General features: G+C 50.8%; 50 protein-coding genes and 1 pseudogene (1 of these 51 running past the window's edge). 26 read left to right on the forward strand and 25 right to left on the reverse strand.

The features are described from left to right. Positions 1-539 precede the first annotated feature (539 nt). The gene (locus tag B4N58_RS03875; protein ID WP_291745996.1) at positions 540-965 is read left to right on the forward strand and encodes a hypothetical protein; all 426 of its coding nucleotides are present in this window, start codon (positions 540-542) and stop codon (positions 963-965) included. 45 nt (positions 966-1,010) lie between these two features. Here the strand turns inward: B4N58_RS03875 and B4N58_RS03880 are convergent, their stop codons facing one another. Continuing rightward, a complete protein-coding gene (locus B4N58_RS03880; protein ID WP_291746185.1) occupies positions 1,011-1,814 on the reverse strand; it encodes a crotonase/enoyl-CoA hydratase family protein in 804 nt (267 codons plus the stop codon). Positions 1,815-1,929: 115 nt separating this feature from the next. Here B4N58_RS03880 and B4N58_RS03885 point away from each other — a divergent pair, with 115 nt between their 5' ends. Further along, positions 1,930-3,144: a PcfJ domain-containing protein gene (locus B4N58_RS03885; protein ID WP_291745999.1), complete on the forward strand. Its 1,215-nt coding sequence runs from the start codon at positions 1,930-1,932 to the stop codon at positions 3,142-3,144. Between the two features lie 19 nt (positions 3,145-3,163). On the opposite strand, the gene B4N58_RS03890 is transcribed toward B4N58_RS03885, so the two are convergent. The 4 genes from B4N58_RS03890 to yjgA all read right to left on the reverse strand — a co-directional run bounded on the left by B4N58_RS03890 (position 3,164) and on the right by yjgA (position 5,307). Then, positions 3,164-3,418 carry a DUF3717 domain-containing protein gene (locus B4N58_RS03890; RefSeq protein WP_008252885.1) on the reverse strand — a complete coding sequence of 85 codons (255 nt, stop codon included), beginning with the start codon at positions 3,416-3,418 and terminating at the stop codon, positions 3,164-3,166. 70 nt (positions 3,419-3,488) lie between these two features. Then, a complete protein-coding gene (locus B4N58_RS03895) occupies positions 3,489-4,154 on the reverse strand; it encodes an alpha/beta hydrolase (protein ID WP_008252884.1) in 666 nt (221 codons plus the stop codon). After that, the gene (gene mog, locus B4N58_RS03900) at positions 4,151-4,756 is read right to left on the reverse strand and encodes a molybdopterin adenylyltransferase (RefSeq protein WP_291746004.1); all 606 of its coding nucleotides are present in this window, start codon (positions 4,754-4,756) and stop codon (positions 4,151-4,153) included. Before mog ends, B4N58_RS03895 begins: the two co-directional genes overlap by 4 nt. Continuing rightward, entirely contained in the window at positions 4,753-5,307 is a 555-nt protein-coding gene (gene yjgA / locus B4N58_RS03905; protein WP_291746008.1) for a ribosome biogenesis factor YjgA, read from the reverse strand. The genes mog and yjgA overlap by 4 nt, the downstream gene beginning before the upstream one ends. Before the next feature lie 27 nt (positions 5,308-5,334). Between yjgA and pmbA the strand changes: the two genes are divergently transcribed. The 4 genes from pmbA (at position 5,335) to B4N58_RS03925 (ending at position 9,834) form a co-directional block, all read left to right on the forward strand. Next, positions 5,335-6,687: a metalloprotease PmbA gene (gene pmbA, locus B4N58_RS03910; protein WP_291746011.1), complete on the forward strand. Its 1,353-nt coding sequence runs from the start codon at positions 5,335-5,337 to the stop codon at positions 6,685-6,687. Between the two features lie 18 nt (positions 6,688-6,705). Further along, entirely contained in the window at positions 6,706-7,794 is a 1,089-nt protein-coding gene (locus B4N58_RS03915; RefSeq protein WP_291746014.1) for a TRAP transporter substrate-binding protein, read from the forward strand. Between the two features lie 215 nt (positions 7,795-8,009). Beyond that, entirely contained in the window at positions 8,010-8,678 is a 669-nt protein-coding gene (locus B4N58_RS03920) for a response regulator transcription factor (RefSeq protein WP_291746016.1), read from the forward strand. Positions 8,679-8,688: 10 nt separating this feature from the next. Next, positions 8,689-9,834 (forward strand): sensor histidine kinase, encoded by a 1,146-nt coding sequence (locus B4N58_RS03925; RefSeq protein ID WP_008252874.1) that lies wholly within the window; start codon positions 8,689-8,691, stop codon positions 9,832-9,834. Positions 9,835-9,886: 52 nt separating this feature from the next. Here the strand turns inward: B4N58_RS03925 and B4N58_RS03930 are convergent, their stop codons facing one another. The 3 genes from B4N58_RS03930 to argH are packed head-to-tail and all read right to left on the reverse strand — an operon-like array spanning position 9,887 to position 13,271. Beyond that, entirely contained in the window at positions 9,887-11,335 is a 1,449-nt protein-coding gene (locus B4N58_RS03930; RefSeq protein WP_291746019.1) for a TRAP transporter large permease, read from the reverse strand. Next, positions 11,326-11,844 carry a TRAP transporter small permease subunit gene (locus tag B4N58_RS03935; RefSeq protein WP_291746022.1) on the reverse strand — a complete coding sequence of 173 codons (519 nt, stop codon included), beginning with the start codon at positions 11,842-11,844 and terminating at the stop codon, positions 11,326-11,328. The genes B4N58_RS03930 and B4N58_RS03935 overlap by 10 nt, the downstream gene beginning before the upstream one ends. A 2-nt stretch (positions 11,845-11,846) precedes the next feature. Continuing rightward, positions 11,847-13,271 carry an argininosuccinate lyase gene (gene argH, locus B4N58_RS03940; RefSeq protein WP_291746024.1) on the reverse strand — a complete coding sequence of 475 codons (1,425 nt, stop codon included), beginning with the start codon at positions 13,269-13,271 and terminating at the stop codon, positions 11,847-11,849. A gap of 149 nt (positions 13,272-13,420) precedes the next feature. On the opposite strand from argH, the gene hemC reads away from it, so the two are divergent. Genes hemC through ppa form a run of 4 tightly spaced genes read left to right on the forward strand, consistent with a single transcriptional unit; the run spans position 13,421 to position 18,107 of the window. After that, positions 13,421-14,353, forward strand: a complete 933-nt coding sequence (gene hemC / locus B4N58_RS03945; protein WP_008252868.1) for a hydroxymethylbilane synthase — start codon at positions 13,421-13,423, stop codon at positions 14,351-14,353. 9 nt (positions 14,354-14,362) lie between these two features. Then, entirely contained in the window at positions 14,363-16,342 is a 1,980-nt protein-coding gene (locus B4N58_RS03950) for a uroporphyrinogen-III C-methyltransferase (protein WP_291746027.1), read from the forward strand. Further along, complete coding sequence (locus B4N58_RS03955; protein ID WP_008252866.1) at positions 16,339-17,529, forward strand: heme biosynthesis HemY N-terminal domain-containing protein; 1,191 nt, start codon at positions 16,339-16,341, stop codon at positions 17,527-17,529. Before B4N58_RS03950 ends, B4N58_RS03955 begins: the two co-directional genes overlap by 4 nt. A 50-nt stretch (positions 17,530-17,579) precedes the next feature. Beyond that, on the forward strand, positions 17,580-18,107 hold the full coding sequence (gene ppa, locus B4N58_RS03960) for an inorganic diphosphatase (protein ID WP_008252865.1): 528 nt from the start codon (positions 17,580-17,582) through the stop codon (positions 18,105-18,107). A gap of 48 nt (positions 18,108-18,155) precedes the next feature. Here ppa and B4N58_RS03965 read toward each other — a convergent pair whose 3' ends face one another. Beyond that, the gene (locus B4N58_RS03965; RefSeq protein WP_291746033.1) at positions 18,156-19,373 is read right to left on the reverse strand and encodes a GNAT family N-acetyltransferase; all 1,218 of its coding nucleotides are present in this window, start codon (positions 19,371-19,373) and stop codon (positions 18,156-18,158) included. 29 nt (positions 19,374-19,402) lie between these two features. Between B4N58_RS03965 and B4N58_RS03970 the strand changes: the two genes are divergently transcribed. Further along, positions 19,403-21,058 carry an NAD+ synthase gene (locus B4N58_RS03970; protein WP_291746036.1) on the forward strand — a complete coding sequence of 552 codons (1,656 nt, stop codon included), beginning with the start codon at positions 19,403-19,405 and terminating at the stop codon, positions 21,056-21,058. Beyond that, the gene (locus B4N58_RS03975) at positions 21,055-21,393 is read left to right on the forward strand and encodes a P-II family nitrogen regulator (RefSeq protein WP_008252857.1); all 339 of its coding nucleotides are present in this window, start codon (positions 21,055-21,057) and stop codon (positions 21,391-21,393) included. Before B4N58_RS03970 ends, B4N58_RS03975 begins: the two co-directional genes overlap by 4 nt. Positions 21,394-21,452: 59 nt before the next feature. On the opposite strand, the gene B4N58_RS03980 is transcribed toward B4N58_RS03975, so the two are convergent. The 3 genes from B4N58_RS03980 to trxB are packed head-to-tail and all read right to left on the reverse strand — an operon-like array spanning position 21,453 to position 24,038. Continuing rightward, the gene (locus B4N58_RS03980) at positions 21,453-22,373 is read right to left on the reverse strand and encodes an alpha/beta fold hydrolase (RefSeq protein ID WP_291746039.1); all 921 of its coding nucleotides are present in this window, start codon (positions 22,371-22,373) and stop codon (positions 21,453-21,455) included. A gap of 26 nt (positions 22,374-22,399) precedes the next feature. Continuing rightward, positions 22,400-23,041, reverse strand: coding sequence for a Smr/MutS family protein (locus B4N58_RS03985; RefSeq protein WP_291746042.1), 642 nt, complete (start codon positions 23,039-23,041; stop codon positions 22,400-22,402). A 31-nt stretch (positions 23,042-23,072) separates the two neighbouring features. Beyond that, positions 23,073-24,038, reverse strand: coding sequence for a thioredoxin-disulfide reductase (gene trxB / locus B4N58_RS03990; protein WP_291746044.1), 966 nt, complete (start codon positions 24,036-24,038; stop codon positions 23,073-23,075). Between the two features lie 108 nt (positions 24,039-24,146). Here trxB and B4N58_RS03995 point away from each other — a divergent pair, with 108 nt between their 5' ends. From B4N58_RS03995 to serS, 4 genes are all read left to right on the forward strand, one after another. Beyond that, entirely contained in the window at positions 24,147-26,459 is a 2,313-nt protein-coding gene (locus B4N58_RS03995; protein ID WP_008252607.1) for a DNA translocase FtsK, read from the forward strand. Between the two features lie 103 nt (positions 26,460-26,562). Next, complete coding sequence (gene lolA, locus B4N58_RS04000; RefSeq protein ID WP_291746051.1) at positions 26,563-27,198, forward strand: outer membrane lipoprotein chaperone LolA; 636 nt, start codon at positions 26,563-26,565, stop codon at positions 27,196-27,198. After that, the gene (locus B4N58_RS04005; protein WP_008252604.1) at positions 27,195-28,547 is read left to right on the forward strand and encodes a replication-associated recombination protein A; all 1,353 of its coding nucleotides are present in this window, start codon (positions 27,195-27,197) and stop codon (positions 28,545-28,547) included. Before lolA ends, B4N58_RS04005 begins: the two co-directional genes overlap by 4 nt. Before the next feature lie 84 nt (positions 28,548-28,631). Continuing rightward, complete coding sequence (gene serS / locus B4N58_RS04010) at positions 28,632-29,921, forward strand: serine--tRNA ligase (protein ID WP_291746056.1); 1,290 nt, start codon at positions 28,632-28,634, stop codon at positions 29,919-29,921. A gap of 22 nt (positions 29,922-29,943) precedes the next feature. Here serS and B4N58_RS04015 read toward each other — a convergent pair whose 3' ends face one another. The 3 genes from B4N58_RS04015 to B4N58_RS04025 form a co-directional block, all read right to left on the reverse strand. After that, complete coding sequence (locus tag B4N58_RS04015; RefSeq protein ID WP_291746058.1) at positions 29,944-31,260, reverse strand: MFS transporter; 1,317 nt, start codon at positions 31,258-31,260, stop codon at positions 29,944-29,946. Positions 31,261-31,342: 82 nt separating this feature from the next. Continuing rightward, positions 31,343-31,912: a hypothetical protein gene (locus tag B4N58_RS04020; protein WP_291746061.1), complete on the reverse strand. Its 570-nt coding sequence runs from the start codon at positions 31,910-31,912 to the stop codon at positions 31,343-31,345. 210 nt (positions 31,913-32,122) lie between these two features. Then, complete coding sequence (locus tag B4N58_RS04025; RefSeq protein ID WP_291746063.1) at positions 32,123-32,515, reverse strand: GIY-YIG nuclease family protein; 393 nt, start codon at positions 32,513-32,515, stop codon at positions 32,123-32,125. Between the two features lie 228 nt (positions 32,516-32,743). Between B4N58_RS04025 and B4N58_RS04030 the strand changes: the two genes are divergently transcribed. Next, complete coding sequence (locus tag B4N58_RS04030; RefSeq protein ID WP_291746066.1) at positions 32,744-33,469, forward strand: NYN domain-containing protein; 726 nt, start codon at positions 32,744-32,746, stop codon at positions 33,467-33,469. A gap of 57 nt (positions 33,470-33,526) precedes the next feature. On the opposite strand, the gene B4N58_RS04035 is transcribed toward B4N58_RS04030, so the two are convergent. Both B4N58_RS04035 and B4N58_RS04040 read right to left on the reverse strand, forming a co-directional pair. Then, entirely contained in the window at positions 33,527-35,206 is a 1,680-nt protein-coding gene (locus tag B4N58_RS04035) for an AMP-dependent synthetase/ligase (RefSeq protein ID WP_291746069.1), read from the reverse strand. A gap of 76 nt (positions 35,207-35,282) precedes the next feature. Continuing rightward, the gene (locus tag B4N58_RS04040; protein ID WP_008252591.1) at positions 35,283-35,927 is read right to left on the reverse strand and encodes a glutathione binding-like protein; all 645 of its coding nucleotides are present in this window, start codon (positions 35,925-35,927) and stop codon (positions 35,283-35,285) included. Between the two features lie 122 nt (positions 35,928-36,049). On the opposite strand from B4N58_RS04040, the gene B4N58_RS04045 reads away from it, so the two are divergent. Then, the gene (locus tag B4N58_RS04045) at positions 36,050-37,648 is read left to right on the forward strand and encodes a hypothetical protein (protein ID WP_291746073.1); all 1,599 of its coding nucleotides are present in this window, start codon (positions 36,050-36,052) and stop codon (positions 37,646-37,648) included. Positions 37,649-37,663: 15 nt separating this feature from the next. On the opposite strand, the gene B4N58_RS04050 is transcribed toward B4N58_RS04045, so the two are convergent. From B4N58_RS04050 to queF, 6 genes are all read right to left on the reverse strand, one after another. Further along, entirely contained in the window at positions 37,664-39,577 is a 1,914-nt protein-coding gene (locus tag B4N58_RS04050) for an ABC-F family ATP-binding cassette domain-containing protein (RefSeq protein WP_008252587.1), read from the reverse strand. Positions 39,578-39,586: 9 nt separating this feature from the next. After that, positions 39,587-40,501, reverse strand: coding sequence for a 50S ribosomal protein L3 N(5)-glutamine methyltransferase (gene prmB, locus B4N58_RS04055; protein ID WP_008252585.1), 915 nt, complete (start codon positions 40,499-40,501; stop codon positions 39,587-39,589). Beyond that, complete coding sequence (locus B4N58_RS04060) at positions 40,498-40,842, reverse strand: ArsC/Spx/MgsR family protein (protein ID WP_008252583.1); 345 nt, start codon at positions 40,840-40,842, stop codon at positions 40,498-40,500. The genes prmB and B4N58_RS04060 overlap by 4 nt, the downstream gene beginning before the upstream one ends. A gap of 16 nt (positions 40,843-40,858) precedes the next feature. Further along, on the reverse strand, positions 40,859-41,689 hold the full coding sequence (dapD, locus tag B4N58_RS04065) for a 2,3,4,5-tetrahydropyridine-2,6-dicarboxylate N-succinyltransferase (protein ID WP_291746079.1): 831 nt from the start codon (positions 41,687-41,689) through the stop codon (positions 40,859-40,861). 27 nt (positions 41,690-41,716) lie between these two features. Beyond that, a complete protein-coding gene (gene dapC, locus B4N58_RS04070; RefSeq protein WP_291746082.1) occupies positions 41,717-42,901 on the reverse strand; it encodes a succinyldiaminopimelate transaminase in 1,185 nt (394 codons plus the stop codon). Between the two features lie 68 nt (positions 42,902-42,969). Next, the gene (gene queF / locus B4N58_RS04075) at positions 42,970-43,389 is read right to left on the reverse strand and encodes a preQ(1) synthase (RefSeq protein ID WP_040513619.1); all 420 of its coding nucleotides are present in this window, start codon (positions 43,387-43,389) and stop codon (positions 42,970-42,972) included. 257 nt (positions 43,390-43,646) lie between these two features. Here queF and smc point away from each other — a divergent pair, with 257 nt between their 5' ends. From smc to B4N58_RS04100, 5 genes are all read left to right on the forward strand, one after another. Beyond that, entirely contained in the window at positions 43,647-47,111 is a 3,465-nt protein-coding gene (gene smc, locus B4N58_RS04080) for a chromosome segregation protein SMC (RefSeq protein WP_414673842.1), read from the forward strand. Next, entirely contained in the window at positions 47,108-48,190 is a 1,083-nt protein-coding gene (locus B4N58_RS04085; protein ID WP_291746090.1) for a hypothetical protein, read from the forward strand. Before smc ends, B4N58_RS04085 begins: the two co-directional genes overlap by 4 nt. Positions 48,191-48,264: 74 nt before the next feature. Beyond that, positions 48,265-50,259, forward strand: a complete 1,995-nt coding sequence (gene ligA, locus B4N58_RS04090) for an NAD-dependent DNA ligase LigA (RefSeq protein WP_414673837.1) — start codon at positions 48,265-48,267, stop codon at positions 50,257-50,259. A 61-nt stretch (positions 50,260-50,320) separates the two neighbouring features. Then, positions 50,321-51,196 (forward strand): UTP--glucose-1-phosphate uridylyltransferase GalU, encoded by an 876-nt coding sequence (gene galU / locus B4N58_RS04095; RefSeq protein ID WP_008252567.1) that lies wholly within the window; start codon positions 50,321-50,323, stop codon positions 51,194-51,196. Positions 51,197-51,199: 3 nt separating this feature from the next. Next, the gene (locus B4N58_RS04100) at positions 51,200-51,946 is read left to right on the forward strand and encodes an S-methyl-5'-thioinosine phosphorylase (RefSeq protein ID WP_008252566.1); all 747 of its coding nucleotides are present in this window, start codon (positions 51,200-51,202) and stop codon (positions 51,944-51,946) included. A gap of 31 nt (positions 51,947-51,977) precedes the next feature. Here the strand turns inward: B4N58_RS04100 and B4N58_RS04105 are convergent, their stop codons facing one another. Both B4N58_RS04105 and map read right to left on the reverse strand, forming a co-directional pair. Continuing rightward, positions 51,978-54,539 (reverse strand): [protein-PII] uridylyltransferase, encoded by a 2,562-nt coding sequence (locus tag B4N58_RS04105; protein ID WP_414673838.1) that lies wholly within the window; start codon positions 54,537-54,539, stop codon positions 51,978-51,980. Positions 54,540-54,588: 49 nt separating this feature from the next. Next, positions 54,589-55,410: pseudogene (gene map / locus B4N58_RS04110) on the reverse strand (type I methionyl aminopeptidase); the annotation flags it as partial. Positions 55,411-55,605: 195 nt separating this feature from the next. Here map and rpsB point away from each other — a divergent pair. The 3 genes from rpsB to pyrH form a co-directional block, all read left to right on the forward strand. Beyond that, positions 55,606-56,361, forward strand: coding sequence for a 30S ribosomal protein S2 (gene rpsB / locus B4N58_RS04115; RefSeq protein ID WP_008252558.1), 756 nt, complete (start codon positions 55,606-55,608; stop codon positions 56,359-56,361). Between the two features lie 80 nt (positions 56,362-56,441). Continuing rightward, positions 56,442-57,332 carry a translation elongation factor Ts gene (gene tsf / locus B4N58_RS04120; protein WP_008252557.1) on the forward strand — a complete coding sequence of 297 codons (891 nt, stop codon included), beginning with the start codon at positions 56,442-56,444 and terminating at the stop codon, positions 57,330-57,332. A gap of 115 nt (positions 57,333-57,447) precedes the next feature. Further along, positions 57,448-57,671, forward strand: the 5' portion of a protein-coding gene (pyrH, locus tag B4N58_RS04125; RefSeq protein ID WP_008252555.1) for a UMP kinase. The gene runs 487 nt beyond the window's last position; 224 of the gene's 711 nt are visible here — the first part of the coding sequence; the start codon lies at positions 57,448-57,450; its stop codon lies beyond the right edge, outside the window.

The raw sequence follows: 57,671 nt of genomic DNA on the forward strand, positions 1-57,671 counted from the left end.
GGAGTATTTGGCCAGAATACGCAGCTCGTGGCGTCAAATGCAGTACCACCTGCATGGGCGAAGGTGCAATAGGCCAAACTCAGCAGTGTTGCAGTGGCTACACGGGTCAATGGGAAAAGGGAATCCGTCCTTCGAGCAGAAGAATGCATTGGTATTGTCTCCGGTATTGTGGTCAGTGCACTTGCGAGTTGTAGTAGCTCGAAGTAGTGACTTTTATGTAGTCATTTCAGTGTATCACCAAAGCTAAAAAATGTTACTTTCAAGTATTGAAGTAGATTGGTCACTCTAAAAATGGGCTTGGGGCTTGATTCTTCACCTCAAACGTGTACCCACCCACAATGGGGTTAGTCCAATCATGCAATGCAGTAAAACTCAAGGTGATCGTTAATTGAAGTAAGTAATATTCTGTATGGAAGGGGAGTGTCATGACGCGTATTGGCTCAAAACAGCTGGCATTGATGGCACTTGTTATGTCAACAGGATGTTTTTATCTCGGGGCCTCAAGTGCCGCGGAACCGCTTGCATTGAAAGCCAGCGGAATGCTCGCCAAACGTGAAATCGTACCTTCTACCAATCAAGACACAAAAAAATCATTGACGAGCCTGTTGGGCAAAGTCAATTTGTTCAAAGGTGTACTGGTAGACGAGGGCACGGTTGTTCAAAACAAGCGGAGCGAATCCAAAGCAGGTTTAGTCGTTTCCGAAACACAAGCAGATTCCTCAATCAAGGCGATTTACGGCGGTCTACAGGTTTCACTTCAGGAAAATTTAAGTCTTGTTTACACCCCTGGCCGCTTGTCCAGCGCAACGCTGAACAGCGAAAGTCAAGGTTTGTATTTACTCACCAATCGCGGTGGTTTGGCCAATTGGTTCTTTGGCGTCGAGTCCAGCACGTATTCAACTGCAGCTGACTCACGCCGTGTTTCGAATTCAGCACAGTTTGGCGTTGTCGTCAGCTTGAATTGAACCGGTTGGATGAGAAGTCTTGATCTCTAGACGCTCTGAATACGATTATTGAACAGTCTCGCCGTGCCGACCCGAACCTTCCTTGAATGCGGTTGCGCCTTCAACAGTTTCACCCGATGTGAGAGTGTTTAACCCAAACTCAAACTCCTCCTCAAGTGCTTCACGTTCACCAAATCCCCATTGAGTCAGCACGCTTTGCCGGTCATTGCGCATGCAGGTTTGTGGGTGTTTGCACAATAGACCTGCCAGCTCGATTGCACCCTCCAGGGCTGTGCGTTCTTTTTCCAGCCGGTTGGCCAAACCCCATGAAAAGGCTTCCACAGCGTCGACAGGGCGACCAGTCAAGATCATATCCATTGCCCGGCTTTGACCAATCAGGCGTGGCAAACGCACTGTTCCGCCATCGATCAATGGCACACCAAAGCGTCTACAAAATACACCGAACACTGCTGTGTTGTCGGCCACGCGGAGATCGCACCAAGCGGCCAACTCCAGTCCACCCGCCACGCAGTAGCCAGACACCGCAGCAATCACTGGTTTGCTCAGTTCCATTCGACTGATTCCCATGGGGCCGGCGCCATGTCTTTCCATACGGTTCACGCGACTGGGGTCACCTGACGCAACAGCTTTCAGATCAGCGCCTGCACAAAAATTGCCCCCTTCCCCTGTGAGGATCGCAACACGTGCTGTCGCATCGGTTTCAAACGATTGAAATGCTTTTTCAAGCTGATCGGCGGTGTATCGATCAACACAGTTGCGAGCTTCGGGCCGATTGATGGAAATCTTCCAGATCTCGCCTTGCTGTAAGATCTCGATGTTGACGGGTTCTTCTGTTTTGCTGTCCATCATGCGCCCTTTGTTAGATTTTGAATTGAACACAACCACCAGCATACCGCGAGTTAAGTCGCTGCGGCTGCCTGCGCGTTTGGTGAGCACTCGAACCGGACTTTATTTTGAATGGGGCATGAAAGCCCGCGCAAAACTGGCTGAGTCTTGTCTTGTCGTGTTGTCGGATGAAGCAGCATGGAATTTGAAAGCGGATTTGATGCGCTCATTGTGGCAGGCCCCACCAAGCATTCAGGTTCCTGATAGTTTGGTTGGTACTCAGCTTGACTTTCCGCTTGAAGCCGCCAGCCTGAACGACATTCAGCGGGCCTGGACCAGCGCAATTCGCCGACGCTACGGTGCCGGTGTGTTTAAGCTTGCTTTGCGAATTGTCCCCAAACACACCACCTTGCTTGATTTAAGCCAGGTGGCTGCATTTAAATCCGTGCTTCAGGACAGGCTGGACGAGAATCATTCTTTGGCACCATTGTTGGCTCAAGACCGCGGCATGTGGAGTAATTTGCCCAACTGGCAGCTGGTCAAAAACCGTATGCTGGCTCAAGGTATAAATCAGCAAACATGGCGGTGGTTAACACGTCAAAAAACGGCCTATATCGCCCGAATCAACTGGGGGCAACTAAATCACTTGAGCTGGGCAAACTTTCACGCTGCACTGGATCGAAAAATCCCGATTTCCTGGGTAGACAAGCAAACGGCAGCCTTGCTGGGTTTTGGTGGTCTGAGTACGTGGCTCAGGCGCAATCACGAGAATTTGAACACGGTTGCAGCGTTGAATATTCTGAGGGGAACCCGGCTAGCGCTGGAGCGCCGTGAGAGCAATTTGAAGCTTGAACATCGAAGGGAACTTGAATTGGAGGAGTTCCCGTTGATTGCAGACTGGTTGCTTGGCAGTGCAGCCAGCGCAACCAAACGCCCGGTGATTATTTCTAGAAACTGGACCTATGACACCCTAATGGCCCGCCAGGCACATTGGCATTTGATTGAACTTGACTTGGACCTGGGGCGTCAGAACGTATTTTGGCCCGAAATTCTGGGCATGGGCAGTTTGGGTGAAAACATTGAGTTTATTGAATTGAACTCGTTGAATGCTTTGCTAAGCGAGGCCAAAAAAATGCACCATTGCGTGCCTTCTTACATCGACCGTTGCATGGCGGGCGACATTTGTATTTTTCACTTGCAGATCAAGGGACACACCCCACAACGTGGCACGCTTGAATTGCGACGGGTGGGCGCCAACGCTTGGCAAATCAGTCAGTTGAAAGGGCCATGCAATGCGCCGGTTTCAAGTCAGTTATGGAGCGCTGCTCACCTGTTGTTAAGTCGTGCGAATTAAGCTGGAGTCTTGTTTGGATTCAAGCGGCCTGATTGTGCTGACCTGCGTAGGCTTCTTCAGCTTCACGCAACGCTTTCCTGGCTTTTGCAGAAAACTCGGCAATCGAAATGTCGTGAGCCTGAAAAATGATCATCCGTGCATACAACTCGGCCAGACAAGCAGCCTGGGGACAGAGTGTCATGGTGTCTCGGGATGACGGGTATTTTGAGCGCCAATAATTGATTGCGCGCTCAAGTTCAATAATGGAAATTTGCTGTTGCGCTTGCGCTGGCATATTTACACCTGCTTGGTTATTCCTGAATTCAAGTATAAACCAAAAAGCTGTTTTTATATACAGTAAAAAGTCAGAGTACGCGCTTTAAGAAATTGGCAATTTCCACCACCTCTTCACCGCAAACCGAATGGGCCATTGGATAAGTGTGCCACTGAATTTCAACACCCTTGTCTTGCAGCAACTTGACCGCTTTTTCACCGCGCTCCATGAGAACGATGTTGTCTTGCTCGCCGTGCGCGGCCAGCACTGGAACGCCCAGATTAATCGGGTTTAACTCAGCATCCAGCGCGTTTTCACAAGGCAGGTAAGTGGACAAGGCAATTAACCCTGCAAGTTTGTGCCGTGTGCGCAAGCCAAGCTGGTAAGTAATTGCGCCACCTTGTGAGAAACCGGCCAGTACGATTTGCTCAGGCTTGAAACCCAATGCAATCTGGTCGTCGATCAATTGCTCAATGGCTGCCTGACTTTGCCGTATTCCACCTTCATCTTCCTGGCGTTGCAAATCGACATTCTTAATATCGTACCAAGCGCGCATGACATAACCGCCATTGATGCTGACCGGGATTTTTGGCGCATGGGGAAATACAAAGCGGGTGTTGGGCAAACCCATTTGCTCAAGCTCTTTGACAATCGGCACAAAGTCGTAACCATCTGCACCCAAACCATGAAGCCAGATCACACAGCCAGAGGGTTGGGGACCCGTTTCAACGATGACGCATTCGATTTTTTCGCTCATTGTGTACTTCCTTCAGCGGGTTTTCGCAGTGCAGACTTCGGGCGAAACGCCTTGATCACAGCTTCATTTGTTTCCATGTAAGGGCCACCGATCAAGTCGATGCAATAGGGCACAGCGGCAAAAATACCTTTCACAAGGCTATTGCCTTCCTTGTCTTTCAAACCTTCCAGGGTTTCAGCGATGGCCTTGGGTTGACCTGGCAAATTCAAAATCAGGCTTTCACCTCGAATCACAGCGACTTGGCGTGACAGAATCGCCGTGGGTACAAAATGCAGGCTGATTTGCCGCATTTGCTCGCCAAAGCCAGGCATTTCCTTGTGAGCTATGGCCAGTGTTGCCTCAGGTGTCACATCGCGTTTGGCTGGGCCGGTGCCACCTGTGGTGCAAATCAAATTGCATTGGTGCTCGTCAGCCAGTTTTTTCAAGGCGTTTTCAATTTCGGCCTGTTCGTCGGGAATCAAAATCTCGACAAACTCAATCGGGTTCTGCAAGGCGTTTTGTAGCCAGGTTTTAAGGCTAGGAATGCCTTGATCCTGATAAACACCGGCAGATGCACGGTCACTGACCGACACCAAGCCAATTTTTACAGCGTCAAAAGTCATGCTTCATCTTCCTCGGCTTTTTCTTCGATCAAACGATAAATGATCTGAAACAACTGTCGAAAATTTCGGGGGGCTTTTTTGGCTGCACGTTCCTGAACAGCTTGCCGAATAATCGGGTTCAGGTTCTCGCGCGCGGCGGCTGGATAACTTTCAATGAAAGTAGCCAGCAGGCCTGGCTCTTCAATCAAGCGATCACGCCATTGCTCGGCCGCATGCAAGTGCAGCACTTTCAATTTTTGTTCTACGGTTTCGCCGTTCACCCAGGCTTGAACTTCCTCGTGCTCTTCATCACGCATCAGTTTGCCAATGAACTGCATTTGGCGTTTTTTTGCGCCAAATGATTTGCATTTGTGAAATTCAGCAATCTCGAGAAGCAGGCGTTCTCCGATCGGTGCCCGTTTGACTTTGTCGTAGGGCATTTCGCACAAGGTTTTGCCCAAATCTTGCAGGGCCAGCATGTCTCGCTTCACCGAGGACTTGCTGGGGCGATCATATTCTTCAAACTCGCCCTGTTTTTCGTTTTCTGGTTCCATGGGCTGTATATTAGCCATTTTTGGCAGCATTTTTCGCAGGGCAATATGGGCTTTAGCTTTAAATCCGAGACATTTCAGGAATTAACCGAATACGCATTGAAAAAAGCCAAATCACTGGGGGCGACCGATTGCGCAGTCGACATCAGCGAAGCGGTGGGCCAGTCGGTCAGCGTGCGTATGGGTGAAATCGAAACCATTGAACACACGCGCGACAAAAGCTTCGGCGTCAGCGTTTTTAAAGGCAAAAAGCGGGGAAATGCTTCGTCTTCTGATTTCTCGCTGGAGGCCATTGATTCTGCCATTCGCGCCGCTTTGGACATTGCCAAATACACGGCCGCTGACAAATTTGCAGGTTTGCCTGATGAGGAAAATATTTCCAAAAGGCACCGCGACCTTGATTTGTATCACCCCTGGAATTTGAGCACCGCGAAAGCGGTTGAAAAAGCCCTGGCCATGGAGCAGGCTGCGTTTGATGTCAGCAAGCACATTCGAAATTCGGATGGCGCCAATGTGTCCACAGAGTCTGGCCACTTCTATGCGGCCAACAGCAAGGGCTTCAAGGGCGGTTATCCGTATTCACGTCACTCCTTGTCAGTGTCGCCCATTGCGCAGGCCAAGAAGTCAAAAGACAGCCCCATGCAGCGTGACTTCTGGTATTCCTCCGAGCGCAAAGCCAAAGACCTGGCCAAGCCCGCAAAAATTGGTGCCTACGCGGCACAACGTGCCTTGGCTCGCTTGGGGTCCAAGCCGATCACTACGCGCAACTGCCCTGTTATTTTTGAAGCCCCAATCGCGGCAAGCCTGGTCAGCCATTACGTGGGCGCAGTGTCGGGTTCCTCCTTGTACCGCAAAACCAGTTTCCTGCTTAACTCCCTGGGCAAGCCCGTTTGGGCTCCCCACATCACCATCAAGGAAGATCCGTTCATTGAAGGTGCGCACGGCAGTTCACCGTTCGATGAAGAGGGCGTCAAAGTCAAGGCGCGCACGGTGGTGAAAAAAGGCGTGTGCAATGGTTACTTCCTTTCAAGCTATTCCGCGCGCAAATTGGGCATGGAAACCACGGGCAACGCCGGCGGTACGCACAACCTGATTCTCAGCTCCACCAAAACCGTTTCGGGCGGCCTGGATGCCTTGCTGAAAACTATGGGCACGGGCTTGTTGGTCACTGAGATGATGGGGCAGGGCGTGAATGGCGTTACCGGCGATTACTCACGCGGTGCATTTGGCTACTGGGTGGAGAACGGCATTATTGTTCACCCGGTTGAGGAAATTACAATTGCAGGCAATTTGAAAGACATGTTGGCCAATATTGTGGCTGTGGGCGACGATGCCTATTGGCGCGGCAGCAAGCATGTTGGCAGTATTTTGATTGAATCAATGACCGTTGCAGGGAACTAAAAAGAAGGAGACTAAGCAATGGAACGTCGTTCCTTTCTCAAAAAGGCAGGTTTGGGAGCAGCCGCCACCGCAACAGCGGCATCGGGAACAGCCGCGTTTGCCGCCGATGGCCCCAGTGTTCGTTGGCGCCTCACCTCCAGTTTCCCCAAAAGCCTGGATGCGCTGTGGGGTGCTGCGCCCCAGTTGGCCAAGCGGGTCTCTGAATTAACGGGTGGCAAGTTCGACATTCGCCCTTTTGCAGCCGGCGAAATTGTACCTGGCCTTCAGGTGCTGGATGCAGTGCAGCGTGGCACCGTAGAGTGTGGCCACACTGCTGGCTACTACTACGTGGGCAAAGATGCCACTTTCGCGTTTGAAGCAGGCCTGCCCTTTGGCTTAACCGCTCGCCAACAAAACGCCTGGCTTTATCACGGTGGTGGTTTGCAAATGACCCGTGAGTTTTTGAAAGATTACAACATCATCAATTTGCCGGGCGGTAACACCGGCACCCAAATGGGCGGATGGTGGCGCAAGGAAGTCAAAAACCTGAACGACCTGAAAGGGTTGAAAGTTCGAATTCCGGGCTTTGGCGGCAAAATTATGGCAGCCTTGGGTGCTGTACCCCAAACCATTGCCGGTGGTGACATTTACCCTGCCTTGGAAAAGGGCACCATTGATGCAGCCGAATGGGTTGGTCCTTATGACGATGAAAAACTTGGCTTTCAGAAAGTGGCCAAGTTTTACTATTACCCTGGGTTTTGGGAGCCAGGTCCTTCATTGAGCTTTTACATCAATCTGGATGCCTGGAACAAGCTTCCAAAAAATTATCAGTCAGCTTTGGAAGTGGCGGCAGCCGAAGTCAACATCACCATGACGGCAGAATACGATGCCAAGAATCCGGCTGCGCTGAATCGATTGATTCAATCGGGCGCCCAGCTTCGAATTTATCCACGCGATATTCTGGATGCGGCCTACAAGGAAGCTGAAAAGCTTTACGCAGACGAGTCTAAAAACAATCTGAAATTCAAGAAAATATTCACATCTTGGAATCGCTTCCGGAATGATCAAAACAACTGGTTCCGGGTTGCTGAAAACTCCATGGCCTCCTACATACCCAGATCGAAGTAAGTTTTTGACCTTCGTAATAGGGGTCAGATATAAAGAGCGGCTGACTGGCCGCTCTTTTTCGTTTAATGGAACCAAAAGCTAGGCACAAGTCACCCAACGCAGTGTCGCCCCTATCGGGGTTGTTCGCACTTCTTTTGGCTGTCGTAATGAATGGCAAGGGCTCTATTCACTTCTGAACGACAGTTTCTGACACTTGACTTGTATGGGACAAAATTATGTCGACTCCTAATCAGCTACGCGTATTTATTATTGACGATCACCCAATTATTGCCATGGCTTTGCGAGACATCATGAACTCGCGTTACTCCGATCTTGAGGTCAAGTTGTTCAGCCGTATCGGGCCAGCGTTAGAGCACAGTCGCTTCGAGCAGCCAGACCTTGTGCTTCTTGATTTGGGTCTCCCTGACATGGCACCAGAAAAGGTGCTTGAAACCGCGCTTGAAACTTTTGATTACAGCCGTACTCTTGTCATTTCAGGAAACGAAGAAATTCTGGGTGATATGGCTGATGAGTACCCGGAAACCGAATTCGTATCCAAGGGCATTACCCAAGACCGTGTGCTTAGCGTTTTGGACAGCATGGTTTTGCGTTTGCGTCGCAACAACTGGACTGATCAAATCAGTCAAAAAACCCAACATGCAAGTGGGTTTACTATTGGGCAGCGAATGGCCCGAATAACCGAGCGGCAAGTGTCCGTCTTATACCGCATTGCCAAAGGTGAATCCAATCACGAGATTGCCCAGAATTTGGGCCTTTCCCCGGAAACAGTTAAAACCCACGTTCGAAGTATCCTGGCGCGCCTGAATGCACGAAATCGTCTAGAGGCGGCCATGCTCTACCGCGCTTGGCAAGAACAAAAGACCGACGAGGTGTATTCCGATTAAGCTGCGCTCCATGAGACACATCAACCGGCTCAGTGCATGGGTACAGCAACACTACGATGCATGTTTGTTGGCTTCCCTGTGTTTGTTACCGTTGTCTTTTCAGTTGTTGGGATTGGACACCGGGGCTCAATCTCAGTTGGCCTATATCGCATTCATCAGCGGTTGTCTGCTCAATGCCAAGGTGTCTTGCAGGCGAGCTTTTCGGGTTCCTCCAACTGAAAAACTTTGGTTTCTGGTATTCGCTTCTGCGTTTGGTGGTTGGGTGTTGTCGCTGAATTGGCAGCATCTCAGTTTTGCTGTGTTGTGCTGGGTTTCGCCCTTTACCCTGTTGGCGGTTTTGCTGGAAAGACAGCACCGATACAGCATTGCAAAACAACGAATTCAAAACCGGCGAACTCAGCAGGCGAGGTGGCGCAATGCCAAACACGGGGTGCTCAGCGAATGGAAGGACAGGTTGCGTTGGTTGGCAGGTGTACAGCATGACATGCGCCAGCCACTGCACGCACTCGGTTTACTGGTGGGTCATCCCTCGCTGGATAGTTTCCATCAACACGCGGCATCCAATCAGGTGATTCGTCAAATGACCAGTTGCCAAAGGTGGCTTCATGATTTGGCAGAGAACATGCTGGAGGCCACCCGGCTCGAGTTGGGTGAGCAACGCGAAAAACGGATAGAGAGCATTTCCAGTACGGAACTTTGCAAATCACTTGAAGGGTGGATGGGGCAGTTGGCTGAGACCAAAGGGCTGACTTTCAATGTCGATGTCGAGGAATTCCTGATTCACACCGATGCCCGTCGGTTAAAGCGGGTCATGGGAAACCTGGTATTCAATGCAGTTGAACACACGCTTGAAGGCGGCGTGGCATTTTCTTATCGACGCCACGGCGGCATTCACAGGTTCACTGTCAAAGATTCAGGCCCAGGCCTTCAAGAAGACATCCTGCAGCATCAGGTGGCGAGGTACTCGACCTTCGGTAGCGACCTTCCTAAAACAGGCATAGGCTTGTACGTGGTAAAACGCCTTTGTCAGGAAATGGAATGGAACTTGTCGATGTGCAATGTCAAAGAGGGAGGCACGGTGTTTGTGCTGGAACTTGCCGATCGGATTTTAAACAAGGCTGAAGTTGTAGTCTTGAACTCCAAGAAAACTGGCTAGTTTTTTGTCCACGGGTGGAGTGACTTTCCAAGAATTGTCGTTTAGCAGGACACTATTCGCTAAAACTTGGAACAAATGGTTGTTGCTCGGCTGGATCATTGCCGCCCCCATAATTTTGGGTCGGCAGATTCAATTGTAATGGGCTGTCTTTGTATTTCACTTTTTCCTCCTGACTTACCAGTTGGGGGAATACAAAAATGAGCAGTACCATCAACATTTGCAAGGCAATAAACGGCAAAGAGCCTTTGTAAATTTCAAGTGTTTTGACCACCTTGGGAGTAACTGATTTCAGGTAGAACAGAGAGAATCCAAATGGTGGGGTGAGAAAAGAGGTTTGCATGTTCATGGCTATCATGACTCCGAACCACACCAAGTCTATGCCAAGTTTGTCGGCCACCGGCACAAGCAATGGAATCACGATAAACGCAATTTCAAAGAAATCCAGAAAAAAGCCCAGTACAAAAATCAGAATTTGTACTGCGATCAGAAATCCCAGTTCACCGCCTGGCAAATCGCCCATCAGATGCTCTACCCACAGATCGCCTTCTACGGCCCGGAAGGTCAGACCAAACACGGTAGAGCCAATCAAGATGAACAATACAAAGCAGGAAAGTTTGGTGGTGGAATCGATCGATTGTTTCAGTAAATCCAAATTCAACCTTTTCTTGGAGGCTGCAATCATCAAAGCGCCTACCGCGCCCATGGCACCGCCCTCAGTGGGCGTAGCAATACCCAGAAAAATGGTACCAAGCACCAGAAAGACCAAGGCCAATGGCGGCATTAAAACAAAAATCACCGCCTTGAGTATTAGCAAACTTGAGTTGCCTTGGCCCAGATAACAGGCCTCTGGAGGCAAAGCGGGTAGGGCGTTTTTTTGCAACCGGGTGATTACAAACACATAGCCGATGTACATAGACACCAGCAACAGTGAAGGAATGAGTGCCCCTTGGTACATGGCTCCCACTGAAACCCCCAGTTGATCGGCCATGACAATTAAAACCAGCGATGGTGGAATAATTTGGGCCAGAGTTCCGGAGGCGGCAATGACACCTGTGGACACAGATTGGCTGTAGCCGTATTTAAGCATGATGGGCAAAGAGATTAGCCCCATGGATATGACCGAGGCCGCTACTACGCCTGTCGTGGCGGCCAATAAAGCGCCGACCAACACTACCGCATAAGCCAAACCGCCTCGCACCTTGCCAAACAATTGGCCAATGGTTTCAAGCAGGTCTTCGGCCATTCCGCTGCGTTCGAGCACCAAGCCCATGAAAGTGAAAAACGGAATGGCGAGCAGGGTGTCGTTGCTCATGATTCCGAATATTCGATCCGGAAGCGCCTGCAGCAAGGCCACATTCATTAAGCCTTGCTCAATGGCAATGTAGCCAAACAAAAGACCGTTTGCAGCCAAGGCGAATGCGACCGGAAAACCGCTGATCATGAACAGCAACAACACAGCGAACATGAGCGGGGCCAACCATTCGACCGGAATTACTGGCATGGTGTGGGGTGCCCTTGAAGTACGGCGATTTTTTTAATGATCTCGGAACACACTTGCAAACCAAGCAACGCGAAACCCACGACTATTAATGCCTTGGCAGGCCAGCGAATCAATCCACCAGGATCAGCGGAGTATTCATTGATTCGAAACGATTCGTAGGCGAAGTCCCAACCTGAAACAAGAACGAAACCAATTAAAGGCAAGGTGAAGAGTACATGCCCCAGAATGTCGACCCATGCACGAGTCGATTCGGAAAACCGATTGGAAAGCACATCGATTCGCACATGGGCATTTTGTTGGAGGGTGTAAGCGGCACCCAACAAAAACACGGCGCCGAACAAATACCACTGAATTTCAAGTAAACCATTGCTGCTGGTGTCAAACACTTTGCGGACCACTGCGTTGTAGGCCGACACCAGGGTGGTGAGCAGTATTAACCAACCTACTGTCAGCCCAAGCCAGGTGTTTAAGCGATCAATGCCGCATGAAATGACCAGCAGCCCCTTCAATTCTACAAACCCAGGCGCTTGCGGGTTTCGGCTGCAGCAGCCTTCACCTGCTCGGGGTTGGTGCCACCCACGTGGTTACGAGCCTGTAGCGAGCCTTCCAAGGTAAGCACAGCGCACAGTTCCTGATTCACCAAGTCGTCGCTGTAACCCAGCTCGGTTAATTTGAGCGCCTCTTGCAGTTGTGGCACGGAAAGCGCCTCAAGACCACATTGCTGGGTATCGCAGTAGCGCACTGCGCGGGCAACAGCCTCGTGTGCATCACGGAATGGCATGCCGCGCTTGACCAAGGCATCAGCCAAGTCGGTTGCAGTTGCATAGCCTTCCAGGGTAGCAGCGCGCATATTGTCGGTTTTTACTTGAATGCCTTCGACCATTTCGGCAAAAATGGTAAGTGTGTCGACCACTGTATCAACCGTGTCGAACAGGGGTTCTTTGTCTTCCTGATTGTCTTTGTTGTAAGCCAACGGCTGTCCTTTCATCAAGGTCAGCAGGCCCATCAAGTGCCCGTAAACGCGGCCGGTTTTACCGCGTGCCAGTTCGGGTACATCCGGGTTTTTCTTTTGCGGCATGATGGACGAACCTGTGCAGAAACGATCGGGCAGATCGATGAATGCATAACGTTGGCTCATCCAGATAATCAATTCTTCAGACAGGCGTGACACGTGCATCATCAAAATACTGCTGGCCGAACAAAACTCAATTGCAAAGTCACGGTCGGAAACGGAGTCAAGGCTGTTGCGAGTTGGCGCATCAAATTCAAGCAGTTCAGACGTGCGATTGCGATTGATCGGGAACGTGGTCCCCGCTAGCGCGGCAGCGCCCAATGGCAGTCTGTTAATTCGCTTGCGGCAATCGTGCATGCGCTCCAGGTCGCGTTCAAACATTTCTGCATAAGCCAGCAAGTGGTGCCCGAAAGTAACAGGTTGGGCCACCTGCAAGTGGGTAAAGCCAGGCATCACAGTATCGTGGTTGCGTTCCGCCACCGTGATCAGTGCATTGATAAGTGCCTTCAGCAATCCCTGAATGCGATCTACCTCGTGACGCAAAAACAGGCGAATGTCCGTGGCCACCTGGTCGTTGCGAGAGCGGCCTGTGTGGAGGCGTTTGCCAGCATCTCCCACCAATTCAGTGAGCCTGCGTTCAATATTCAAGTGCACGTCTTCAAGATCCAGCTGCCAAGTAAACTGACCCGCCTTGATTTCATCCAGAATTTGCGACATGCCGCTTTGTATTGCCTGAAGATCGGATGCAGTGATCACGCCTGACTCTGACAACATCGTGGCATGGGCCAATGAGCCTTGAATGTCGAACTCGGCCAGTCGTTTGTCAAAAAACACAGATGCCGTGTAGCGCTTGACCAGCTCGGACATGGGTTCGTTGAATCGGGCTGACCATGCTTCCTGTTTTTTGGACCATTGGTTCGACATGGGTAATCCTTTATGCACTTTGGAACAGGGCCTAATTATAAGGGTTTGCCGTGCTAGACTTTCGGCATGAACGCCTTCTCACGGCCTTGCTGTAGGGAATTGATTGAAATTTATCCACTGAATCGCGACAGGCTGTGTCGCCACACTGAATGAAAATAAGAATTGCATCAAGGGAAAGTCGCCTGGCCATGTGGCAGGCCGAACATGTTCGAGACCTGCTATTGGCTTTGCCAGGGGTGTCTGGCGTTGAAATTGTGGGAATGACCACAAAGGGAGACCAAATTCTGGATCGCTCTCTGGCGAAAATTGGCGGAAAAGGACTTTTTATCAAAGAGTTAGAGTATGCCTTGCTTGAGGGTAGGGCCGACTTGGCCGTGCATTCCGGAAAAGATATTCCCATGGACGTGGACCCGGAGTTTCAGCTCTTGGGCTTCATGACTCGCGAAGACCCACACGATGCTTTTGTTTCCAACGACTATGCCAGCCTTGCTGACTTGCCCGCTGGTGCTGTGGTTGGAAGCTCTAGCTTGCGCAGGCAGGCGCAAGTATTGGCGCGCTATCCACATTTGAAAGTTGAGCCTTTGCGCGGCAACCTTGATACGCGATTGGGTAAACTGGACTCCGGCCAGTATCAGGCCATCGTATTGGCTGCTGCAGGTTTAAAACGCCTTGGCTTGCACTCCCGTATTCGGAATGTGATTGAATCAACCGATATGCTGCCAGCAGTGGGTCAAGGTGCTTTGGGTCTGGAAATTCGCGCCGGTGATTCGCAATTGGCCGAACTGGTAAAGCCTCTGATAGACCCGGTATGTACCGCTTTGGTGAGCGCCGAGCGTTCTGTATCCAAAGCGCTCGGTGGCAGTTGTCAGGTGCCAATTGCTGGCTACGCAACCTTGAACGATGCACAAACTTTCACTTTGCGAGGCTTGGTGGCCAGTCCGGACGGCAAAGCGGTGATCGAGAAAAGTGCGCAAGCAAGCCTGCAAGACTGGGAGACTGCTGCCAACCGTGTTATCGAAGGTTTGCTGCAAGAAGGCGCGCAGGCGCTAATCGAATCGGCTGTTCAACAATTTAAAGGATAACTCGCGGACATGGCTCACACTTTGGTCGTATGCAAACCCAAGTTGCCCGATCAGTATCTGACTCAACGCGTTGATTTAAAGCGTCAGCTTGATCAAATGCATTCGGGCCATGTGATGTATTTTCCAGTGTTTGAATTGGTACCCGATTTGGCATCCCTCCTGACCATTCGGCCCTGGCTGGAAACCACCACCGACAAACCTAATCATTTAATTGTTTTTGTAAGTCCCTCAGTGTTGGAAATTGCAGTGACCAACCTTGGTCAATGGCCGGCAAATGTTTACTGTGGGGTGATGGGGCGTCAAAGTGCCAAGTTGGCCATTGATCTGGGCATCCCCAAAGACAACATTATTGCCCCCACGGGTGAAAACGATCATGAAACCGAGGATTCCGACGGATTGGCCCGTTTGCTTGCGACGCATTTTGAGGCGGGCAGCTGTCGGGTGATGGTGTGCAAAGGCCCGAGGGGGCGTGTTGAATTTCCCAAGAAACTCGTGGAAATGCAGCACGATGTGACGGTGCTTGAGTGCTATGACCGCAAGGTGATTGAACAAAGCGACACCCAGTGTGAGGCTCTTTTCGCCCGAACGTATGATGCGGTACTCTGGATTACTAGTAGCGAGACTATAGAGGCACTTGATTCGCAATTGGCACGCAAGTCTGAGTCAAGACTGAAAACTTTAAAAGAAACCGCCACCGTATTGACCACACACCCCCGCATTACTGCCAAATGCAGGGAATTGGGATATGCCCATGTTGTGCAGATAGCAACAGGGATACAATCGGTAAATTCATGGCTGAAATCCAACAAGAAAAGCATGGAAAACAACAATCAAACCAGCACTGCCACGCCTGCCACCAACCCTCAGTCGGTTGCGACAGCCCAATCCCGACCCGGTTTTTCAAACACCGCTCAGCCCAGTGGACAATGGTTGGGTAAAGCTGCGTTTTTCATCTCGGTAGTCAGCTTTGTACTTATTTTGTTGATTGCATTTGCCGGCAAAAACCAGATCGAAAAAACGCGTATGGCTTTTGGTGAGCGGATTCAAAAAGAGTCGACCACACTTGATTTGGTGAAGGAAGAAATTAACAAATCGAGCGATTTAGCCAAAGATCTGAAAACCCGATTTGACCTTTTGGAGCTCGCCCAGAAAGAGGAGGCCAGCCAACGCGCAAGTCTGGAGGAGGTCTACAACAGCTTGTTGGCCAGTCGAACTGAGGTGTCGCTCAGTGAAGTGGAACAGTTGATATCAATCGCGAAACGCCAGTTGTACTTGTTGGGAAATGTGAAAGGGGCATCGATTGCATTGTCCCAGGCCATCGATTTGCTGGAGGGCACCGAGAAACCGTCGTTATTGAACCTGCGCACGGCCTTGGAAAAGGACTTGACTGAAATCAAGGCCTTGCCCAGCGACGATTTGCTCAGGCTGGCGATTTCTCTTGATTCAGTGGTCAACTCTGTGGAAAGTTTACCCATGCTTTCAAGCGTGCAGGCTACAACTGACCAAACACTGGCCCAGCTGACCGAAGAAGAGGCACCCGAGGCTTCAACTGAAACAAACACGCCTGCCGTGATAGACACGCAAACCCAACAAGGGTTTGAGAAAGTCTGGACTTCCGTCAAAAAAGTAGCCCAAACAGTTTGGTACGACATCAAGTCGCTGATCGAAGTAACAAAAGTAGACAGCCCTGAGGTATTGATGTTGTCTAGCCGGCAGGAAACTGATTTGCGCAACACTCTGCGCTTGTCCTTGTTGAATGCGCGAATTTCTCTTCTGTCGCGTCAGGCCACCTTGCTGAAATCTGATCTTGAGCGATCCAGCAATTTGTTGAATACCTACTTTGACAGCAAATCCATTCAAGTGCAGCGTGCCCAAACGGTGCTTGCTGAAATTGGGGAAGTGCAACTTGATTTGGTGTTGCCAGAACTGCAGGCCACCTCTGCAGCACTTAGACTGGCAGTAGCGGGGCAGCAGGGGGAGCGCCAATGAAGCAACTGCTTGGTTTGTTGCTGGTTGTCGTGGTGGCTGTAGCGGTCACCTTGATGGCGCAAGGCAACGCTTCAAAGGTACTGATCTTTTTTGGTCAATACCGAATCGATATGTCGCTTAACTTTGCGGTAGCTGCAATTTTGCTGCTATTTCTGGTGCTGTACGTCATGATGCGCGCTTGGCGTGCGTCCAGTCAGCTTCCCGGAAAATTCAAAGAGTATTGGATGAACCGCAAGCAAAATGCATTGTTGCGAGCCAATACCCAGGGGTTGATCGCTTTGATCACAGGCGACGAACAAGGCGCCCACAAGGCCCTGAACCAAGCTAGCAAAACCGGAATTGAAACCGATTTGAGTTACTTGATCCGCGCCATGTCTGCCATGCAGGCCGATCGCTATGATGTGGCGGAAGAAATACTGAATCAGGAAAAGGCCAAGGTGGGTGAGCATTCGCATGCGCTTGTCGTGTTGCGGGGCAAAGTGGCTTTGTCTAAACAAGACTTTTCAGGTGCCTTGGGCATGCTGGAAGCCATGGACCCCTTGGCTGCAAAACTACCGCAGGTTCAGCGATTGCGAATGCTAGCCTTGATGGGCTTGGGGCGTTGGCAAGATGCACTGGTGCAATACCGGGCTTGTGTGGCTGTTTCTGCGCTGACCAATGGCGAGAAGAATGAAGCATTGATGCGCATTTACGCAGGCTTGGGAGAAAACGCAGGCCAAGACGCGTCAAAAATGCAAGAAGTGTTGTCCAACGCCAAGCCAGTTGAGCTTGAGAATGTTGGTGTACTGCGCATGCTGGCCACCGGCCTTCTGAGAACTGGCTTGATCACAGCCGCCCGCACCTTGCTGGAAACGGCTTTGAACCAAAACTACAACAAGGATTTGTTGCCGGTATATCACCAGGTTTCAGTTCTTGAGCCACGTGAAGCCCTGCCCAATGTAGAGCGTCTGCTAGCGCAGCACCCCGCAGATCTCCGTTTGCTGGAGCTGGCCGCGGATGTTTGCGAGCGCGAGCAATTGTGGGGCAAAGCCATATCACGATTTGAAGCAGTGTATGCAAAACAACCTTCTGCGCATGTGGCTGGGAAGCTGGAGCGCCTGTACGAGGCGGCCAATCAGGGTGAACGTGCCAAAGCCTGGCGCGAGAAATTGAACAATCACCTTCAGAACGACCGTCAGCTTGCTTAAAGCAATATTCGATACAATACGACCAAATTTTATTTTAAGGATTAATCAGCATGGGCTACGAAAGCATTTCCCCCGGTAAGGACCTTCCAAACGATGTAAACGTGATTATCGAGATCGCAGCAAACTCGGATCCTGTGAAGTACGAAATTGACAAGGAAAGCGGTGCCTTGTTTGTGGACCGTTTCGTCGGTACATCCATGCAATACCCTTGTAATTACGGCTACATTCCCCAAACCCTGGCAGCCGATGGCGACCCCGTGGATGTATTGGTTATGACCCCCTATCCATTGCAGCCTGGTTGCGTGGTACGTGTGCGCCCAATCGGCATGTTGAAGATGACCGACGAATCAGGCGGTGATGCAAAGTTGCTGGGTGTTCCCGTTGAAAAGCTGTTACCACAATACAAACACTATCAAAGCATTTCTGATGTGCCCCAAGAATTTCTGGCACGCATTCAGCACTTCTTTGAACACTACAAAGACCTTGAAAAGGGCAAGTGGGTAAAAATCGAAGGTTGGGGCGACATGACCGACGTTGAAAAAGAAATTCGTGACGGCGTGGCCAACTACAAAGGTTGAGCACACGTTTCAAGCGCAATGAAAAGCCAACCTGCGAGTTGGCTTTTTTTATAGCGCTCCTGAACCGCTTTCCCGAAACGCAGTGTGTTCGCTTAACTCAACTGCATATGCGTCTAGATGCGCCTTTTCGCGCCGCAGAAAATTTTCAATCGGTAGCTTGAAGCCATTGTCATGCACATAGTGCGCACTCACCATGGTTTGCGGGTTCAGCCCTCGCGCCATTTTATGTTCACCTTGTGCGCCACCTTCAAACCAGTCAATACCTTGCTTTATGGCAAATTCAATGGCCTGGTAATAGCACAACTCGAAATGCAGGCAGGGCAGGTTTTCAATACAGCCCCAATAGCGGCCATACAAACGTTCTTCGCTGTACAGAAAAAATGAGCTGGCAACAGGCTGACCATGCAGGCTGGCCTGCACCAGCAACACCTGTTCACCCATGGTTTCACAAATTTGCTTGAAGAACTCAAGATTCAGATACGGGCTGGAAAAGTGTTCCATGTAGGTGCGGGAATAGCACTGATAGAAAAATTCCAGTTCAGTCTCGTTGACTTGCGAGCCGTGAATTCGGCGAATCTCCAGGCCTTCCATGTTTGCTTTTCGGCGTTCGGCGCGAATATTTTTTCTTTTTTTCTGATTGAGACTTTCTAGAAACTCATCGAAATCATGGAATGTTTCGCCGGTCGATGGATTTTTGTTGTGCCAGTGGAATTGCACCACATGCCGGCTGCTGTTGTTCAAACTGGTTGCTTCACCCAACAGCAGTTGTTGATCTTGTTGGGTCAAGAACAAGGCATGCAAGGTTGAGATTTGCGTGCCCAGCAGTTCAGTGCTTTCGGCAGCCTGCCAGGTAAGCTGTGCAAGCCCTTGAGCCAGCGCACGGCCGGCCTCCGGTGTTGCATGCAGTACTTTGGGAGCCAATACCGGGGTAAAAGGTATGGCACACAGCAACTTGGGGTAATAGCGCTGTCCACTGCGTTCATAGGCCTGCGCCCAGGCCCAGTCAAACACATACTCGCCATACGAATGCGACTTCAAATACAAAGGCATGGCTGCCAAAAGCTCGCCAGCTTCTGCATGGATGGCCAAATGCAGCGGCCCCCAGCCGGTTTCAGCTGTGGCACTGCCGCTGGCCTCTAAGGCCAACAGGTATTCATGACGTAGGGCGGGGTGAAGCACACCACCATTGCATTTGCACACAAGTGAATTCCATTCAGCTTGTGCGATCTCGCCAATGGATTGGCAAATCTGCATGCGATAATTCATAAAGGCGACAACTACTATGCAGGTACCCAGTGAGTTTATCCCGAGTCCGATTGGCCATTGCGCAGTTAAACCTGACTGTGGGCGATTTAAAAGGCAATTGCGCGAAAATTCTTGAATACGCGCACAAAGCCGCCGCACAAGGCGTACGAATTCTTCTTACCCCCGAGCTTTCCATCACTGGTTACCCTCCTGAAGACTTGCTTTTGCGTCCTTCGTTTCAGCGTCAAACAGACACGGCTTTCGAGCACCTGCGCCAGGCACTTGCGGCGCTTGATTTGTATGTCGTGGTAGGTCACCCTGTAAGTCGCGAAGGCGAGCTGTTCAATGCAGCCTCTGTGCTTTACAAGGGCCAAGTTGTGGGCATGTACCACAAGCACGATTTGCCCAACCGGGAAGTATTCGATGAGCAACGCTATTTCACCCCCGACAATCGCCCCTTGGTGTTTGAAGTGGATGGCATTCGTTTCGGTTTGAATATTTGTGAGGACACCTGGAATCGCTACGCACCCGAGGCCGCGGCGGCAGCGGGCGCTGAAGTGCTGCTGGTGCCCAATGCTTCGCCTTACCACATGGGTAAACAAACCATTCGCCAATCGATGGTGGCCAAGCGTGTTCAGGAAACCGGCATGGCGATTGTTTACGCCAACATGCTGGGTGGGCAAGACGAACTGGTCTTCGATGGTGCCTCATTTGCCATGGATGGCAAGCAGCATGTGGCCATGCGCCTGCCGCAATTCCAAGAGGCTTTGGCCATGCTGGATGCTGTGGCCCGCCCCGGCGAGCCCATTGTGCTGGAGGCCCATCAGCCCTGCGTGCCTGAACTTGAGTTGACTGCGCAAGTGTATGAAGCCCTGAAAATGGGGGTGCACGATTACGTGACCAAGAACCGTTTTCCCGGGGCGATTATTGGTTTGTCTGGCGGCGTTGATTCTGCAATTACTTTGGCCATTGCAGTGGATGCGCTGGGTGCCGACAAAGTGCGCGCAGTGATGATGCCGTCACCCTACACGGCTGATATATCGCTGGATGATTCGCGAGACATGGTCAGGCGCCTTGGCATTCAGTACGACGAAATATCCATTCAAGACTGCATGAATGCATTCGATTCAAGCCTTGCCCCCTTGTTCAAGGGGCTGGCCGCTGACACCACTGAGGAAAACCTGCAGGCACGTATTCGCGGCACCATGCTCATGGCGATATCCAACAAAACCGGGCGCATTGTACTAACCACTGGTAACAAAAGCGAGATGGCTACCGGCTATTGCACCTTGTATGGCGACATGGCGGGTGGATTTGCGGTGATCAAGGACATTTTCAAAACGCTGGTTTATCAGCTGTGCGAATACCGCAACAGCCTTTCCGAGGTAATCCCGACCCGAATCATTACCCGCCCACCTTCGGCCGAGTTGCGGCCCGACCAAGTCGACCAAGACAGCCTGCCCCCCTATGATGTACTCGACGCAATTCTTGCGCGGTATATGGAAAAAGATGAATCGGTTGAAAACATCATTGCAAGCGGCTTTCAGAAAGAAGATGTGTTCAAGGCTGTTAAACTGCTTCGTATCAACGAATACAAAAGAAGACAGGCGCCCGTGGGTATTCGGGTCACGCACCGAGCATTTGGTCGCGACTGGCGCTATCCCATAACATCAAAATTCAACGATCTAGAAGGATTCCAAGAATGAAACTGGTCAGCGCAATTATCAAGCCATTCAAACTGGATGAAGTACGTGAAGCATTGTCTGAAGTGGGTGTCACCGGCCTTACTGTGACTGAGGTGAAAGGTTTTGGACGTCAGCGTGGTCACACTGAGTTGTACCGTGGTGCCGAGTACGTGGTCGATTTCTTGCCCAAGGTGAAAATTGAGCTGGTGATTGAAGACAAGCTGGTCGACCAAGCCATTGATGCAATTCAGAATGCTGCACGCACCAACAAAATTGGCGACGGTAAAATTTTCGTGACTGATGTTGAGCGCGTAATCCGCATTCGCACCGGTGAACAAGGCGAAGCAGCCATTTAATGAAAAAAGCCCAAGCTGTTCACTTGGGCTTTTTCTACAGCGCCTGTGTTAACTCCGCGTTAGCTCAAGTGGCTGTGAATGATTTCCGCAAAAGTGGGTGCCAAGGGCTCTGGTAAATCATGGCCCAGTCCCTTAATCAAATGAAGCCTTGAATCGGGAACGAGCTTGGCGATTCGTTCAGAGCAGGCCTTCTTCAAAAGTGGGTCATCAAGCCCATGAATCACGCAAGTGGGCACTCTGATTTCCCGTGTGTAATCTTCGATCGAACCTGTGGCCACCACGCAATGGGTTTGCCGCAGCACACCTGCCGGTTTGTAGGCTCGGTTGTATGATTTCCGGGCCCGCTCCCTCAACTTCAGTGGGTCGGGCGGGTAGCCGGGGCTTCCAATGGCGGTAAACACCCGTTCCACATGCGCCACCACATCGTCAATTTTCTGGCTTTTCGGTTTTTTCAAGAACATGTTGTGCAACACATTCGGTGTGGGCATTGGCAGCTTCGGGTTGTTGGTGCTCGACATTAAAGTGACCAGTTTTCCGATTTTCTCGGGCGCCTTGGCAGCCACAATTTGCGAGATCATGCCGCCCATTGAAATACCGAGCAGGTGAGGGCGCTTCAATTCAAGTGCATCAATCAGGCCAATTGCATCGTTGGCCATGGTATCTAGCTTGTAATTGGTCGGCGTTGGCAGGCCCAGTTTGTTGCGAATGAAAGTGGCTGGCACATTCACTTTCATGCTGGTCGGGTGTTGATCAGTCAAACCAATGTCGCGGTTGTCAAACCGAACCAGCCGATAGCCTCGCTGCAGCAAAGGTGCGCAAAACTCATCATTCCACATGGTGAGTTGACAGCCCAGACCGGCCACCATAAAAATAGTCTCGCCGTCAGTGGGCCCTGCGCTTTCCCAGGCCATATTCAGGCCAGTGGTGCTGGATTTGGCAAAACCCTGTTGCCATTCAATGGGGTTACTGGCCGCTTTCATGTGTGCTGTCTCCGTGGTGTGTCTTGTTATTGTCGGGCTTTGAGTATGACCAGCAAGGCGCCGGCGCCGCCGTCACGCGGTGGAGCCTGGCAAAAAGCGAGAACCTCGTCTTTTTGCACCAGCCAGCGTTTTACTTTTTCTTTCAGCACGGGTTCTTTGCCAATCGAACCCAAGCCCTTGCCGTGAATGATTCTGACACAACGAATGTCATGTTTTACACTGGACCGCAGAAATTCACCCACGGCAGTGCGTGCTTCATCCGAGCGCAACCCATGCAAGTCTATTTGGGCCTGTATAACCCATTGCCCTTTCCGAAGTTTTTTCAAGGCCTCTACGCCAACACCATTGCGCCGATACGAGAGTTTGTCGTCCGTTTCCAGAAACCGCTCAACATCCATTTCGTCGGAAATACTTTCCCACAGCACCGCTTCGTCATCGAGCTCACGTTGCCGGGCAATTGGGGCCGGTTTTTCCAGTTCGTGAATTTTAAGGTTGGTGTTGGAAAGCGGGGTGACATCGCGAACCAGTTTTTTGAATAGATTCGCTTCGTCTTGCAGTTTCTTGAGTTCAGCTGCCTTCATTTTCTCTTGACGCTCAGCTTCCAGGCGCTGCTCTTTGAGCGAGCGCCTGACGCCTTCAAGATCGGCCATGGAGGTTAGCTTTTTCAATCCATTTCTACCGAAGAAAGAAGGGAGGAATTTAGCCTTCCTGAGCCTCAAGCCAGCGCTGTGCGTCCAGTGCTGCCATGCAGCCGGTGCCGGCACTGGTAATCGCTTGGCGATACACATGGTCTTGTACGTCGCCTGCGGCAAAAACGCCCTCAATGGTGGTCATGGTGGCCAAGCCGTTCAAGCCACTGCGGGTCGTGATGTAGCCGTTCTTCATCTCGATCTGACCTTCGAAGATGTCGGTGTTGGGTTTGTGGCCAATTGCAATAAACACTCCTTGGAGCGCCAAGTCCTGGGTTTCGCCGGTTTTTGTGGATTTAATGCGAGCACCATTCACGCCCATTTCATTGCCCAGCACTTCATCGAGTGTGAAATCGGTTTTCAGTTCGATTTTTCCCTCTTTTACCTTGTCCATCATCTTGTCGATCAAAATGGCCTCGGCCTTGAATTTGTCGCGTCGGTGAATCACGGTGACCTTCTTGGCGATATTACTCAGGTACAGCGCTTCCTCAACGGCGGTATTGCCACCACCCACCACGCAAACTTCCTGGTTGCGGTAGAAAAAACCATCGCAAGTGGCACAGGCCGATACGCCTTTGCCGGCAAACTCTTCCTCAGAAGGTAGCCCCAAGTACATGGCACTGGCACCGGTTGCAATAATCAAGGCATCGCAGGTGTACACGCCCGAGTCACCTTTTAGCGTGAATGGACGTTGTTGCAGTTCAACCGTGTGAATGTGGTCGAAAATGATTTCAGTATTGAAACGCTCGGCATGGGCCAGGAAGCGGCTCATCAGGTCGGGGCCTTGCACGCCTTCTGCGTCGGCGGGCCAATTGTCCACATCTGTGGTCGTCATTAGTTGGCCGCCCTGGGCCATGCCAGTGATCAAAACAGGGTTCAAATTGGCGCGGGCGGCGTACACTGCAGCAGTGTATCCGGCGGGGCCAGACCCCAAAATCAGTACTTTGGCGTGGCGTGGCGTGTTAGAACTGGTCATTGCTACCTCTTTTGTGCTTCAAATGGTGTCTGTTCAAGATATTTCTCTCGAACTTTGTCAGAATACAGACTTCAATTATATGCTGCATTGCGGGCTACTCTTATTACAGTGAATTCCAGGACCACACAAAATACAGGCACCCTTCGGATCAGCAAGTTGTTGCTGGAAATCCGCTGGCTGTGCCTGCTTGTTTTTTCCATCTACCTGTTTCTGATTCTGGTGTCGCACAGCAGCAGCGACGACAGCTTTTCTCACGAATCAGGCAGCAACGTTGTCAGCAATTTTGGCGGGGCCGTGGGGGCCCATCTGTCTGATTTGTTGTTCTTCATCGCGGGTTATTCCGCCTACGCTTTACTGGGCTTGTCTTTCTTCATGTTGTGGCGTGCCAGAAAAATGGTCGATGCCATTGAGCTGCCAGGCTTCAGCGAGCCTTTGCCCAAGTGGATTGCGTGGGTTCGGCCAATCGGCTTTATCGCGTTGTGGGTGGGGCTAATGGGGCTTGAGTCTTTGTCCATCTTCAAAGGCGAGGGCTTGCCCGCGGGTGCTGGTGGTGTTGTTGGGCAAACCATTTCAAGCATTTTTCAGCAGTTGCTGGGCCTATCGGGCGCAGTCATGTTGCTGCTGCTGTGCACAGCAGCAGGCCTTAGCGGTTTGCTGGGCTTGAGTTGGGCAGTCATGGCCGAACGCGTAGGCGGCTTTCTTGAAGGTTTGGTATTCAAAACCAAAGAGCTGGTTACTGCTTACTTTGACCGCAAAGAAGGCAAAAAAGTCGCTTTGGCCCGCGTGGAAAAAGTAGAACAAAAACGCGAAAAGTTTGAAGAACACAAACCCATTCGCATCGAACCAGTGGCAGTGCCAGTCGAACCGTCAGTACAAGCCATTAAAGAAAAGCAACAGCCCTTGTTTGCTGAGCTGACCGAGACCGAGTTGCCGCCCCTGGGTTTGCTCGACGATGCGCCTGCGGCCATTGAGACGGTTTCTGCCGATACCCTGGAATACACCTCCCGACTGATTGAGAAGAAGTTAAGTGACTTTGGCGTGCAAGTACAGGTGATGGCGGCACAGCCCGGCCCGGTGATTACGCGCTTTGAAGTGGAGCCCGCAGCCGGTGTGAAGGGATCGCAGGTTGTCAACCTGGCCAAAGATCTGGCCCGCGCACTGAGCTTGGTGTCCATTCGCGTGGTTGAAACCATTTATGGCAAGAACCTGATGGGGCTGGAATTGCCAAACCCGCGGCGCCAGGTGGTGAAACTGACTGAAATTTTGGGTTCACAGGTGTACAGCACCAACAAATCGCCAGTGACCATGGCTTTGGGTAAAGACATTGCAGGCAAGCCGGTGGTGGCCGATTTGGCCAAGATGCCACACCTGTTGGTGGCAGGTACTACAGGTTCCGGTAAATCGGTGGGTATTAACGCCATGATCCTGTCGCTGCTCTACAAAAGCGGTGCCGAAGATGTGCGCTTGATTCTGATTGATCCAAAAATGCTTGAAATGAGCGTTTACGAAGGGATTCCACACCTGCTGTGCCCGGTGGTCACCGACATGCGCCAAGCCGCCAACGCCCTGAATTGGGCTGTGGGTGAAATGGAAAAGCGCTACCGACTGATGAGCAAAATGGGTGTGCGTAACCTGGCAGGCTACAACGTTAAAATTGCCGAGGCGAAGAAAAACGGCACCAGCATTCCAAACCCGTTCAGCCTGACGCCCGATGCGCCAGAGCCATTGGACACCTTGCCGATGCTGGTGATTGTGATTGACGAGCTCGCCGACCTGATGATGGTTGTGGGCAAGAAAATTGAAGAACTGATTGCACGTTTGGCCCAAAAAGCCCGCGCTGCAGGTATTCATCTGATTTTGGCCACGCAACGGCCCTCGGTTGATGTAATTACCGGCTTGATCAAAGCCAATATTCCAACCCGAATCGCGTTTCAAGTTTCATCGAAAATCGATTCACGTACCATTCTCGACCAAATGGGCGCTGAAGCGCTTTTGGGGCAGGGTGATATGTTGTACCTGCCACCAGGTTCGGGCGTTCCACAGCGTGTTCATGGTGCCTTTGTATCTGATGAAGAAGTGCACCGCGTGGTTGAATACCTCAAAGAGAAGGGCGGCGAGCCCAATTATATTGAAGGCATTCTGGAGGGTGGCACCACGGAAGAAGGTGGTAACGCCAGCATGGATGCGACCGCCGGCAGTTTTGATGGTGAAAAAGACGCCTTGTATGATCAAGCCGTGGGCATCGTTCTGAAGCATCGAAGGGCATCCATTTCATTCGTTCAGCGCCATTTGCGGATTGGTTATAACCGCGCAGCACGTCTGCTTGAAAGCATGGAACAGGCTGGGCTGGTGTCAGCCATGCAGTCCAACGGCAACCGCGAGATTTTGGCGCGCGCAGAAGCTGGCCAGGATGATGACTAAGCGCGTCGCGCCTGGATGAATCATCAAGTTTGGTAAAGCCTGTTTACTCCTCGCGTGTGCGCGCGTTATTCGGGGTAGGGCAACTCACAGGAAGTACTTAAAGATGCGAATTCACAAGTTTTTTTCACAATCCTTGATGGCACTACTGATCAGCACGGGTGCAGTGGGTTCGGCTTGGGCCTCTGCCCAGGATGCCTTGAACAACTTTGTCAAAAACCGGGGTTTCGCAGAAGGGCAGTTTTCTCAGGTTGTTATTTCTCCCAGCGGCGCGGTGAAGCAACGTGGCACTGGCGAATTTACTTTTTCACGGCCGGGAAAATTCCGCTGGGAAATCAAGAAACCTTATCCCTTGCTGCTGTTGTCCAACGGTAGCAGCGTGGTTTCTTACGACGAAGACATGGGTCATGCCACACAGAAACCGATCGGTAATGCGATGGATTCAACACCAGTGGCTTTGTTGTTTGGTAGCAAAGACGTCGACAAACTGTTTAATCTGAAAGATGAAGGCATGAAAGACGGCAAGGAGTGGTTGGTCATTCGCCCCAAGGACAAAGACAGCCTGTTTGACTATGCGCGTATTGGCTGGAAAGACGGCTTGCCGGTGAACCTTGAAATTCACGATGCCTTGGGGCAAGTTACCCAACTTGAATTAAGCAATTGGGATTTTTCCAAACAAAAGCCTGCCGGTTTTTTTGACTTCAAAGCCCCAGCCGGTGTGGACCTTATCAAAACGCAATGACCCCCGATCTGTTTGGCGACAGCACTGATAAACCTGCCTCACCTGTGAATCAGGGCGGGGTTGCGGGTTCAGTGCCGCTCGCCGAGCGCATTCGGCCAAGCACCTTGGCCGAGGTGGTGGGGCAAACCCACTTGTTGGGTGCGGGTAAACCGCTTACCTTGCTGTTCGAACAACAGCATGTTCACTCCCTGATATTGTGGGGCCCACCCGGGGTGGGTAAAACCACCTTGGCACGCTTGTTGGCAGGTGCGGCAAAAGCGCAGTTTATTGCATTGTCCGCGGTGCTTTCGGGCGTGAAGGAAATTCGCGCTGCAATCGACCAAGCCAGTGAGTACGCCCGGGCTGGCAAGTCCACCATTTTGTTCATCGATGAAATTCACCGCTTCAACAAATCGCAGCAAGATGCCTTGCTGCCGTTTGTGGAATCGGGGCTGGTGACCTTTATTGGCGCCACCACTGAAAACCCTTCTTTTGAAGTGAATTCAGCCTTGCTGTCGCGCTCGCAGGTTTATGTGCTGAACAGCTTGAATTCAAACGATTTCACGCATTTACTGAAACGGGCACAGGCTGAATTGGGCACCGAAATTGCTGTAGACAATGATGCATTCGAGGCACTGTGCAGTTACGCCGACGGAGACGCTCGCCGTTTTCTGAATTTGGTGGAAATTACACTGCTTCAAACCAAAGCACAGGGCTTGAACAAGCTCGATTTGCCAGCCTTAAAGCAAATTGCACCCTCACAGATTCGTCGTTTCGACAAAGGGGGCGATGCTTTTTACGATCAAATCTCAGCTCTTCACAAATCGGTGCGCGGTTCCGACCCCGATGCAGCGCTTTACTGGTTCTGCCGCATGCTGGATGGTGGGGCAGACCCGCGCTACATGGCCCGCCGAATTGTGCGCATGGCTTGGGAAGACATTGGCCTGGCCGATCCCCGCGCTTTTACTATCGCGAATGAAGCGGCGCAGACCTATGAACGGCTGGGTAGCCCAGAGGGTGAATTGGCTTTGGCCCAATGCGTGCTATACCTGGCCATTGCTGCAAAAAGCAATGCCGGTTACAACGCCTACAAACAAGCCATGGCGCATGTGAAGCAAAGCAGTACCATGCCGGTGCCCATGCACCTACGCAATGCACCCACCAAGTTGATGAAGGAACTGGGGCATGGCAGTGCTTATCGCTATGCACACGACGAGGAAGCAGGGCATGCAGCTGGAGAAAACTATTGGCCCGAAGGCATGCAAGTACCAAAGTTTTATGAGCCGACAGACCGGGGGCTGGAGAGTAAAATTGCTGAAAAGTTGAATTGGCTCGCCCAACGCAACGCGGATGCCCGCCAAAAAAAGTAAGAAGCGCCCACATCGGCCCACACCGGGCTTGAAGTTTTAGTACCATCACCGCTATTCACACCAACCGCATTTCGAGAAATTTTCATGCTAGACATTCAATTGCTTCGCAAAGACCTGACCAATGTGGCAGAACGACTGGCTCAACGTGGCTATAGCCTCGACATCGAGCAATTCAACGCGCTGGAAGGCAAACGCAAGCAGCTGCAAACCAGCACTGAAGAATTGCAGGCCAAGCGAAACAGCATGTCCAAGCAGATTGGGCAGTTAAAAGCCAAAGGTGAAGATGTGTCGGCGGTCATGGCTGAAGTGGCCGGTCTGGGCGATGAATTGAAGCGCAACGAGACAGATTTGGCGGCCTTGCAAGAAGAGGTCAACGCATTTTTATTGAACATTCCCAATTTGCCGCATGAGTCGGTACCTGCAGGTAAATCGGAAGAAGACAATGTTGAATTGCGCCGATGGGGCACGCCTGCCCAGTTCGACTTTGAAGTCAAAGACCATGTGGATCTAGGCGAGAAGCTTGGACTCGATTTCGAGACTGCCGCCAATTTGTCAGGTTCACGTTTTGCTGTACTGAAGGGGCAAATTGCCAAGCTACACCGTGCTTTGGCGCAGTTCATGCTTGATACCCACACCGAACAGCATGGCTACACCGAGCACTACACGCCGTATATTGTGCGTGGCGAAACGCTAAAGGGCACTGGTCAGCTTCCAAAGTTTGCAGATGATCTATTTTCGGTGAAGAAGGGTGGAGAAGAGGGCACTTCAGAGCCTTTGTACCTGATTCCAACCGCAGAAGTGACTTTGACCAATCTGGTGGCCGATCAAATTTTGAAAGCAAGCGATCTGCCCATCAAAATGACGGCGCATTCACCCTGTTTCCGTTCCGAGGCCGGCAGCTATGGCCGTGACACCCGTGGCCTGATCCGCCAGCACCAATTCGACAAGGTTGAAATGGTGCGCATTGAAAACCCTGAGAACTCCTACGCAGCGCTGGATGAAATGACCCAACATGCAGAAAACATTCTGCAAAAACTGGGTTTGCCCTACCGGGTCATCGTTCTGTGCACTGGCGACATGGGTTTTGGGTCGACCCGCACGCACGACATTGAAGTGTGGTTGCCTGCTCAGAACACCTACCGTGAAATTTCCTCTTGCTCGAATTGCGAAACTTTTCAGGCACGCCGCATGAAAGCCCGCTTTAAAAACGAGGCTGGCAAGTCCGAATTCGTACACACATTGAATGGCTCAGGCTTGGCAGTTGGGCGCACCTTGGTGGCGGTGCTTGAGAATTACCAGCAAGCTGATGGTTCTGTAAAAGTGCCTGAGGCGCTGCAGCCCTACATGGGTGGAAAAACCGTGCTCAAACCTTGATGTTGGTGGTTTAAGAACGGTTTTAAGCGCGCTGTGCCGGTAGAAGCAGGGGGCACAGTGCGCAAGCAACTGCTGATAAGCCGCTGAAAGCCCACAACATGCCCTGTGTATTTTGCCCGGCAATCATACTTACCACCGCACCTACAATCAAAATCAGGAATCCGATCGATGTGTTGCTGACCGCTACATAGGCTGAACGGGTTTCGGCAGTGGCCATGTCCACCAGCAAGGTTTTTCTACCCAACCGTACGCCGGCCAGGCACACGGAGGTCAGGAAATAAGCAGTAACAAACAGCAACAAGGCATTAAATTCAATTTTCAATTGCAACATCAGCAATACGACAACCCCAACCAAGGCATTGACTCCACTGGCGATTGCCATCAAAGTGCGGCTTGAATAATCGGCCAAACGCCCCCACACATAACCCGATACCGTATTGGCCAGCCCGGAAACAATTAAAAACAGGCCGATCAACGCGGCGTTGCCCAATGTATTCTGGGCAATGATGATCAAAATGGGCGCACCCAGCGACACACTCAACAGCAGGGTACGAACAATCACAAAATTGCGGAAAGGTTTGTCTTCTTTCAGCAAGCGCAGGGATTTCAAGGCCTCTATGCCTGCATTACCGCCGCCTTCAGTTGCGCCGGGCTCTTCCCGAATGGCCCAAATGGCCAAGGAGGCAACTATCCAACACAGCCCGGCAATACCAAAGAGACTGGCCAAGATCAGTTCATTGTTCTTGATTTGATTGTAGAAACCCAGATTAAGCCCCAACAGCAGGGTAAACAGGCCTGAAACGCTGGTCGCCAACCCCATCAACGTGCCACGCCTTGACTTCGACACGGTTTTTCCGAGTACGTCTTTTGCCGCAACGGAGCATATACCCCGTGAAAAGCTGAAAACTATCAGGGCACTGAACACCAGCCAGCTTGCATTCTCTGCAGACAAATCCATAACCAACACGAACCCGCATGCCCACAGTGCAACGCCACTGAGCAAACCCCCGAGCATCCAAACATATTTTCTTAAGGCCTTCGCTCTTATTTTTGCGGCGATAAACAACTGGGGGAGCAACACGCCTGACTCGCGGATAGGTACTGCCAAAGACACCAGCAGCAATGGTGCCCCCAATAGACCAAGCACCCACGGAAAAACCAGGCGTGCACTGGCTATCTCATCGGCCAGTTTGGTGAAAAAGTTACTTAGCAAGTGAAGAAAAAAATTGACAGGTTGGTGTTTGCAGGACTCATCAGGAATGTCCTTACAAACACGTGCATCTTCATCGCCGGTAATCAGATCGTACAAAGCCGTGGCGGCAGGTTTGGATTTTTGCATGGCGATACTTTATCAACTAAAAAGGCACCCTAAGGTGCCTTTTTAATCAAAACTTGATGTGGTCGGTCACTGAATGAGCAACTTACTGCGCGCCAACGGTGGCTTTGATGGCGGCTATAAACTTCTCGCTTTGGGTGATGTTGCTGACCGTGGCTTCAAGGCCGTGGCGAGCAGATGCAAGGCGAATAAATCGCTCCATGCGGCGGGTTTCGTGTTTATTCCAACGAACCGTGAATGAGACAACCCGGTTGTTGTCAATCCAGACATTGCTTGGTTTGAGGAACATGAAGTCGCCCAAAGCCACTTTTGGCAGGCCAACCTGACCGCTGGCATCCACCCCGGTGAATTGAACCAGTAGGGGAGTCCCATTCTGAAGCCAACTGTTATTTTCAATGGCGTCACAGAAAATAGAGCAGGTCGACCAAGTCAACCCACTATAACGAACCATAAATGCCAATCTGGACTCTTCAAAGTTATCAGTGACGTCTGAACCAACTGCAGCCAGATCTTCAGGTTTTACTTTAAGTGCCAGGAGTTCTTGCTCAAGCGTACTATAGGCTATGCTCGATCGAATTTGATCCGGAATAGGCTTAACCTGTAACCAGTGGAACAGGCAATAAGACCGAGTCAAACGCTCTGCAATCGAACTCATGGTGAACTCCTGAAAAACATGCTGCAACGTTATTGGTACTGGGCTCGGAGTTTTTCAGATTCATACCGAGGCTCTAACCAATTTCCCTTGACTTTACGAACAATCAACGATTGAAGGTCCTGTTGTTTTGTCTGTGATTTGCAAGGAAAGGTTCAATTATTGTTAACGCTGAAGCCTGAAATTGGAATACCAATTTTTCAAATAATTTGCTTACGCTGCTTTTTCTTGATCTTTCGAGGGTTCTCCCACTCTTTTAACTGAATATTCGTTTAAAAATTGGGGTAACAAATTGTCCCAATCGGGATTCAAGGATTCAATCAACAACAAGCGCATATCGCGTGGCCAGTTCCGTACGCGGCGAAGTCGGGCCACAAATTTGTCGTGGTCAGTCCAAACTTCGAAGTAAACAAGACGATCGAGGCGATGGTAGTGTGCATAGTCTCGGCGAAGCCCCTGAATGTGCTCGTCCATGCGGGTAAGCAGACAGTTGGTGTCCCCCAGATAAAGCGGGCCGTTGGGCTTGCTGTTCGACAAAATGTATAGCCAGTATTTGTCGTGCTTTCTCGCGGTCTCGTTTAAGCTACTGTCCAGATTTTTGCTCAATTCATCCTCCGCACCATCGGGCTGTAGGGGCAATAAGTGGTTGTAAGTACAATACTTATTGATTGTATGTGTATTGCTGATTTTGCTGTGCGAGTTTCTCCCTCTTAATGGGTGCTGCCATCGCTATTTTTGACGGATATTCGGTGGTAATATATTTGTGGACAATTATTTCTTAATGCCGAAATAAATTTGGCAGTTTGATTATTTATATATTTATCAAAGGCTTATATGCTTACAGCTATCCTCGTGGATGGTCCGTTCTTCATTCGCAGAATTCGCCAAATTTTCCCTAGTTCGGTACACCATGATGCAAAAGTCATGGCTGATCTGGTGTGGCGCTTGTCTGCTGCTCATTTGTTTGAACGCAATCAACCGAAGCGCCATTTGTTCCGAATTTTTTTCTACGACACACCTGTATTCACGCAGCGCGTAACCCTGCCGGTGTCCAGGCAACAAATAGATTTGTCCAAATCAAAAGAGGGGCAATTTCGGGTCGCGTTTCAGCGGCAATTGCAAAGAAAGCGGAAATTGGCAGTCAAACTAGGTGAGGCACGTGAGGCGGACACCTGGAAATTGAATGAGGATGCCCTGGCCGATTTGCTGGGCAAAAGGATTACGGTAGATGATCTGGCTGATGAGGATTTCACACCCGATTCGCACCCCAAGGGGATTGAATTGAGAATGGGTGTAGATCTTGCAACCTTGGCTTACAAACGTCAGGTTCAACAGGTGGTGTTATTGACTGGAGATGGCGCTTTTTCAAGTGCAGCAGAACTGTTGCGCCACGAAGGTGTTGATGTGGTGCTAGACCCGATGTGGCAAAACATTTCTGAGGATTTGTTCTCCTACATTGATGGGTTGCGGTCAACCTGCCCCCCACCCGACAGGGCAGCCGACTTTTTGACCCGAATCGGATCCGATAACTACGATCACGATGATCTGCCCGCGGAGTAAAAAAAGCCCACTTGAAAGTGGGCTTTTTTCATTCATCACGAGGTTGGGCAAATTAAATTAATCCCCCATACCCTCCGCATAAAGATCATTAATTCGATCCTTGAAAGCTTCAATTACCTTCACGCGTTTTACCTTGAGGGTGGGTGTCAAAAGACCATTGTCTACCGTCCAAGGTTCTTTGGTGGTGATAATGCGGCGCACGCGAATATAGCGTGGCAGGTGCTGCAAACGCTCATTGGCGCGTTTAATCAACTCTTTTTCATTGGAGTTGGCAGTCACAGCAATCATGCCGATAAATGGGCGCCCCTCGCCGATCAAAACGATTTGTTCAAAAACATCGTCACCAATAATGGCCATTTCTGCGTCTTGAGGAGAAAACTTCTCTCCATTGGACAAAACCATGATGTCTTTGATTCGGCCTCGAATATAAATTCGTTTGTCCTTGATTTCAGCCACATCACCGGTGTGCAACCAACCGTCTGAATCGATCGCAGTTTTGGTGGCTTCCTCATTTTGCCAATACCCCAACATGATATTGGGGCCGCGTGCCAGCAATTCGTCATTTTCACCGAGCATGACCTCCACATTCGGTAAAGCAGGGCCCACCGATTCAGGCACATTGCCCTCGGGACGATTAACCGAAATTACCGGGCAAGCTTCTGTCATGCCATAGCCGTGAAGAATCGGAAGTCCCATGGCAATAAACGCTTTGGCAATGGTGCTGTCCAGTGCAGCACCACCCACCACGGCCAAACGCAAGCGTCCACCCAACCTTTCTAGAATAGGTTGTGCCACTTTCGCACGCAACAAGGGGAGTTGAAAGTGATCAACAATGCCACCTTTGCCTTGTTCCATTCGCCAGCCCACATCCACCAGCTTTTCGAATGCTTTTCGCTTGAAACGCGAGTCTTTGACGGAGGCCTGAATACGGCCGTAAAACTTTTCAAAAATACGCGGAACTGCAAACAGCACAGTGGGTGCCTGGGTTGCAAGGTCTTCGGGTAACTGGTTAATACCACGTGCGTAAATGACTTTTGCACCTACACGCAAGGGCAGGTAGTAACCACCGGTGCGCTCGAACATGTGCGACATGGGCAGGAAGGACAGAAATACGTCTTCTGGTTTTGCGATGTCCAGCTGGAAGCAGCTATCCACATTGGCAATCACGTTTTTGTGCGACAACATGACACCTTTGGGGCGCCCCGATGTGCCCGAGGTGTAGCAAATTGTAGCCAGCGTGTTTTGTTCAAGATCGAGAAGTTCAAAAGGCTCCAGTTTTTTATCCACACTTTTCAGCACATGGCTCGCATTTTCCACGCCATCGGCTTCTTTTTCGATGTCTGACTTGATCGACAACACGCGAACGTCTTTCAGGTTTTCTTTCAACAGATTACGGGCGATACGGTCGTTTTCAACCACCACGGCACGCGAACCCGAATCTTGAATGCAATACGCGATATTGCTGGCATTGTCGTCCACATAAAGCGGCACTGACACCAAGCCCATCGCCACGGCACCTTGGTCAAACGCCACCCAGTGCACACTGTTTTTCAAGCAAATGGCGACCCTGTCGCCGGGCTGCAAACCCATGGATCGGAAAAAGGCTTGCCAGGAACGTGCAAGGTCGATCATTTCCCGTGCTTTGAAATCAACCCACTCGTTGTCTATGAACTGACGGTACAACACGCGATTGGGGGTGTCATCGTGTTGAAACAAGAATGTGGCGATGTTCGCCATAAGGAGGTCTCCCAAATTTCTGTTTTTATAAAATTGACCGTAGTGTACTGAACAGTTTAAGGATTGATAAGAACACTCATTCTAGATTTGTATTCAAGGCCTTGATGACGGCTGGACGGGCACTTAACGCCTCATACCATTTGTGCACTGCAGGATAATCACTTAGCTCAATCCCCTGGCGTTGCCAACGATAAACCCAAGGATACAAAGCCATGTCTGCAATCGAATAATCATCACCCGCAATATAAGAATATTCACTGAGCTGTTTGTTGATTACTTCGTAAAGTCTTTTGGCTTCATTGGTGTATCGATTGATAGCATATTCAATTGGTTCAGGCGCGTAAATCCGAAAATGATGGGCCTGCCCCAGCATAGGACCCACGCCGCCCATTTGAAACATTAGCCATTGAATGATTGAGAGGCGTTCTCGGTGACTATTACCGAAAAACTTGCCTGTTTTCTCGGCTAGATAAATCAGAATGGCACCACTTTCAAAGAGCGCGAGTGGTTTTCCGTCGGGGCCATTCGGGTCGATGATTGCGGGTATTTTATTGTTGGGACTGAATTTCAGGAAATCAGGCTTGAATTGATCGCCCTTGCCGATATCCACTGCAATCGGTTTCCAGGAAAGTCCCATTTCCTCGCAGGCGATGTGAATTTTGTAGCCATTGGGGGTTGTCCAGGTGTAAACCTCGATCGGTTCATTTTGCGGAGTATTCAATCAAAGCTCTCCAGTGATACAAGTGGGCTAACACGTTCGTGTTAGGTCATTTCAAGGATACCTCACTCAATGTTGGCATGCGTATGCTAACGCTTACTGTAACAATTGAACTGAGAGTTGACATGCCGATTTTCTGGACTAAAGCCGCTCAAATGATTCGCCTGCCGATGCTTTCAGTTCTAGGAGCGTTGATCACGCTTTTGCCGCTGTCTGTTTTTAGTCTCGAAATTTCTACGCCAGTCGGAACCCAGCAAATTGGCCAAATCCTCGACTTGAAAAGTACTTTGAGTAATGTCCCACAAGGTGTTGAATCTCAATTGCGATCTACATGTTTAAGGGCTCGGATAAATACGCTGGAAAGCATGCCAGGCGGCTTTGAAGGCGCCGTTTCACGGGAAGTATTGGTTAACTTTGACCCAACGATACGTCGTGGGGGGGTGATAGAGTTCCGATCTGTTTCACCGGTCAACGATGCTGTGATTGAAATGGAGTTGGTGTCAGAGTGCCCATTAATTGTGTTCAACACCAAGTGGACGCTCATCATGAAACAGGGCGTCGCGGAGCGAAGCGGAGCGGTCATTTCAGGCCATGTCGGCACAGCATCTGCGTTTGACCCCGAAACCTCTTCTCTGTTGGCCAGCTCCCGTAAACCACCAAAACCACGGTTTGACACAAAACCAGCGTGGTTGAGTCAAGACGAGCGAAATGCAGCAAAGCCGAAGCCAATAGAGGATGAAACAAGCACGAATATTTTAACAACGGCGGAAAATATGGAGGAAGGCGACAATCCAGTGCTGAAGGTGGCCTCACTCAATCCAGATTTGTTTGGCGCTGGTCTCATCGAGAGTCGAAGGCAAACCACCGATGTGTCTGGTGGGCTTGGTTTGGATGAATACACCTCAAAAACAGACAGTTACAACGCAATGCAAGAATTCATGCTGCCGGTGTCATTGGCAATATCAGCTTTACTAATGATTGCTTTATTTCTTTACCGACGATATTCCGTTCGCAAAGCAGCCATTCAGTCATCGCTTAATCCTCAAGGTTACGACAGTGAACAAACCACATGTCCAGAGCCTCAGGATGTAGCCGCCATGAGTCGTGAACATGTGATCGCGTTTTCCTCTGAACCCGCATCGGTGTCAGTCGGTAGTCACCGGGTTTTGGAGTCATTAATTGGCAATGATGAGCAGGACTTTGATGATGAATTGAATTCATCTGCTCACACCATGACATCGGGTTCAATGAATCCTGCTTATCGATCGTCTCTAAAAATCAGTCTTGAATTGATTAATAGGGCAGACATTCCAAGCTGGAATCTGCCAGTGTCCTATCTGGGTTTGGTGGAATCAAGAAACAGATCACTTGAACTGCACAGAACGCTTGATGCTTTGTTGTTGAGAAGTCAAATTGGATTGATTGAATTGGCTTTTCAGGATGCCAAACAAGACCAGCTTACCCCGCCACAGTCTTCGCAGGAATTGCTGGAACAGGTACTAGGCGATCAACTGCATGAGATAGAACTCAAGCCGACACTATGCGTGCCCGATGTCGTCAAAAGTCATGTGAGAGCAAAAATGTGCGAAATCGCGGGCGCCCAGAAGCGCCAGCTACTTCGAGAGAACCTGGTGAACTTGCACACCCAGGTTGTTAGCCCCGCACTTTGTTTCGATTCGAATGCATGGCGTGAATTCTTAAGCGAAGAGGGCATTCTCGATTAGCGATCACATGGCTAGTCAGGCAACGCCAGAAGACTCCTCCAATTGCTCAATCTCAAGCATCAATTCAAGCAGTTCGTTTTCGGCGATCTCAAGGCGAGTGGCAATCAAGTGACGTTCATTGTGAAGCTCTGCTGCTTTTCTAGAATCGTCGGCTTTGCTGTAATCGCATTGCGCCAGGGATTCATCAAGCCTGGCCAGTCTCGGCTGGTCGGTCTCAATTTGCTTCTCAAGCTTTTTAACCTGATTACCCAGTTGTTTGATCCGCTGGTTCACTGCCTGCCTGTCTACAGGTGCAGCCACTACCACAACGGGTTTGTTGTTTGAATTGCCCTGTTTTGCATTGCGGTTTTCTGCACTGGTTTCTTTGCGCAACAGCTCTGCATAGTCATCCAGGTCGCCATCAAATTCGGTCACTGCACCTTGGTGCACGCGCCAGAAGCGATCAGTGATTGATTCCAGCAAATGCCGATCGTGGGAAACCATGACCAAGGCCCCCTCAAATTCCAGCAGGCTGCTTGCCAAGGCCTGGCGAGTGGCAATGTCCAGGTGGTTGGTGGGTTCATCAAGCAAGAGCAGGTTGGGGCGTTTGTAGGCCAAAAGAGCCAAGGCCAGGCGCGACTTTTCCCCGCCTGAAAAACTGCCAACCAATTGGCGAACTTTGTCATCTCGAAAATGATAGCGCGCCAGGAATTCTCGTGCCTTTTGTTCAGAAATTTGTCGCTCCAGGCGGGACATGTGCTGCAAAGGCGTGGCGTTCATGTCGAGCGACTCAATCTGGTCTTGCGCGAAGTAGCCATACACCAGCCCTTTGCCCTCCACCCGGTCACCTCCCAACATGTTGAGTTCTCCCACCAAGGTTTTAACCAAGGTGGTTTTGCCATTGCCATTGGCCCCGAGCAGCCCGATGCGATCACCTGGGCGAAGCTCCAGACTGATGCTTTTTAGAATGGGGGCGGCGCCTTCATAGCCGCAATCGCTGCGGTTCAGTACCACCAATGGATCGGGGCTTTTGTGGGGTTCCATGAACGGAATTGCCACATGGGGTTCCACTTGCAAAGTTTCTATCAGCTTGATTTTTTCAAGTCGTTTAACCCGGCTTTGTGCCTGCTTCGCCTTGCTGGCTTTGGCCTTGAAGCGATCTACAAATTTTTGCAGTTTCTCCATTTCGCCAGCGGCTTTTTTGTTGGCTTGACTGACCTGGTCTGCACGCTCTGCAAACGCACGTTCAAACGCTGAGTATCCGCCTGTGTACTTGGTCAGTTTTTCATTGTTCAAGTGCACAGTGTGAGTACATACCTCGTCGAGAAAATCCCGATCGTGAGAAACCAGAATAACCGTGCTGTTAACCTGTTTGATCCACTGCTCGAGCCACACTACAGCTTCGATGTCCAAGTGGTTGGTGGGTTCATCCAACAAGATCAGGTCGGCCCTGGAGCCCAATACTTTGGCCAGGTTCAAACGCATTTTCCAGCCACCGGAAAACTCGCCCACCTTTCGTTGCAGGTCTTCAGTTTTAAAACCCAGGCCGTGAAGAATGGTGGCCACTCGTGCTTCTGCGGTGTAGCCGTCCAGGTTTTCCAGTTCTTCGTACAAATGGCCCAGTTGTTCCATGTCGCCACTTTCTTCAACTGCTTGAATTTTTTGGCGAACCTCATGCAGAGCGCGGTCGCCTTCCAGCGCGAAATCAATCACGCTGAGATGATTGGCTGTAACCTCTTGGTCAATCCAGGAAAGGCGCCACACCTTGGGTAAGTCAATACTGCCTTGGTCAATGTGAAGTTCGCCAAGAAGTGCGCTTAGAAAGCTGGATTTACCAGCGCCATTGTGGCCAATCAGGCCGACCTTTTCACCGGGAAACAGCGTGAGCTCAGCATTGGTTAGAATGGGCTTGCTGCCCCGCGCAATGCTGAGGTTGTTAATTTGAATCATTGAATGGGTTTAGACCAAGTCTTCTTTGTTAAGCAAAAACACTTGTTCGTCACCTGCCGAGGTTTCAAGCCAAATGGGATTTAAATGCGGAAAAGCGGCTTCGAAATGCAGTTTTTCATTGCCAAGTTCAACCACCAGAAAACCGCCGTCTTTCAGGTGTTTGGGAGCCTGCTCAAGAATGTCCTGAATCAAGTCCATGCCACTGTCACCACCGGCCAAAGCCATCCGCGGCTCGTGCAGGTACTCCGGGGGCAGCTTTTTCATGGAAGCCTCATTCACATAAGGCGGATTGGTCAAAATGAAATCGTATTGTTTGCCATTCAGATTCGAAAACAAATCGGATTCAATGGCATGAACACGCTGCTTCATATCGTGGAGTTGAATGTTTTCACGAGCAATACTCAAGGCCTCAGTCGATAAATCAACTGCATCAACCTGCGCATTTTCAAACACGTATGCAGCCAGAATCGCAAGGCAGCCTGAGCCTGTGCACATGTCCAGAATCTCGAATGGCATTTCAGGGGCATTTACCCATGGCGTTAACTGGTCGGCCAATAATTCGGCGATGAAAGAGCGCGGAATAATGACCCTTTCATCGACCTTGAAGGCGTGCCCTTGCAACCAGGCTTCGCCAGTGATGTAACTGGCAGGCTTGCGATCAACCACACGCTGCGTAATAAAACGGATCAATCGATTGGTTTCGTGCGCGGTGACTCGTGCATCCCAGAATGGTCCCACATCACCAACTGGCAAACTGAGCGCAGACTGCACCATGTAAACCGCTTCATCAAATGCATTGCTCGACCCGTGACCAAAAAATACCTGGCCACGGCGCATTTCACTGACATAAAACCGCACCCAGTCGCGAACTGTATGCAGTTCTTTGGGGTCTACGGCGATATGTGCGGTGTGATCTTGATTCATGAATTGCCTTTGCTGAAATCGGTTTGCCCGATAGTGAGTACGCCGTTTAATTCGACGACCGGGCGTTTGATGATGCTGGGGTATTCCAATAGAAGGGCTTTGGCACCCTCGGGTGACTGGGCTTTGCCTTGCAGGCTTTCATCCAGACCACGCCAAGTGGTGCCTCTCCTGTTGATGACTTTTTCCAACCCGAAGGTACCGATCCATTCGTCAAGTAACTGAGCGGGCACACCGTGCTTCTTGAAATCGTGAAAAACAATTTCAACGTCGTTGTTTTTCAGTGAAGCGATGGCCTTTTTCACGCTGTCGCAATTCGGAATTCCGTATACCTTGGCTGTCATCCTGTAGGTTTCTCCCTTATTCTGCGTTGCGCAGCAATTCGTTGATGCCGGTTTTGGCACGTGTTTTTGCGTCGACACGCTTCACAATGACTGCGCAGTACAGGCTGTACTTGCCACAGGCACTTGGCAGTGAACCGCTGACCACAACCGAGCCGGCTGGAATTCGGCCGTAAGTCACTTCACCTGTTTCGCGGTTGTAAATTTTTGTACTCTGGCCGATGTAAACACCCATGGAAATCACAGAGTTTTCTTCCACAATCACGCCTTCTACAACTTCAGAACGTGCGCCAATGAAGCAGTTGTCTTCAATGATTGTTGGATTGGCCTGCAGGGGTTCCAACACGCCGCCAATACCCACGCCGCCACTCAGGTGTACGTTTTTACCGATTTGTGCACATGAACCCACAGTCGCCCAAGTGTCGACCATCGTGCCTTCGTCCACATAGGCGCCAATATTGACGTAGCTGGGCATCAGCACCACATTTTTTGCAATAAAACTGCCGCGACGAGCAACTGCAGGGGGCACTACACGGAAGCCGCCTTTCTTGAAGTCTTCTTCGGTGTAATCGACAAACTTGGTAGGTACCTTGTCATAAAACTGTGTGAAGCCACCGGCAGCCATGGGCTTGTTGTCTTCCAGGCGGAAAGAAAGCAGCACGGCTTTTTTGATCCACTGGTGGGTAACCCACTCGCCACCTTCTTTGGAGCAGACACGCAACTCACCGGTATTCAGTTTTTCCAGTACGTCGCCAACAGCAGCACGAACATCGGCTGGCGCTGAGGATGGAGAAATGTCTGCACGGTTTTCCCAAGCGGCTTCGATAATGGATTGATGGTTTGTTGTCATGGTGATTTCCTGTGTCAGAGATTGTTTTTAAATTTGTTGTGCGATTCGATTGGCGGCTTCATTGCATTCGGCCAGGCTGGCCACCAGTGCAATCCGTACATGGTTGCTGCCGGGGTTAAATCCATTCACCTCGCGACCCAAAAAGCTTCCGGGCAACAGGGTAACATGCGCTTGCTCAAACAGCCTTTTGGCGAAGGCTGTGTCGCTTTGGCCCACGTCGGCCCAAAAATAGAAGCCGGCAGGCGGGATGTGTAGATCAAGCTTGCCCTCAAGAATAGCGCTGAACGCTTTGAACTTGTCGGTATACAGGCGACGATTCTCGGCGACGTGTTCTTCATCGTTCCAGGCCGCCACGCTGGCCATTTGAATGGTGGTCGACATGGCCGAGCCGTGGTAGGTGCGGTAACGAAGAAATGCCTTGATCAGATCTGCATCGCCTGCCACATAGCCCGAACGTAACCCCGGTGCGTTTGAGCGCTTGGAGAGGCTGGAGAACACAATCAAGTTATTGTAATCCGATCGGCCAAGCCGGCTTGCTGCTTCAAGCCCGCCGATAGGAGCTGCGGTGCCATCAAGGTAAATTTCTGAATAACACTCGTCCGAGGCGATGACAATGTTGTACTCGTCAGCCAAATCAAACAGCTTTTGCCAATCCTCAAGTGAATAGACCGCACCTGTAGGGTTGTTCGGGGAACACACATACATCAGCTTTGTCTTGGCCAGTATGTCGGGACTGAGTGCATGAAAGTCCGATAAACCTGTTGCGGGATCGATGTTGACGAAGACCGGGCTTGCGCCACCAAGAAATGTGGCTCCTTCGTAAATTTGATAGAAGGGGTTTGGAAAAACGACATGGCTGTCGACTTCACACCCGTCCAAAACAACCTGAGCGAAAGAAAATAACGCCTCACGCGAGCCTAAAATCGGCAAAACCTGAGTTTCAGGGTCTACCAAGGCATCAAATCGCCGCAGTATCCAGTCAGAAATTGCTTTTCTCAACACCGGCAAACCTTGCGTGCCCGGGTAAACCGACAAGCCGTCCAGATTGTCGAGCAATGCCTGCTTGATCAGCGCAGGCGTAGGGTGCTTGGGCTCACCAATGGACAGATTGACGTGGGCCAGGCCACCTGTGTGCTGGCTGCCCGCGAACAATGCCCGAAGGCGTTCAAATGGATAAGGCTGAAGTTTGTCGAGGTTTTTCAAGGAGTTCACCGGAATTGCTGTTTAACCAATCGTGTTGAGCCAAGCGCTACTAAGCGTGCGCTTCCAGCCCCTAGCATTTAGCCGCGAGTCGGGTTCATGGTTGAAATGGAGTCCAGTTCAACTTTCGGCAAAGGCTGAAAGCTGGCATGGCGGTGTTCAGCCACCACGGTGGTGTACACGCCGCCCCGAACGTACCATTTTGCGGTCAGTTTCATGTAACGGGGGTCGGTTGCGGCCACCAGATCGTCCAGAATCTTGTTGGTGACTGCTTCGTGGAATGCACCTTCTTCGCGATAGCTCCACATGTACATTTTCAGGCTTTTCAGCTCAACATTCTTCTGGTTGGGCAGGTAGTCGATCACCAAAGTGGCGAAATCGGGCTGACCTGTCAACGGACAAAGGCACGTAAATTCAGGCACTTCGATGTGAACGTGATAAGGCCGATCCGGGTTTGGGTTCGGGAAAGTCTGTAAATCGCGGCTGGGTTTGTTACTCATAATTCTCTCGTGGGCCTCTTGAGCCTGTTGGGCCCTTTGGCCAGTGTGGCGTTAAACAACTCAATCATCCTGCCAACTAAGGGCGAGGGCCCGGCGTAAAGCTCAAAGGCTTTGCTATTATAAGGTCAGCGGGTTTTCATGTTCCCGTGGGTTGAAGTTTTTATTCGTTCTATTGGTCTCATTTCCACTTCATCGTGCGATTAACTCACATTCGTTTAGCTGGCTTTAAGTCATTTGTTGAACCGACGTCCTTTGCCGTGCCCAGTAATCTGGTTGGCGTAGTAGGGCCGAACGGCTGTGGCAAATCCAATATCATCGATGCGGTGCGTTGGGTTTTGGGCGAATCCAAGGCTTCCGAGTTGCGGGGTGAGTCGATGCAAGACGTGATCTTTAACGGCTCGACTAACCGAAAGGCAGCCTCACGCGCCAGCGTGGAACTGGTATTCGACAATGCCGAAGGCCGCGCGGGCGGAAGCTGGAATCAGTACTCGGAAATTTCAGTGAAGCGCGTCCTGACACGAGATGGCGCCTCAACCTACTACATCAATCAGCAGGCGGTTCGTCGCCGTGATGTTCAGGACATTTTCCTGGGTACGGGCTTGGGGCCACGCGCTTACGCCATCATTGGGCAGGGTATGATTGCCCGAATTATTGAGGCTCGCCCGGAAGAACTGCGAATTTTCCTGGAAGAAGCTGCGGGGGTATCCAAATACAAGGAACGTCGCCGCGAAACAGGTAATCGCCTGGCCGATACCCGCGACAACCTGACCCGAATCGAAGACATTCTTCGCGAATTGACCAGCCAAATTGAGCGACTGGAACAGCAGGCCACCGTCGCCCGCCAGTTCAAGGAACTTGAAGAGGCCAAGAATACCAAGCAGCGTTTGCTTTGGTACATTCGTTATGCTGAAGCGCTGGAACAGAAAAACACTGGCCAAGCCAAGCTAGAGCGTGCCAAAGCCGATCTTGAGGCCATTCAAAGCAAATCGATCAGCACTCAAACCGAGCTGTTTGCCGTGCGTGAAAAACAAGTAGATGCACAGCAGCAACTTGAAAACGAGCAAACCCAATGGATAGAAGCCAACCGACAGGTCAGTCGCCTGGAAGCGGATTTGCGCGTGATGGCAGAATCGCGTGCCCGCTTGGGTGCCCGTGTGGCCGAGCTTGAACTTGAAATTCAGAATTGGGCTGTTCGCGAAGAAGATGCCAAGGCCCGACTGGAAGAGATCAGTGGTTCTTCTGAGGAACAGCAAGCCGAACTGGAAGAGAGAATCATCGCGCTTGAGGAAGCTGAACTGGCAGTTGAGCCTGTGGAGTTGGCCTTGCAGGCAGCGCGATCTGCGGTTGATCAAAAACGGGCAGGTGTGATGCAGATTCAGCAGGCGCTGAGTCAAGTGTCTTCTCAACAAGAATCAGCCAGCCGGGCAGAAAACACCATTCAGGTGAAGCTGGACAGGCTTGAAAGCGAAAAGCAGCAAATTGCTGCCCCGTCTGTGCATGAGTTGGATGAAGTGCAAGCCAGAGTTCAGTCGCTTGAACACGAGCTTGGCGTGGCCACCAACAACCTTGCAGACGTTGAAAGCAGGTTGGCGGCAGGTAGTTCCGAGCTTGACCATGTGCAAGCCGCATTCAATGCCGAGCGCGACAAACACGCCAACGCGCAAGCGCAATTGCAGGCACTTGAAAAATTAAATGAACAACTTGCAGAAAGCGCCGAGTTGAAGCCTTGGGTAGAAAGCAGCGGCCTGAGTGACACCCCTCGGTTGCTCGGCAAACTACAGGTGGAGCGTGGCTGGGAACGAGCGCTGGAGTCGGCATTGCGGGAATCGCTGGACAGTTTTCAGGTACGAACGCTGGACATGGTTGAAGGATTCGCCAAACAGCCGCCACCAGCGCGTGTTGCCTTTATTGAATCATCGGGTCACAGCGCCGGTACCAATCTATCGGTTGGCCCGGAAGACCTGGCCAGTTTGGTGCGCAGTTCAGATTCGGCCATTCAGCAATCCTTGATTCAATCGTTGGCTGGTTACCTTCTGGCCCCCGATTTGCAAGCTGCATTGGCAAAAAGAAAAAGCCTGAAACCAGGCCAGCGAATCTTCACGCCACAAGGACATTGCGTGAGCGCAACCGGAGTGTCTTTTTACGCAGCCGACAATGCCCAAAGTGGTCGGCTTGAGCGCCAGCAGCAAATTGAAGCCTTGCGCACTGAGGTGCGTGCGCTCGACATGTTGAAAAATGAATCCATGGCCAAGCGTGATCAATTGCAATTGCGTACCGGCGAAATGAAAGCCAATGTGGTGCAAGCGCGTAATTTGGTTGAAAGTTTGACCAAGCGATTACATGAAGCCCAGGTTCAGCTGATTCGCTTGCAAGAACAGCAAAGCAGGGCAGACAGCCGCCGGGAGCAAATTGGTTTGGATCTCGCTTTGCTGCAAAGTGAACTGGAAGAACAGCGGGCCATTTTGCTTGAATCCGAAGACAAATACGCCGAACTGGACGAGCAGCTTGCGGTGGCCAGCGATGCACTGGAAAGTCAGAAAGACAAAGTGACGCAAGCGGAGCAGGCACTGCGTGACAAACAGGCGCAAGTTCAAAATGCATTGCGTAGAAAGCAAGATGCCGAATTCAATATTCGCAATCAGGAATCGCGCCAGAAAGAATGTGAACGCGACCTTGCATTTGCCAACAGTCAAATTCAGCAAATTCAGCAACGCAAACAACTTGCACTGGCGGAACTTGAAGGGCTTTCTGAAACCGAAGGTCAAGAGGCTTTGCAGGCTGCGCTCGAAGAACGGGTCATCGCAGAAGAAAGAGTAGCAGTTTCTCGCGATGCGCTCGAACAGATTATGGCAAAGGTTTCAGAGCTTGAACGAGCAGAAAAAGAAAGTGACAAACAGGCAGATCCCTTGCGGGATGCGGTTCAAGACCTTGCCTTGAAAATCCAGGCCGCCGAACTCACGATTGAACAGTACAAAAACTTGATGGATGAAGTGCAAGCCGATGTAAACGAATTGGGCCAGCAATTCGTTGCCATGGAGGTGCCCCCCAAAGCGTCTGTGCTTCAGGCGGAGGTCACGCGCCTTACCAACGGCATGCAAGAGTTGGGGGCCGTGAATTTGGCGGCACTGGATGAACTGGCTGCCGCAACAGAAAGAAAATCATTCCTTGACCAACAGGCTGGCGACCTGATCGAAGCCATGGAAACCCTTGAGGATGCAATCCGCAAAATTGACAAAGAAACACGCGACCTTCTTTCTGAAACTTTCGGTGTGGTTAACGGACATTTCTCGCGCCTGTTTCCCAAGTTGTTTGGTGGTGGAGAAGCACGCTTGGTCATGACTGGCGACGAAATTCTGGATGCTGGGGTACAGGTATTTGCTCAACCGCCGGGCAAGAAAAACGGCACCATTCATTTGTTGTCGGGTGGAGAGAAGGCACTGACTGCAACAGCGCTTGTTTTCGCGATCTTCGAATTGAATCCTGCACCGTTCTGCTTGCTCGACGAAGTCGATGCGCCGCTGGACGACGCAAACACCGAGCGCTTTACGCGCCTGGTCAAACAAATGTCTGAACAAACCCAGTTTTTGTTCATTTCCCACAATAAAATCGCCATGGAAATGGCACAGCAGCTGATCGGCGTCACGATGCAGGAGAAAGGTGTTTCCCGCATTGTTGCCGTTGATTTGGCAGCTGCAGAAAAAATGGCAACGGAAACCGTATGAACGACCTACAACTTACCCTGCTGATTGTTGGCGGTGGCGGCATTGCTGCCATGATCGCTTACAACTGGTGGCAAGATTATCGACTGCGCAAACAGGCCAGCGAACGGTTTGGCGAAACGGACCAGGACCCGCTGTTGAATACAGGTTCAGTCAAGTCCGGATTTGAGCGTACAGAACCCGGGTTCTCCGGCTCGCAAGACTTTGCTCCTTCCACTGAATTTGATGAATCAAGTTTAGAGGCGAGTTTTGATGCGCCCCAAAATGACAGTCATTTGCAAAATGAACCACAAATGACGATCGACAAACGTTTGTTTGCAGATTTCATCATCCGTTTTGACGAAGAGAAAGATGCCAATACCTGGAAAACGCTAGTCGACGGCCTGGAGCAAATCAATCGCAAGCGCATTATTTATTCTGCAAGCCCCGACACCGCGGAAAGCGCTGAAATACTCTGGTTTAAGGCCAGCCCCTATAGCGGCACAGCGAAATCCTTGAAGGCCAGCGTGCAAATTGCCAATCGCAAGGGGCCGCTGAGTTCGATCGAGTTTTCTGAAGTGCTTGGAAAATTCAAGCGATTTGCCGAAGACCAGAATGCAGACATTGAATTCCCCGAAATGAAAGAGGTCGTGGCCAAAGCCGAAACGCTAGACCAAGCCGCTGCTGCCCTGGATACGCTGTTGGGTCTACATTGCCTGTTACCGGAAACCGTGCAGGAAAGTACCGCTGTGGACATGCTTGCAGTGGCGGGGTGGGTACAAAAAGGTCATCAATGGTTTCTCAGCGATGAGTCGGGTACTTTGGCCAGCATGGTGATTCACAACGCACCCGGTAAACGTCTGCTGAGTTTCAGTATTGACGTACCAAATTCAGCGGAACCCATCAAAGCTTTGGGAGACATTGTTACTGTGTGTCATGGCATGAATGAAAAGTTTGGCGCACCGTTGATGGATGACTCGGGTAGAACCTTGAGTACGCAGGCGATTGAGGGCATTTACAACCAGTTGATTGAACGAGTGCGCAATCTGACCGACTCTGGCTTCAAACCGGGCGCACCCGTGGCTCGCATTTTGTTTTCATGACCAATCTGGATCTGTTTGACAGCAAGGGCAGTGGCGACAATTCCGACTCCAGGGGCGAGTCGCCAACTGTGGCCATGCGTCGCTTGATTGATCTGTTAAACCGCTGGGAGCATGCCTACTATGTGCTCGATGCACCTGAAGTACCGGACTCTGAATATGACAAGGTGTATCGGTCTCTTCAACAAATCGAGAACAATCACCCCGAGCTGATTCAGAATGACTCCCCCACGCAACGCGTCGGTGGCAAACCCGCAGATGGCTTCGAGCAGGTCAGGCACCGCGTGCCCATGCTTTCACTTGGAAATGCATTTGAGGACAGCGATGTGCTTGCCTTTGACCGACGCGTCAAAGAACTGGCCGACCTACCGATCGACACCACGATTGCGTACGCAGTTGACCCAAAGTTTGACGGCTTGGCGATTTCAATACACTACACCAATGGAATGTTCGACCAGGCCATTACCCGTGGCGATGGAACCGTGGGTGAAGACGTGTCCGCCAATGTGAAAACCATTCGAAGCTTACCCCTGAAATTGAAAGGCAGTGTAGTACCTGCACACCTTGAAATTCGGGGTGAAATCTTTATGACTAAAAAAGATTTCCTTCAAATGAATCAGCGACAGGCTGAACTTGGTTTAAAAGTATTTGCAAACCCGCGCAATGCTGCGGCCGGTACCATTCGACAACTCGATCCCAAAGTAGCCGCCAGTCGACCACTGCGGTTTTACTGCTATGGTGCAGCCCTTGAACGTGAGCAGCTGCGAGAACTGAAAAGTCAATCCGCCATGATGAAATGGTTGGCGGCCTTGGGCTTGCCTGTTTCAGAACTTAGCCAGACGGCCACGGGTGCCGAGGGCCTTTTAAGTTTTTATCGCAGCGTAGGCGGGCGTCGCAGCACATTGCCTTTTGAAATAGACGGTGTGGTTTACAAGGTTGATTCCTTTGACCTTCAGGATCAACTTGGTTATGTCGCCAAAGCACCTCGATTTGCGGTAGCTCACAAGTTTCCTCCCGATGAAGTGCTTAGCCGATTGCTGAACATTGAAGTTCAGGTGGGGCGCACAGGGTCAATCACTCCGGTTGCAAAACTGGAGCCAGTAAAGGTCGGTGGCGTTGTGGTGTCGTCTGCCACTTTGCACAATCTGGATGAAATTCAGCGCAAAGATTTGCGGGTGGGTGACCAGGTTTTGGTTCGCCGCGCAGGCGACGTTATTCCAGAGGTTTTACCTTTCCCGGGCAACCAACGCAGCCCAGTCAGCTCTGCTTTTGTCATGCCGACACATTGCCCAATATGCAACTCATTGGTTAGAAAAGAAGAAGGTGAGGCGGCCTTCAGATGCACGGGTGGTTTGGTCTGCAAAGCGCAACTCACGCAGTCCATAATTCATTTTGCGCACCGGCGTGCCATTGACATCGAAGGCTTGGGTAGTAAGCTGGTTGAAGTGTTGGTCGACAAAGAATGGGTGAAAACACCAGCCGACCTTTTTCGCCTTGAATTTGACGCTCTGGTTCAGCTTGAGCGCATGGGCGACAAATCGGCACGGAATCTGCTCGACAGCATTGATAAGGCCAAACAAACCACATTTGGCAGGTTTTTATTCGGCTTGGGAATACGACATGTTGGAGAGGCCACAGCCCGTGATTTGGCAGCATACTTCAAGAATGTTGAGCGGCTGATGAACGCCTCGGAAGAGGAGCTGCTTGAGGTCAACGATGTTGGGCCTGTGGTGGCTGCATCCATACGGCAATTTTTTGATGAACCTGCCAATCAGCAAGTTGTTCGTGAATTGATTTCGCTTGGGCTCTCCTGGCCAGCCGAGGAAACTCAGACTACGGATGAATCCCATCCGTTTTTTGGAAAAACATTTGTGCTGACTGGCACACTGAGTCAATACAGTCGAGACGAGGCTGGCGCGTTAATCGTTGCTCGGGGTGGAAAGGTGACCGGCTCTGTGTCTAAAAAAACCGATTATTTGTTGGCCGGGGAAGCAGCCGGCAGCAAACTGGAGAAGGCCACAGCCTTGGGCGTTGCGGTGCTTGATGAAAGTACATTTCAAGGTATGCTTTAGATAAATAATATTATTGCGTTTATTTTTTTATTTCCATTGAACGACCACTGAGCGAACAATCATGACCCGAGTTAGAAAAGCTGTATTTCCTGTTGCGGGTATGGGCACCCGATTTTTGCCTGCCACCAAAGCAAGTCCCAAAGAAATGATGCCCGTGGTCGACAAGCCACTTATTCAATATGCCGTTGAAGAGGCACTAGAAGCGGGTTTGAGCGAGCTTGTTTTTATTACGGGTCGAAGCAAGCGTTCTATCGAAGATCATTTCGACAAAGCCTATGAGCTTGAGGCGGAGTTGCAGGCTCGCGGCAAAACTGCCTTGCTTGAAATAGTAAAGAATATTGTACCCAGCCATGTGAACTGTATTTACATTCGCCAGATGGAGCCTTTGGGTCTAGGCCATGCCGTGCTTTGTGCAGAACCAGTTGTCGGCACCGAGCCTTTTGCAGTTTTGTTGGCCGACGACTTGATGGACGTGGACAAAGGCACGCCCTCGGTCACTCATCAAATGGTCAAGGTTTTTGAGCGGGAACATGCAAGCGTATTGGCTGTGCAGGAAGTGGATCCTTCTGAGACGAAGTCGTATGGTATCGTCTCCAGCACCCCCTGGAACAATCGCTCCGAGCGTGTCAACGCCATCGTTGAAAAACCAGATCCCAAAGATGCACCGACCAATCTCGCTGTGGTGGGACGTTACGTGCTGAATTCTCAAATTTTTGATCACATCCGTAAAACGGGTAAGGGTGCTGGCGGAGAAATTCAGCTGACTGACGGTATTGCCTCACTACTGGAAGATCAACCAGTATTGGCCTACCGCTTCACCGGAACCCGTTTCGACTGCGGCTCGAAAATGGGTTACCTGAAAGCGACTGTGGAACTCGGACTGAAACACCACGAGGTGGCTGCTGAATTCGCTCAGTACCTCAAAGACAGGAAGTAAACCATGTATGCAGTGTTGGGAGGAAGTGGTCTAAGCCAATTGCCAGGTTTTGAAATTACCATGCGAAAGGTTCAACGAACCCCCTATGGTGAACCATCAGGCGCACTCACGATTGGCATGCTTGCAGGCCATGAAATCGTTTTTTTGGCACGCCACGGCTATGGGCACACCATCGCCCCCCATCAAATTAATTACCGGGCCAACATCTGGGCTTTGTCACAACTGAATATTGACGGTATTTTGTCGGTGGCCTCAGTGGGTGGAATTCGCCCCGATTTAAAGCCCGGGCAATTGGTGGTTCCTGATCAAATCCTGGACTATACCCATGGGCGTAACGCCACATTTTTTGAAGGCGACAACCAGGCGGTGCAACACATCGACTTCACATGGCCTTACGATCAGGCGCTTCGTACGTCATTGTGTCTTGCGGCCGACTCTGTCGGTGAACAGGTGGTGCAGGGCGGTTGTTATGCCTGTACACAAGGCCCCCGTTTGGAAACCGCAGCGGAAGTGAAGCGCTTGGCACGCGATGGAGCAGATATTGTCGGTATGACCGGGATGCCTGAAGCCTGCTTGGCCCGAGAACTTGAAATACCTTACGCACACCTTGCGTTGGTGGTAAATCAGGCTGCAGGAGTCGGAGAGAGCGCGCAGGAAATTTCTCACGCCCAAATCAGCAAAACTGTCCACGAAGGAATGGGTAGAGTGATGGGCATCATCAAATCAATGGTGCAACTGCACGACGAATGAAAGGGCAGTGGATTGTGCACCCTCATTGTTCCTAAATTGACAGCAACTCAAGAAGCTCGGCTTCCAGTTGAATTTGAAGCTTTCCTGAATTCAAAGACTGCCCGTACAGCAAAAAGGTATCCTCAGCCCGTTCACCCAAAGTCATGATTTTGGCGGTTTGTACGTTGACTTTGTATTGCGCCAGAAGCCTTGTAATCGAGTAAAGCAGGCCCGTACGGTCAGTGGCCGACACGGTCAATAAATATTGATTCCCTTTTTCATCTGGTTTCAAATCGACAGAAGGGCGCACTGGAAAGTGTCTGGATTGTCTGGACATTCGCCCGAACACGGGTGGTTCCAACGGTTGACGTTTGACGAGTCGGTCTTGAAGCTCTGCTTCGAGCAGCGAGAGGGTTTCCCGGTAAAACTCATGATGACTGTCGTGCTGAATCAGAAAAGAATCAAGTGCATAGCCGTGCGAAGTCGTGTGAATTTTCGCATCCAGAATGCTCAAATTCTTGGAGTCAAAATAGCCACAAATTCGGGCAAAAAGATCCATTTCATCGCGGGTATACACCAGCAGTTCCAAGCCTTCGCCAATCGGAGATAGTCGCGCCTTTACGATCGGCTGTTCAGCATCTACACGCCAGTACAGGTGCCGCGTATGCCAGGCAATATCGCTGGGCCCTTGTCTGAGAAAGTACGACACATCAAGCTGGGCCCAAAGTTTGTCCTGAACATCATCTGAAAGCGCATACAGTCGCAGAATTCGGCGAGCCTCTGCTTGCTGTTCAGCGAGCATTTGTCTCCGGTTGGGCGCCTCGCCACCCAAATACTTTAATGTCAGGCGATAGAGGTCTTCCAGCAGTTTGCCTTTCCATGCGTTCCATACTTTTGGACTGGTACCGCGAATATCGGCAACAGTGAGCAGATAAAGGGCTGTCAGGTTGCGGGGAGTTTTAACCAGTGCAGCAAACTCCTTGAGTACTTCGACATCGGACAAATCTTTCTTTTGCGCTGTATTCGACATGGTCAAGTGGTGCTTCACCAGAAAAGCCACCAAATCAGTGTTTTCCTGATTCAAGCCATGATCTTTACAGAACTTGCGGGCGTCTACTTCGCCCAACACACTGTGGTCACCGCCCCGGCCTTTGGCCACATCGTGAAACAAGGCAGCAACGTACAACAACCAATGGTCGTCAAAATTGGCCATTAATTGGCTGCAGTAGGGGTACTCGTGTGCGTGTTCGGCCATCGTAAATCGACGCAAGTTACGAACAACCGTCAAAATATGCTGATCAACCGTATACACGTGAAACAAATCATGCTGCATTTGTCCCACAATTTTCCGAAAGACCGGCAGGTACCTTCCCAATACACTGGTCTCATTCATGCGCCGTAACTCATGAACAATGCCTTGCGGTTGCTTGAAAAACTCGATAAACAAAGCCTTGTTGACTGGATTTTTCCTGAATTCGCTGTTGATTTTTACCCGGCTGTGCCACAGCTGTCGCAGCATTCGCGCACTCATGCCTTTCAAGCGTGGGTTTTGTTGCATCACGATAAAAGCGCGAAGCATTGCAGAGGGGTTTCGCGCGAACACGTCATCGTCCCGAATGTCCAGCAGAGAATCTGTTTCCTGAAACTCGTTGTCGATCACGACCGGCTCCGCATTGGCACCGAAAATCGACAGCTCAATATTTTGAAGCAATATAGTGTTCAGCTGCATTACCGCCTTGGCAGCCAAATAATACTGTTGCATCAGCTGTTCGCTTGATCGTTTTGCAGAAGTGGGACGATAACCCAAAGACTCCGCTAGCTGGGTTTGCACATCGTACACAAGTCTGTCTTCCCGGCGACCAGTGGTTACATGCAGTTGATATCGAATTTTCTTGAGCGTTCGCTCGTTATTTCTTAATTTGGCGGCTTCAAAGGGGGTAATTAAACCCTTTTTGGCCATTTCAGCCCAACTATTACCCAAATTGGCAGCCCGGCAAACCCACAAAATGACATGAAGATCGCGGAGCCCGCCAGGACTTTCCTTGCAGTTGGGCTCAAGGCTATAGGGCGTTTCCTGGTACTTGGCATGTCGCTGCCGAAGTTCAAGAGTTTTCTTGCGAAAAAAAGTTTTTACTTCAAGTAAATTCTTAAGACTAGAATTCAAAGATTTGAAGTTGCTACTGTTTCCAGCAAGTAATCGAGATTCTACGAGTGCGGTTTGAACAGTGATGTCCTTGCCAGCTTCCTCAACACATTGTGCCGTTGTTCTGACGCTGTGCCCGATTTCAAGACCAATGTCCCAGCCTGAGCCACAAAAGGTTTCAAGCTTCTCGGTGTTGATTTCATCGGGTTCCTTATCGATCAGGATCAACACGTCCACATCAGAAAAAGGAAACAATTCACCCCTTCCGTAGCCACCCACGGCGACCAGGCTGTATTGCTTCGGCATACCGATGGCGTTCCATAGAGAGACCAAAGCCTCATCCACACTCTCGCAACGCTTTTTCAAAACTGCTTCCACCGCAGATGCAGGCGTGTTTTGATCAAAAGGCGTGAGCCATTGATGGGCTTGGTTTTTCAAATGGGTTTTGATACTCACTCGCACCACATTCAAGTCAAGTGCAGCCGATTTATTCACCGTGGTCGCCGGTTTTTCGCTCAAGTCAAGCCGCCCGTGTTTTCAAACGTGGATTGGCTGGTGTGCCAGCCGACTGAGTCAAAATTTCGTAGCCATCGGCTGTAACCAAAACCGTGTGCTCCCACTGCGCTGACAAACTGTGGTCTTTGGTCACAATGGTCCAGCCATCGGGCATTTCCTTAATTTCCCGTCGACCCGCATTCAGCATGGGTTCAATTGTGAAAATCATGCCTTCTTGCAGTTTTACACCGGTACCGGGTTTACCATAGTGCAACACCTGCGGTTCCTCATGAAACTTGGTGCCAATTCCATGGCCACAAAACTCCCGAACTACTGAATAACCGAAACCTTCTGCAAATTTTTGAATGGCTGCGCCCACATCGCCCAGCGTGGCACCTGGCCGCACCTGCTCAATGCCAATCCACATGGCCTCGAAGGTGATCTCGCACAAACGCCGCGCCGCCAGTGAACCTTCGCCCACGATAAACATGCGACTGGTATCACCGTGGTAACCGTCTTTGATGACCGTGATGTCTATGTTGATGATGTCGCCGTTTTTAAGTTTTTTGGGTCCAGGTACGCCGTGACAAATTTGATGATTGACCGATGTACAAATTGATTTGGGGTAGGGCGTGTAACCTGGCGGCGCATAATTCAATGGCGCGGGAATGGTTCCCTGCACATTCACCATGTAATCGTGGCAAAGTTTATCGAGTTCTTCGGTAGTAATGCCGGCGACCACGTGTGGGCCGATAAAATCCAGCACTTCTGAGGCCAAACGGCCGGCAACACGCATTTTTTCAATGTCGTGCTCGTTTTTAATCACAATATCCATGGTTTTGTTTAATTCCTGCTTGAGCTAACGTATTTTAACCGAGTATAATCTCGGGCTGCTCTGGCGCTATGGCTAACTGACGTAGTTAGTTGACGCTTAAGAGTAAATTTAATGGTTTGTGCGACAGGGTGCTAGCAATTGTTGGTTTATTAACCCGATGTTGGCCCAGTACAAACCCATTTAACCCTGTCTATACTGGAGAAATTCATGGCAGCATCAATGCGCGAAATGCTGGAAGCTGGTTGCCACTTTGGCCACCAAACTCGCTTCTGGAACCCAAAAATGGCCCCTTACATTTACGGCCATCGTAACAAAATTCACATTATCAACCTGGAAAAAACCGTTGTTATGCTCGACGACGCGCTGAAATTCGTAAAGCGCCTGTCAGCCAACCGCGGCAACATCCTGTTTGTGTGTACCAAGCGTCAGGCCAAAGAAATCATCGCTGAAGAAGCACAGCGTTGTGGCATGCCTTATGTTGACCAGCGCTGGCTGGGTGGCATGTTGACCAACTTCAAAACAGTAAAAACATCCATCAAGCGCCTGAAAGACATGGAAGCCATCATCGCCGACGGCGGTACTGAGCGCATGTCCAAGAAAGAAGCCTTGATGTTCGCCCGTGAACTTGAAAAGCTGAACCAGTCAATTGGTGGCATTAAAGACATGCCTACACTGCCTGACGCCATTTTCGTGTGCGACGTGGGTTACCACAAAATTGCCATTACTGAAGCCGAAAAGCTTGGCATTCCAGTGGTAGGTATTGTGGATACCAACCACTCTCCAGCTGGTGTTAGCTACATCATTCCTGGTAACGATGACTCGGCCCGCGCCATCCGTTTGTACGCCCGTTCAGTAGCCGACGCCGTATTGGCAGGCCGTGACCAGGCTGTAAACGATGTGGTTGAAGCCATCAAAGGCGGCGACGATTTCGTTGAAGTGTCTGAAGAGGGAGCTGAAGGCTAACCAAGCCTTTGCCTTCCGATGGGGCGATCAGTCGCCCCTTTTTTTTATCTAATTCAGAATCCGACTTTAGGAGAAAATCAATGGCTGAAATTACAGCAGCAATGGTTAAAGTACTGCGCGAGAAAACTGATGCGCCGATGATGGAATGCAAAAAAGCCCTGACTGAAGCCGCTGGCGACATGGAAAAGGCAGAAGAAATTTTGCGCGTCAAGCTGGGTAGCAAAGCCGGCAAGGCCGCCGCCCGAGTGACCGCTGAGGGCTTGGTTGGCATTTATATCAATGATTCCAGTAATTTGGGAACGATTGTTGAAGTCAATTGCGAGACTGACTTCGTGGCGAAAAACGACGACTTCCTGGCTTTTGTGGCCAATGTGTCCAAGTTGATTGCTGACCACAACCCGGCTGATGTAGAAGCACTGTCAGCGTTGCCTTTGGGCGAAGGTACAGTTGAAACGGTTCGTGCAGCCTTGATCGGCAAAATTGGCGAAAACATGTCCGTACGTCGTTTTAAGCGCGTTGAAGCAAAAGGCAGCCTGAGCTCGTACATCCATGGTGGCAAAATTGGCGTGCTGGTTGACTACACTGGCCCCGATGAAAACGTGGGTAAAGACGTTGCTTTGCACATCGCTGCGACAAAACCAAAGGCCTTGCATGAAAGCGGCGTGCCACAGGAAGACATTGACCGCGAGCGTTCAGTGGCCAAAGCCAAAGCAGAAGAGTCTGGCAAGCCAGCCGACATCGCAGAGAAAATGGTTGAAGGTTCTATCAAGAAATTCTTGAAAGAAGTTGCCCTGCTGTCTCAGCCTTTTGTTAAAGATGACAAGCTGACCGTTGAAGCAATGTTGAAGAGCAAGGGTAGCGAAATAAATGGCTTCGACCTGTTCATCGTCGGTGAAGGCATTGAAAAGAAGGTAAACGATTTCGCCGCTGAAGTTGCCGCACAAGCTGCAGCCGCCGCCGCAGGCCGTTAATTCCTTTATTTGAAGAGGGGTTTCTCGACTCGGGAAGCCCCTTTTTATTTGCACGTCTACGAAGTTCTGTGCTTTACGTTATAGAATCCTGACAATGATCCAACAAGAGGCTTGAATGTCAGCATACAAACGTGTGTTACTCAAATTGTCAGGCGAAGCCCTGATGGGTGAAGACTCCTACGGCATCAACCGTCAAACCATTGAAAGAATGGTTGCTGAAGTTGCAGAAGTCTCCGCATCAGGAGTGGAATTGGCAGTTGTTATTGGTGGCGGCAATATTTTCCGGGGAATAGCCCCTGGCGCAGCCGGGATGGACAGGGCCACAGCGGACTACATGGG

The sequence above is a fragment of the Limnobacter sp. UBA3528 genome (genome assembly GCF_002377005.1).
In the GTDB taxonomy this organism is placed as follows: domain Bacteria; phylum Pseudomonadota; class Gammaproteobacteria; order Burkholderiales; family Burkholderiaceae_B; genus Limnobacter.

What these genes read in the sequence shown, in the direction of transcription:
- ligA (WP_414673837.1), top strand. Translation starts at nt 48,265, where the DNA reads ATGCGTCGCTTGATTGATCTGTTAAACCGCTGGGAGCATGCCTACTAT.
- B4N58_RS04035 (WP_291746069.1), bottom strand. Translation starts at nt 35,206, where the DNA reads ATGGCGAACATCGCCACATTCTTGTTTCAACACGATGACACCCCCAAT.
- B4N58_RS03965 (WP_291746033.1), bottom strand. Translation starts at nt 19,373, where the DNA reads ATGAATTATCGCATGCAGATTTGCCAATCCATTGGCGAGATCGCACAA.
- pmbA (WP_291746011.1), top strand. Translation starts at nt 5,335, where the DNA reads ATGGGCTTTAGCTTTAAATCCGAGACATTTCAGGAATTAACCGAATAC.
- B4N58_RS03930 (WP_291746019.1), bottom strand. Translation starts at nt 11,335, where the DNA reads ATGCCAGTAATTCCGGTCGAATGGTTGGCCCCGCTCATGTTCGCTGTG.
- B4N58_RS03955 (WP_008252866.1), top strand. Translation starts at nt 16,339, where the DNA reads ATGAAGCAACTGCTTGGTTTGTTGCTGGTTGTCGTGGTGGCTGTAGCG.
- serS (WP_291746056.1), top strand. Translation starts at nt 28,632, where the DNA reads ATGCTAGACATTCAATTGCTTCGCAAAGACCTGACCAATGTGGCAGAA.
- B4N58_RS03915 (WP_291746014.1), top strand. Translation starts at nt 6,706, where the DNA reads ATGGAACGTCGTTCCTTTCTCAAAAAGGCAGGTTTGGGAGCAGCCGCC.
- lolA (WP_291746051.1), top strand. Translation starts at nt 26,563, where the DNA reads ATGCGAATTCACAAGTTTTTTTCACAATCCTTGATGGCACTACTGATC.
- queF (WP_040513619.1), bottom strand. Translation starts at nt 43,389, where the DNA reads ATGAGTAACAAACCCAGCCGCGATTTACAGACTTTCCCGAACCCAAAC.
- argH (WP_291746024.1), bottom strand. Translation starts at nt 13,271, where the DNA reads ATGTCGAACCAATGGTCCAAAAAACAGGAAGCATGGTCAGCCCGATTC.
- prmB (WP_008252585.1), bottom strand. Translation starts at nt 40,501, where the DNA reads ATGAATCAAGATCACACCGCACATATCGCCGTAGACCCCAAAGAACTG.
- B4N58_RS03895 (WP_008252884.1), bottom strand. Translation starts at nt 4,154, where the DNA reads ATGAGCGAAAAAATCGAATGCGTCATCGTTGAAACGGGTCCCCAACCC.
- hemC (WP_008252868.1), top strand. Translation starts at nt 13,421, where the DNA reads ATGAAAATAAGAATTGCATCAAGGGAAAGTCGCCTGGCCATGTGGCAG.
- yjgA (WP_291746008.1), bottom strand. Translation starts at nt 5,307, where the DNA reads ATGGCTAATATACAGCCCATGGAACCAGAAAACGAAAAACAGGGCGAG.
- trxB (WP_291746044.1), bottom strand. Translation starts at nt 24,038, where the DNA reads ATGACCAGTTCTAACACGCCACGCCACGCCAAAGTACTGATTTTGGGG.
- tsf (WP_008252557.1), top strand. Translation starts at nt 56,442, where the DNA reads ATGGCTGAAATTACAGCAGCAATGGTTAAAGTACTGCGCGAGAAAACT.
- rpsB (WP_008252558.1), top strand. Translation starts at nt 55,606, where the DNA reads ATGGCAGCATCAATGCGCGAAATGCTGGAAGCTGGTTGCCACTTTGGC.
- galU (WP_008252567.1), top strand. Translation starts at nt 50,321, where the DNA reads ATGACCCGAGTTAGAAAAGCTGTATTTCCTGTTGCGGGTATGGGCACC.
- B4N58_RS04005 (WP_008252604.1), top strand. Translation starts at nt 27,195, where the DNA reads ATGACCCCCGATCTGTTTGGCGACAGCACTGATAAACCTGCCTCACCT.
- ppa (WP_008252865.1), top strand. Translation starts at nt 17,580, where the DNA reads ATGGGCTACGAAAGCATTTCCCCCGGTAAGGACCTTCCAAACGATGTA.
- B4N58_RS03885 (WP_291745999.1), top strand. Translation starts at nt 1,930, where the DNA reads ATGAAAGCCCGCGCAAAACTGGCTGAGTCTTGTCTTGTCGTGTTGTCG.
- B4N58_RS04085 (WP_291746090.1), top strand. Translation starts at nt 47,108, where the DNA reads ATGAACGACCTACAACTTACCCTGCTGATTGTTGGCGGTGGCGGCATT.
- B4N58_RS04060 (WP_008252583.1), bottom strand. Translation starts at nt 40,842, where the DNA reads ATGACAGCCAAGGTATACGGAATTCCGAATTGCGACAGCGTGAAAAAG.
- B4N58_RS04020 (WP_291746061.1), bottom strand. Translation starts at nt 31,912, where the DNA reads ATGAGTTCGATTGCAGAGCGTTTGACTCGGTCTTATTGCCTGTTCCAC.
- B4N58_RS03975 (WP_008252857.1), top strand. Translation starts at nt 21,055, where the DNA reads ATGAAACTGGTCAGCGCAATTATCAAGCCATTCAAACTGGATGAAGTA.
- B4N58_RS03890 (WP_008252885.1), bottom strand. Translation starts at nt 3,418, where the DNA reads ATGCCAGCGCAAGCGCAACAGCAAATTTCCATTATTGAACTTGAGCGC.
- mog (WP_291746004.1), bottom strand. Translation starts at nt 4,756, where the DNA reads ATGACTTTTGACGCTGTAAAAATTGGCTTGGTGTCGGTCAGTGACCGT.
- B4N58_RS04050 (WP_008252587.1), bottom strand. Translation starts at nt 39,577, where the DNA reads ATGATTCAAATTAACAACCTCAGCATTGCGCGGGGCAGCAAGCCCATT.
- B4N58_RS03950 (WP_291746027.1), top strand. Translation starts at nt 14,363, where the DNA reads ATGGCTCACACTTTGGTCGTATGCAAACCCAAGTTGCCCGATCAGTAT.
- B4N58_RS03880 (WP_291746185.1), bottom strand. Translation starts at nt 1,814, where the DNA reads ATGATGGACAGCAAAACAGAAGAACCCGTCAACATCGAGATCTTACAG.
- B4N58_RS04030 (WP_291746066.1), top strand. Translation starts at nt 32,744, where the DNA reads ATGCTTACAGCTATCCTCGTGGATGGTCCGTTCTTCATTCGCAGAATT.
- B4N58_RS03875 (WP_291745996.1), top strand. Translation starts at nt 540, where the DNA reads ATGCTCGCCAAACGTGAAATCGTACCTTCTACCAATCAAGACACAAAA.
- B4N58_RS04015 (WP_291746058.1), bottom strand. Translation starts at nt 31,260, where the DNA reads ATGCAAAAATCCAAACCTGCCGCCACGGCTTTGTACGATCTGATTACC.
- B4N58_RS03920 (WP_291746016.1), top strand. Translation starts at nt 8,010, where the DNA reads ATGTCGACTCCTAATCAGCTACGCGTATTTATTATTGACGATCACCCA.
- B4N58_RS04100 (WP_008252566.1), top strand. Translation starts at nt 51,200, where the DNA reads ATGTATGCAGTGTTGGGAGGAAGTGGTCTAAGCCAATTGCCAGGTTTT.
- B4N58_RS04045 (WP_291746073.1), top strand. Translation starts at nt 36,050, where the DNA reads ATGCCGATTTTCTGGACTAAAGCCGCTCAAATGATTCGCCTGCCGATG.
- B4N58_RS03980 (WP_291746039.1), bottom strand. Translation starts at nt 22,373, where the DNA reads ATGAAAGCGGCCAGTAACCCCATTGAATGGCAACAGGGTTTTGCCAAA.
- dapD (WP_291746079.1), bottom strand. Translation starts at nt 41,689, where the DNA reads ATGACAACAAACCATCAATCCATTATCGAAGCCGCTTGGGAAAACCGT.
- B4N58_RS03925 (WP_008252874.1), top strand. Translation starts at nt 8,689, where the DNA reads ATGAGACACATCAACCGGCTCAGTGCATGGGTACAGCAACACTACGAT.